This is a genomic window from Limnothrix sp. FACHB-881, assembly GCF_014698135.1.
Lineage (GTDB): Bacteria > Cyanobacteriota > Cyanobacteriia > CACIAM-69d > CACIAM-69d > CACIAM-69d.
Map to the genome: position 1 here is coordinate 1 of NZ_JACJSN010000024.1, position 57,671 is coordinate 57,671.

Here is a 57,671-nt window from a genome sequence, read left to right on the forward strand (position 1 = left end):
CACGCGGGTCATGCGCGGTTGGATAGGGGTTTGATCTTGGGGATGGATTTCACGAATCGCAATACGTTGTGGGCTTCGGTGTTGGCGGAAACGCTGGTACGGGTGGGGGTGACGGAGGTGGTGATTTGCCCAGGCTCCCGATCGACCCCGTTAACGATCGCCCTGGCCAGCCATCCGCGAATGACGGCGATTCCGATTTTGGATGAGCGATCGGGGGCATTTTGGGCCCTGGGGGCGGCCCGGCGATCGCACCGGCCGGTGGCGGTGGTTTGCACATCGGGCACGGCGGGAGCCAACTTCTTCCCAGCGGTGATTGAGGCTCGCGAAAGTGGTGTGCCCCTGTTGTTGCTCACGGCCGATCGCCCACCAGAGTTGCGCGACTGTGCGGCGGGCCAGGCGATCGATCAGCTCAAGCTCTTTGGGATTTATCCCGTTTGGCAAGCAGAATTGGCTCTGCCGGAACCTCGGCTAGACCTGTTGGCCTATTTGCGCCAAACCCTGGCCCAGGCGGCCCAACGGGCGATCGCCACCCCGGGCCCCGTGCATCTGAATGTTCCCTTGCGGGATCCGTTGCCCCCTGTGCCGGAACCGGCCGTGGCCGATGCCCTGGCCCAGCTACGGGCCAATTGGCATGATCAGGAATTCTTTGGGCATTTGCAGCCGGTGCGCCGACCGATTACCTTCTCCCGGTTGCCCTGGCAGGAGTTTTGGCAAGGGGCCCGCCAAACGGAACGGGGGCTGATTGTGGCGGGGCCGGCCCAACCGGCGGATCCGGCGGCCTATTGTGCAGCGGTGGGCCGCTTGGCGCGATCGCTCGGTTGGCCCGTGTTGGCGGAGGGCCTCTCGCCGTTGCGGAATTTTGGGGCCCTGAATCAGCACTTGGTGGCCCACTACGACTTGATGTTGCGTAATCCCCACCAGCGGGAACAACTGCGACCCACGATGGTGCTGCGGCTGGGGGGCTTACCAATCAGCAAAACCCTGCGCCTGTGGTTAATGGAAACCGACGCGCCCCAATGGGTTCTAGATCCGGGCGATCGCAACTTGGATCCCCTCCATGGCCGCACACGATCGATCCAGGGGGCGATCGAACTCTGGGAAACCCCGGAACCGGACTTGCCCCCCTCCGATTATTTGCAAACTTGGCTAGCGGGCGATCGAGCCATGGAAATCACCGTGAAACAGGCCCTGGCGGAACAGCCCCAACGTCTGGAAAGCAAAATCGCCTGGTTGTTGCCGCAAACACTGCCCGATCGCACGCCCATCTTCATTTGCAACAGTATGCCCGTGCGGGATGTGGAATATTTTTGGGGCATTAACAACCGGGAAATTCAGCCCTTTTTTAATCGGGGAGCCAACGGCATCGATGGCAGCCTTTCCACCGCGATCGGCCTTGCCCAACACCATCAACCGGCCGTGATGCTCACCGGAGATTTGGCCCTGTTGCACGACACCAACGGCTTCTTAGCCCGTCGCCACTTCCAAGGCAGCCTCACCATTTTGCTGATTAACAACAACGGCGGCGGCATCTTTGAAATGCTGCCCGTTTCGCAGTTTGAACCCCCTTTTGAGGAGTTTTTTGCCACACCGCAATCGGTCAACTTTGCCAGCCTCTGCGAGAGCTATGGCATTGAGTACCGGCAAATTACCCAATGGCAGCAGTTTTGCGACTCCCTGAGCCAACTGCCTGCCCGAGGCATTCGCGTGCTGGAATTTTTGTGCGATCGCAAGCGGGATGTCCAGTGGCGGCAATCTTTTTTCCGGCAGTTGGCTGTTTAGGGCCGTGGGGGCGGGGTCTTCCCCATGTGCTTCAACTGAACGGTTAGCTTGTTCAAAATTATCCCAACCAACGTTGATCGAAACCCGTCAACCCTGTAGGGGTGTACGGCCGTACGCCCCTACCCGGATTTTCTCGGTCTGAGGTTGAAGCCCATGGGTCTCCCTGCCCAGTTCCCCTAGGGCGAAACCTGCGGCAAGCCCATGCTGTAATTCACCGCGCGGGTTTCCAAGTTGTAGGCGATCGTGCCATTTTGCAACAGCGATCGCACAAAATGCTCCAAATCTGACCCAATCCGCCGCAGGGTATATTCCGTCAAATCTTGACCCGCCGACTGGGCCACCAACTCTTCAAACTTGCGGTAGACCTGCTGGAGCGCCTCCGGACTCCACAAAAACTCATTATCAGGATCAATATCAATCGTGAGCTTCGTTTCGCTGGGCACAATGTCATCATTGACCAACTCGGCAGCGAAGATGCGGATATGGCGGGTGGTGGACTTTAGTAGCATCGGCTCTGGTTTTGAACGCGGCGGTTGAGAAGGGATCTGGGCATGGACAGCCAAGGCCCGATCGCCAGACTCCCCAATTCCAAACTCCCCAATTATTGTAGGAGCTTGCCCAATGCGTTCTACCCCTTCCTAAGGGCCACGAATTCTAATTGATGCTGAAACTCTTTTTTATCCGTCATACGGAGTCGATCGGGAATGCAGCGGGGCGGATGATGGGGCGAGCCGACGACCCCTTGACCGATCGGGGCCAAACCCAAGCGCGATCGCTCGGCCGGGCCCTGGCCCAACAGGGGGCCCATCCCCAAACCATTTACAGCAGCCCCCAACAACGGGCCCAAGAAACCGCCCAACTGGCGCGATCGGCCGCCATGGCCCACCCGGCCACGGGAGATCGGCCCCGGCCGCCGATCATCACCGACACCCACCTCTGCGAATTTGACAACGGTATTTTTCAGGGGCTGACCTGGAGCGAAGCCAGGCAACAATATCCCGAACTTTGCCAAAAACTGGAAAATTCCTGGGAATGGATCCCAATTCCGCAATCAGAAACCCTAGAAGCCGGGCGATCTCGCGCGCAGATCTTTTTACAAGGTCTAATTAGCCAATTTATTGACACAAACCCCACCGAAACAGAGCCACAAAATCCCGATCCCTGCCTTTGGATCATCACCCATCACTGGATCTTGCAACACCTAATCTCAGAGATCCTCGGCTCCCCAAGAACATGGCAAATTTCCATCCCCCACGGAGCAGTTTTTGAGCTGTGGCTCGATCAAACCCGCTGGCGAACTACCCAGGAACTCGCCATGGGTTTAGACGATCAACAGCGGTTGAACCATGTTTTTTGGCAAATTCACCGCTTCAATCAACTATTGGAGAACAGAGACTGATCAACTTACTGGGAAATTTTGTGAAAATAGACTGAATGTTCATTTTTCGAGCTAAATTTTCCATGTGTGTTAGTCAGTCCGCGCAAATCTGCCCCGCCTGATCGATGTTGTGATACATCATGACGATCTATCCTGGTTCATTCGTGCTAGATCGTCCTGATGCACACTGAATTTCCCCTTGGGATATCGATTCCCGATCGATCCCCTACCCTGATTAACTGGGGCTAATCCTCCTAATAGGAGATTTAGACCCATTCATTCTGGGTTGGTTCATTGAGATAACACTCAGTAGGTATAACCGCTCATTCGGTTGCTACCTGAGATGGCCCTGCTGTGCTCAACAACGGCGATCAACCAGGTCATAACCTGCCTAATTGGGCTGGGATCGATTCTGTCCCGGAGTGACTAATCATTATCTACCAACCACTCAATCAACCTTCACGGGTTTTCTCTTTGAGGAATTTGTCGATGGACATTCAACTAATTAATGTTGGTTTCGGTAATATTGTGGCGGCCAACCGAATCATTGCCATTGTCAGCCCTGACTCGGCTCCGATTCGTCGCCTAGTTACTGATGCAAAAGATCGTGGCCAACTCATTGATGCCACCTATGGTCGCCGTACGAGAGCTGTGATTATTTCGGATTCGGGCCATGTGGTGTTGTCTGCGATTCAACCCGAAACCGTTGCCAATCGCTTGGTGGTTGGCAAGGAACCCAAAGGGGACTAATCTTTCCGATCGCCGCCAGCATCCACCCGATCGCATGGATCATTCGATGGGAATTGGTTAACGGCTCTAGGAATCCGTCAAGTCTTTGGGAAATTCTGAGTCGCTTTCGCTCTCAGCTTTTTGGGTTCATTTCATGGTGTGTTTGCTCAAGAAATCTTATCTAGGGAGTTTTAGGGCAAACAGGCATCACAATTCGTTCATGACTTGTTCATAAGGAGTTGTCGATCGATTAGGGGGGGACGTTCTAGCTCGCGATCGCTAGATCAATTGGGTAATTGAGGAAGCTGTTGAGTTTCCGGGTTGGCATGGGTCAACCGTTGCCGGTCACGAGCTAGAACGCCATTAAATCGTTCACCAATCACGTCTAGCCGTTTATGCCTCGGGGTTGCTGAGAAGAATTGGTACGCCAATCACAGATGCCATGAAGCAATTAGTGCCATGAAGCAATTATTAGGTGGGCAGTGCCCACCCTAATCCCGAATTCACGTTAAGCGAGGTAAGGACTGTAATTCATAACCAGTAACTAGGGCGATCGAGCCAGTTCGCGCAAAATTCCCAGCAGCGCCGCTTGGTTAAATGCATCCTTGGTTAGGTAGGCATTGGCTCCGGCTTCTGCGCCCCGTCGTTTGTCTGCGTCGGAATTCAGGGAGGATACGAGCACGATCGGGAGGTCGTCGTATTCGGGCATTTGACGAATTCGCGCCGTTAGCCCCAACCCATCCAAACGAGGCATTTGAATATCGGAGACGATCGCGTCAAAGGTGCGCGATCGCAGCTTGTGCAGTGCATCCATCCCATCGGTGGCGGTCACCACATCGTAGCCAGCGGTTTCCAAAATTCGCTTTTCTTGGGTACGGGTGGCGATCGAGTCTTCCACCAACAAAATCGCTGGCGGCCGGGCCATGCTCAGGGAATCGGCCGTGCTCAGGCTGCTGTTGCGGCTGGTGCGGCCGCCCAAGGTGGCAAACAAGTCCGGCGGGTGCAACACGGGGCACACGTCTCCATTGCCCAAAATCGTTACCCCAGACACATTCCGCACGCGCACCAGTAGTTTGCTCTGGGGCTTGAGCATAATTTCTTGCACATCAATCAGCCGATCGACAAACACGGCCAGGCGATCGCGCCCCATCACCAACACCACACAGGCATGGGGAATGACATCGACCCGATCGGGCGCGGGCCCCGGCGGCAATCCCGGCAACTCCAGCAAATCCCCCAAGTCGGTGGCGGAAACCGGTTCCCCTTCCAGCAAAATGACGGGGCGACCTTCCAAGGCAGTGATTTGACTGACCGGCACAAGGCGCGTTTCGTGAACATATTCCAAAGGAATGGCCAAGGTGCGATCGCGCGTCATCACCAACAGGGCTTGGGTGGCCGCCAGGGTTGTCCCCACCGTGAGGGTGATGGTGCAACCCTGACCCGGCTTGGACTGCACCATCACCCGACCCTTCAGCCGTTCTGCACAAACCCGCACCGCATCAAGGCCCACGCCTCGTCCCGATAGCTCGGTGGCTTCCAGTCGGGTGGAAAATCCTGGCAACAAAATCAGCTCAAAAATCTGTTCATCCTGCCAGTGGGCGAGTTCTTCGGCACTGTAAAGCTGCTGACGAACGGCGGTGGCGATAATTGCCTGACGATCCAAGCCGCGGCCGTCATCGCTGAGGGAAATCAAGACCCGATCGCCCTGTTGAGCACCCCGCAACTGCAAGGTGGCACAGGCGGGTTTGCCGGCTGTTTGACGTTCAGCCGCCGACTCAATGCCGTGGTCGATCGCATTGCGCACCAGGTGCAATAGGGGATCTCGCAGTGCCTCAATCACCTGTTTGTCGGCGGTGGTTTCGCCCCCTTCCACCACCAGGGTGATGGCTTTGCCCTGCTGCTGGGCCAAGTCACGCACCATGCGCGGAAAATGTTGAAACACCGTGGCCAAGGGCAACAACCGCAGGGAACGGGTACGATCTTTCAGGTCATCGGTGATCGCCTCCAGGCGGTGGTTGGCGTTTTGGACTCGTTCCCGCAAGCCATAGAGGGCCTGTTGAAATTCTTCGTGCAGTTGATGTCGTTGCTGATCGCTACGACGACGATCGGTGGCTAGGGTGTGATCACTAATCCGCTGCTGCCCCCGATCGAGCAAGCGCAATTCTTCCCACAGCCGCACCAACCCATCGAGCAAGGCCGACTGGTGGGATAGTCGTCGCTCAATGGCCGCCAACTCACCCACCCGATCGACCAGGCCATCTAAATGGCGGGTGGCAACGCGGATCGTGTCGATGTGGTATGGCTCGGCGCTGGTGGGCGTGATGGGATTAACTGAATGGATTGAATTAACTGGACTGGTTGGGCGATCGAGCGATCGAGCCGGTGGGGGCGATGTGGTGGCTGGGGAAGTGGGGACTGAAGAAGTGGGGACTGAAGAAGTGGGGACTGAAGAAGTGGGGACTGAAGAAGTGGGGCGATCGGCTCCAAGCGCTGGAACCGGATTAGAAACTGCTGGCGGTGTTGTCGAGGGGGTTACTTCCGGTTCGCTGGGCTGTTCTGGAATTAAGTCTGAAATTAATTGGGGGTCTGGAATTGACTCTGGAATTGGCTCTGGAATTAGCTCTGAGTTTCCTTCAAGACTCGCTGGGGCCGTTTGGGCGATCGGGAGCGGACTGGGTTCCAGCGGCATCAACTCCGACTCAGCCACCCCACTGCTGGCCTGCATGAGCCGAGCCAACACCCGCACCGGATCGATCGCAGAAGGCAGCTCACTCGGCAGCTCCTCCGTCGCCTCCTGTACCAACTGCTTGACCGCATCCAGAGTGTTATAGAGCGTTTCCGCCAGCAGCGGCGTGAGGCTGATTTCCTGACTCTGCAACTGTTTCAGCACATGCTCCACCTGATGAACCAGTTTTTCCACATGGTTCACCCCCAACATTCGCGAGTCTCCCTTCAGGGTGTGGGCCGCCCGCAACAGTTCCGCAAAGTCATCGCGATCGCTGGGATTTTGTTCAAACCGCAGCAGTCCCGTTTCCAGGGTTTGCAGATGCTCGCCACTGGACAAGCGATAGAGTTCCCGCAGATCCCGATCGTCAATGATTGCCATCAGCCGTTCCCCATCCGGAATCTAAACCATCTCTTGCAGGTCGCGGGCCGCCTCTTCCAAGCGTCGAGTGCCGATGCGGGTTTGGGCAATGCCTTCGGCGGTTTGCTTGGCCCCTTGGTTCAAGGCATTCATGGCCTGCACCACTTGATCAACGGCGATCGCCTGCTGGCGAATATTCAGCGAAATTTGTTGGTTACTCACCACCACCATATCGATCGCCCGGGCCACCTCGTCAAAGGCTCCCGCCGTTTGCTGGCTGGCCGTTAAGCCCGTTTCCACGCGCTTGCTGCCCTCTTCCGTGGCCATGACTGTGGTGTCGATCGCCCCTTGAATTTCCGTCACCAACCCATCAATCTTTTGGGCCGATTCCTTGCTGCGATCAGCCAGCTTGCGAATTTCCGCCGCCACCACCGAAAAACCCTTGCCATGTTCCCCGGCCCGCACGGCCTCCACCGCCGCATTCAGGGCCAACATATTGGTTTGATTGGCCACATCCGTCACCAACTGCGTAATGCTGCCAATTTGGGCCGCCTGGCTGCTCAGTTGGGAAATTTGTTGGGCGATCGCATTCATTTGCATTCGCATTTCCGTCATGCTCTCCAGGGTTTGGCCCACCGTGCGGTTGCCATCCTCCACCAAATGCAAAACCCGCTGGGAAGCCGCCGCCGCCGACTCCGCCTGTTCCGCCGACTGCCGAGATGAAGCACTCAGCTCATCCATCGTGGCCGTGGTTTCATTCACCGAAGCGGCTTGGGCGCTGGAAGTGCGTTCCTGTTGCTCCACCGTGGCCGCAATTTCACTGGATGAAGCTGCCAGGCTGCTGCTGACTTCAAACATTTGCCGACTCACCGCCACCACGATCCAAATCCCCAACACCGTGGATCCCAAAACCGCCAGCCCCGTGGTCAACAGGGAAATATTCGACAGGGCCGTCAGGGCATCGTTTTGATCCTTCAGGGTTTTGTCCACCAATTCCGATTGCCGACTGCGCAGAATTTCCACCAACCGTTCAACACTTTGAATGGCTTGGCGACCCCCATCCCGCTTCCATTCCGCGATCGCCCCGGCCGGATTTTGGCGAGCAATGGTCAATAGTTTTTCGTTGATGGAAATTAATTGCGCCAAATCTTGTTTCAGTTCGCCCAGGGTTTCCCGCTGCCGAGCATCCACAACGATCGCTTCCAAATCGGTCATGGCTTTGTCAGCGTTCCGACGCGCCTGCTCAAAGGCAGTAATGGAAACGGGATTTTGATCGAGCAAGTATCCTCGGGTAGACCGGGAAACCGTTTGGGCATTGAACCCTAACAGACCGATTTTTTCTTCCACTTGCGTGACTCGGTTAAAAGTTGCCTGTTGCTCTCGCACGGATTGAACATTATTCAAAACCACGGTGGTGGCAATGATCGACAGGGCGATCGGCATGGCATATCCCAAGGAGATTTGATACCGCAGCCGCCAGTGACTATCGTTTTTGAGGGGGGAATTCATGGTTTTGTCCTGCAAAGTTGGGGGAAATAAACTTGGGGGAAATAGGGAAATAAACTTGGGGAAATTCGGAAGCTTGGGGGCCGATCGCCCCGTGGGCCTCAAGACTTGCCTAGAGACTTTCGTTAACCACCAAGCTCGGATCGCGCAACAGGGTAGCCACATCCAGCCAACTGGTGGCTTGGCCCCCATCCACATGGATGCCCCGAATGTAGGCGCTTTCTCGGTTGACGATTGCTGAATCTAGGGAGCCGTTGACGGGAGCCAGTTGCTCAGCGGTGCTGGCGTTAAAGGGGACGGGGGCTAAACGCTGGGTGCTGACCCATTGGGTTTCGATCGCCCGATCGATCACCAAGCCCACCGTTAAGTCCTCCACCTGCACAATCGCCACCAGCGATCGGGTGACGGCGGGCCGGCGCTCTTGGCCTAACCAGGGGCTGATATCAATGGCCGTCACAATCTCGCCCCGCAGATTCGCATTCCCCAGCACGTGGCTGGGACAGCAAGGCAGGGGCACAATCACCGGCAACTCCGCCAACTCCCGCACGGCCGCCGCATCAATGCCAAAGCGTTCGCCACCAATTTCCACCACGATCCAGGGTTGCCCCCCTTGGTCACTGTCGGCGCGATCGGCCTCCGCCAGTTCCACTGCCCGCGCCCGCAACAGGGCCTGATCCATCGCGGAAAGGGTTTGCCAGCGATCAGTGGCAGAATCCAGGGGCGATTGGTGCCATTCGGGCCGTTGCAACACCGTGAACAGATTTTCGCTGTTGATCAGGGCGATGGGCTGACCGGCCAAAAGCACCACATCCCGCACAATCTCGCGGGCCTGGGCTGACAGTTCCGCCACCAACAGACTGGGGTCTGGATCCAGCATCACCCCTTGCAGATCCACCGCCTCATTCACAATCAGCCCCAAGCTCACCCCCTGGGGCGATCGCAACACCACAATTGCATCGGAGAGGCCATAGGGCGATCGAGCCAGGCCCAAGCAATCTGCCAAATCCACCACCGGCAATAGTTTTCCCCGCCGGTCGATCGCTCCCAAATAGCCAGCTCCCAACCCCGCGATCGGCTTCAGCTCCACCAGGGGCAAAGTTTCCTCCACCCACTGGGCCTCCAAACCGCACAGGGTTCGCATCACATCCACAATCAAATAGCTTTGTTCAGTCGCCACCAACCCTTCACCGCCCCCTTCACCGCCCATTTTGCTGAACCAGCTAGCCCCGCTCGATCGCCCCGAGCATCACGCTAGCGATCGCCCCCAAGAGATCGCACCAGAAACCAACCTCAGACTCGCCACAATACTAGGGTGAGTTTGAAGTCTCGAAAGCTCAAAGTTACCGGGCAAAATATGCGGCTTTTTGCCATATTTTTCTTTTCGAGGATGTTTGAAAAGTATTTTTTGGCCCGGGCCGAGCACCAACAATCGTGGGGAGCAAGGGGCTTAAGCCCCTTGTCTGCGTCGATTACTGAAGCGTACAGAGTAGCAACTTTAGCTTTTCAAACAACCGCTTAGAAATCTGTTGCAATCCCTGGTTTGTGGGGATCACACAAATTTGACAAAAACCTTTTGCGCTTTTACCTTTCGCTTTTTACCTTGGATTCCTGAGTCACGGGGACTCTGCCATGGCTTTTTGTTCGATCGTTGCCCTGACGAACTAACTTGAGTTTACTTTCGATTTTTCCGATCTTTGGGATTTTTGGCGTTTTCTTTATGTTTTTGTGTGAAATCTATATTTTTTGCACAATCAATAGCCAATGGCTAACAGATTGCCAGTTCATTGACCACTAATTGATCGCCAATGGATCACTAATTAACCACTGATCGACAACCAATTGACAACCAACGGGTCGCCCGTAAATGAAAAATCAATCAAAACCCAGAACATCCCACGGGCAACACTAATGAGTTCAGTTAGCACCGATCGCGGCCAGATGTTCCTTAAGGCGATCGCTCAACTCCCCCGCCGTTAAATGGTGATGGTCAAACACCGGCCAATGGGGGGCAAAATCCTGCAATAGTTCCAACGCCGAAGCATAAAGACGACGCGCCGCCGTGGCATCCCCAATTCGTTCATATAAGCTGGCTAATTCCAGTCGGGGAGGCAGGGCATGGCGATCCAAATATACCGCCCGCCGCAAAAATTGCTTGGCTTGATCGAGCTGGTTTTGCTCCTCCCAAATACGCGCCAACAGACAGCAAATTTCTGTGGACTCCGGCTCAATTTCCAAGGCTTGCTGACAATATTGGTTGGCTTCTTGGCTGGCTCCCCAATTGGCGTGCAGGCAAGCGAGTGCATAGAGTGTGGCGCTGCTGTTGGGATAGTGCTTTAGCAGTTGTAACAATTTTTGCTTGATTCGATTATGTAACTGTTCTGTTTGATTTTTGGGGACAGCATAGGGTGTGGAAAGGGGCTTAACCACCGGCACTTTGGGGGACGACGGCTGAAGGGAATGGGGGGATGAGTCGGTGGGCCGGGGATTGCTCGATCGGGAATTATTTAAATGGTTGGAATTAGTTAAGTCATTTAAATGATCCGATCGCGAATAATTGGGCCGTTCCTGATGATTAGCAATCGCCGTTTCAATCGCGATCGCTTGGGCATCAGCATTGATCAGCGGAGCCGGATGAAGCGTTTCCATCCCATTTTTCAGCCCCGCCGTGTTTTCTAAGGGATTCCCCAAGGGATTTTCTAAATTGCTGGCAGCGGCATAAGGTTGGGTTAAGCCATTGATTGGAGGCAAAGGGGTTGCGGTTGCTTGTCCCGATCGCCGGCGATAGATCACCGATTCTGGATAAATTTGAGTTGCAAAGGATTGCAGTGGTTGATGGCACAATTCCGCATGGCCCGTGAGCAGATATCCTCCAGGAGCAAGGGCCTTGGCAAACAGATCAACGGTTCGCGTAATCGACTCCGTGGCAAAGTAGATAAAAACATTTCGACAAAGAATTAAATCAAACTTGCCAACATCAGTTAAAGGTAACTCATCATTCACCAAATTGAAGTTTTGAAAGGTCACCAATCGCTGAATCGCCGGGTCAATTTGCCAGCCATCCGCCAGGGGTCGAAAATAGGTTTGCCAAGTGGTGGAATCAATGGCTCGGAATGACCACGATCGAAAACGACCCGATCGGGCCCGATCGAGTGCTTCTTCATTAATATCCGTGGCAAAAATGCGAATTTGCCAATTTTCATGGGCCGGCAACATGCCCTGCAAAGCAATCGCCAAGGAATAGGGTTCTTCGCCCCCAGCGCAAGCCGCACTCCACAAACAAAGCCGCCGACTTCCTTGCCGACTCAGAATTAGCTCTGGCAAAATCTGCCGTTGCAAGAGCGAAAACTGTCCCCGATCGCGGAAAAAATAGCTTTCCGTATTGGTGATGACATTAATTAAGGGTTGCCAAGCCTGTTGGCCATAGGGACTTCGATCCAACAGTAGTTGACGATAGGTAGCCCAGGTTTGGGGGCTGCCCGCTCGCCAACGATTATGCAAAAACTGGGTCAAATCTTCGAGATCGCTAGCCCGCAGCCGAAGGCCATAGCGATCGTAGATGATGGGAACCAGTTCATGGAGCAGCGCAATAACCTCTGGGGGCATAACCTTGACAGAAAGAGACAGGGAATAGCCCTTGTCCTCACGAGTAACTCATGCAACGAGCTGTCTTGAGTTTAGTGGTTACGATCGGTCACTGCTAGGGGGAGCCACAGTCGGAAGGTTGTGCCCTTGTGGGGTTGGGATTCACAGGCAATTTTGCCCCCATGCCGATCGACCACAATTTGGTAACTGATAGATAGGCCCAACCCAGTGCCTTTGCCCACAGGTTTTGTGGTGAAAAATGGGTCAAAAATTCGAGAAGTGACCTCTGAGGGAATTCCGCTGCCGTTGTCTTGAATCGTGATTTCAACGCCCGGTTTTGAAGGCTGAGCAGACCCATCTACTGCCGGATTTGCTGCCATTAACTGGGTGCGAATGACAATGCGCGGATCGGTTTCTCGGTCTTCGAGCGCATCGATCGCGTTGCTTAATAGATTCATAAACACTTGATTGAGCTGACCGCTGTGGCATTCCACCAAGGGCAACTCACCATAATCGCGCACCACTTCAATCCGATTTTGCCGACCTTTACGCTCCAGGCGACTATGCAAAATGAGCAAGGTACTGTCGATGCCTTCATGCAAATCCACGGAGGAAACTTCCGCGCGATCGAGCCGCGAGAAATTACGCATGGAAGCCACAATGCCTTGAATCCGTTCTGTGCCTTGGCGCATGGAATGCAAGACCTTTGGCAAATCTTCTAGCACGAATTCCAAGTCCATCTGCTCGGCCTGGGCCATGATTTCGGGATCATGGTCATAGGTGTGGCGTTGGTACAGGCGCACCAGTTCGATCAATTCCGTGAGGGCATCGCTGGCCCAATCCAGGTTGCCGCTGATGAAGTTGACGGGGTTGTTAATTTCGTGGGCAATGCCGGCCGCCAACTGGCCAAGGCTAGACATTTTTTCGGAGTGAACCAGTTGGGCTTGGGCTTTTTTCAAATCCTCAAGGGTACGTTCTAGCTCGTGAAATTGGGTTTCGGTGGCGCGTACAGCGGCCTGGGAGCGATCGTACAGTTCCGCTTGGCTGATGGCGACGGCCAGGCGATCGGCCGCCCAACGCAGGGCCTCGCAGTCGTCGCTAGACCATTGACGACGCTGGCTAGTGGTGGTGCAGGCGATCGCCCCGGAATGGCCAGAAGCCGTCTGCACAGGCACAATCAACAGGGCATTGATCCCGGCGGACTCGGCCCAGTGGGCCACTTGGGGATCGGGGTGGTGCAGCAGGTGGGTGAGTTGTGTCCAGGGCAGGGTGGAAGTGGTGCTCAGATCAGCCCGATCGAGCGCCGCTGGCATCAATAGGGAGGGCAGGCCTTGGGCGATCGCCCGGGTGAAGGCCCCATCCAAGGCCGGTTGGCGGCTGTCCTGGTGGCTAACGGTGAGCTGCATGGCTCCGTTGGGGCCCCGCAAAGCCCACAAATACGCACAGCGATCGACCCGCAACACCAAACGCAACTCCCGCACCGCCGCCGCCAAAATCGCATCCAAATCGAGGGATGAGCGGATTTTTTCGAGCCAAGGTCGCAGCCGCACCTCTGGTTTTTGCCGATCGCCCTGTTTAGCCAAGTCATGGCCCAGCGCCAGCGCCACCAACCGCGCCACCTGTTCCACCGCCTCTTGCATGGCCAACGACCAGGGGCGATCGCGCCACAGCAACAACATCCCCAGGGGATGCCGCTCCATGCGCAGGGGATAAGCCCCCCAATAAAAAGCCTGGGCAGAGGATGCCGCCTCCTCAGAGCCGGTCTCCAACCCCTGGGGTGAAAGCTGCGACAGTTCCAGCTTGCCCATGGAGCGACTGCCCCGCCGCCCTAACTTGCGCACCTCCGCTTCCGACACGGAGCGATCGAAATGCACTGCCAAATTTCGCCCCTGTCCCCGCACAAACAGGGCCGCCAACTTGAACCGATGTTGCACCCGATCGTAAGACCACAGTTCCGCTTCCTTTAGATCCAGGTAACGGGCTAAGTAACGTAATGTTCGTTGCAGTCGCCGTTCCAGGGGCCCCGTGCCGGTCAAAATGGCCCCCACCCCATTCAGCATCGTCAGCAGCGATCGACAGTCCGCCTCGGAACTGCTATCTAGCCAATGAGCCGTTGAATCTGGATCCGCGCTGAAGGCCAACTCTTGATTCAGGGAAGCCGAATTGGCCACTGGTTGATTCGCTGAATGATTCGTTGACTCGATCGCACCGTCAGACCAAGAGGAGCTATTTCTGAGACGTGCCGCTGAGGTTCCGAGGGAATGAACTAACAACGGCCCAGCTTGGGATCGATGAGGCGATCGCCGCATGGCGTAGGACGGTAGTTGAGTAACCATTACAATTTCCAAAATTGGCTGCTGGAGGATAGTTGCGGCATCTCTCCTCAAAACTGTTAAAAAAATCTGTATTTGCTATCAATTTTAGCCCAGGATCTTTCACTAGATCTGTGAATGTGGCGTTTTATTGATAAATCCACGAAAGATTGGACGCAAACCCTTGATCATAAATTTATGTAAATACTCTCCAACCCTTAAATAAACACGCTTCCCCTTGATTCTCGTTAGATAATTTGCTGATTTTGACACTAAGTCTTGATTTCATGGGCGATCGCCCATTAGATCTTTCAGAAATTGAATCTATTCTCATTAATGGTCTCAATTACTCCTTTGGCCGATCAGGTTAAGTTTTTGATCTTCATAATTGTTCAAAAACCTGATTCCACGGCAATTGTTTCCCGATCGCAATTGACCACTCCAATTGCTTTTGCATCCCCTCAGAGAATCCTGAGAGGATGCAAATTGGCCTTTGGAATCATCAGTGCTCGCAAAATCCCAACGTTAGCCTTGATGACTTTCAATCTTGATAGGGCCTTGCTGATGCCCCATAAGATGCCCCATAAACTGATGATGCCCCATGAACGATCGAGGCCCTACTCCATCACCAATGGCTCATCAACAACGCCCCGATCGCCCATTCATCGCTACTGGATTAATAACGAATAATTGACGGATAGTTGACAAATCGTTCATGAGTCATCAATCAGCAGTCGAGCAATGGTTCATGAACACCAGAGGAGCACTCAATAAACGCTGGATAGATGCTGGACAAATATCAGATAAATCTTGAATGAATTTTGAATGAATTTTGGATAAATTACAGTTATTAATAGAGACAATATTCAAATTCTCTTCATGTTTTTTTGATCTTTTCTTCAAAAAATCCCTGAGCTACCCATTCCGCCCCAACCAGCCCAAAACCACGCCATTGCCGCTGCCCTCTCCGCCAACAAGCGTAAGAGACCCAGACTCCTTATTTTCAAATTGCGCTACTGTTGCCGTGGGTCGAGGTTTGAGAGACGCAGCGGGCAAGATCAGCACCGATCGCGCCTGGGTCGCAATCCGCGCGCCAATCATCAACTTTGACAAATCATCAAAAATTGATGCCTATGAACAGAATTTTGACCAGGGCGCAACGGAAAATGCCAAAATTTAATTAGTTCCCTGCTTTAGTCTCAGTCCCTCGATCGCCTTGAAATTGTCTTGAAAGTCCTTGTCTTTCTCCTTGGGAGATTAGCCACATGGGTGAAAGAAATCAGGAATCTAGGAATAATCATCTAATAAGGCAGCTAAGGTAGCAATTGATGGATTAATCAAACGAGAGTGCTATTTCTTGCAGGATTGGGCAGGCTGATTCAACCAGCGACCTGAAACCAACCTGCGAGGGGTGAGGCACAAGGCGTTTGGGAATTTGCCCCATCAATTGCCGCATCGATCATCTCAATCCTGGGGTCAGTCATGAACAGCTCCTCTGATGTCGTTTCTGTGGCTCGATCGAGCATGACGAAGCCCACGGTGCTGGCGGTGGACGACAGCTTGATTGTGCATACCTTGGTGCGCCGCACGTTAGAGGATTTGTACAACGTGGTGACAACGGCGGATCCGGTGGAGGCGCTGTCGATGATCTACCACCAGCGAATCGATCTGCTGCTGTTGGATGTGTCGATGCCGAATCTAAATGGGCTGGAGCTGTGCCGAATTTTGCGCAGCTTGCCCCAGTTTGCTGCGCTACCGGTGATTATGTTGACTTCCCACGATCGCCCGTTCGATCGCATTCAAGGGCAACTGGCAGGAGCCACGGAATACATCACCAAACCGTTCGATCAAGATGCTTTGCGCTCCTTGGTGGCTCACCACACGCTCGATCGCGCCTAGGTGAGCGATGCCTTGGGCGATCGCGACCCCTGCGCCCTAAGGTTCCGATTCCATCCCAATTTGTCCCCAGCGATCCTGCGGAATAAAGGTGCGATCGCTCGGCAACGGGGCCACGGCCTCCGACAGCAAAAACCGCCCCTGTTGAATTTCCAATTTCAGCGCCTCGGACACCTGGCGCGACAGGGCCAAGCTAGTGAGCGGTGCTGTGCGCACGAGTTTTCCATCAATTTCAATGCGACCGGACTTCAGTTGGGCATAGTTCACCAGGCCAAAGGTGGGCCGCACCCGTCGAGGAATCGAAAAATCCACAATCGGGGCCACAATTTCTTCATCTTTGACGGCGCAACGGGCCACCACCGCTTCGTCCACCACCGGCAACGGCACACCCACCCCCAACATCAGGGACGGCCCATAGCCTTTGAAATAGCAACCGCGCACCCATTGGGCCTGCATTTGTTTGGCATCTCCCACCAAAGCCAGGGTGGCCGCCGGGCCGATCGGGGTTTGGTTGGGGAGGCGCTTTTGCAGCGGAAAATGCTGAGTTCCTTCCCAGGCAATGTAGCCCTGGCTGCCGGCCAACCAAATGCGGCTGCCAATGCCCAACAGTCGCAGTTCCGGATCGTTCAGCAGGGGAGACAAGGCCCCACCGCTGACATAGACTGCATTGCCCAGGTTGGGTTGCAAGGGGCCCAGGTAGGTATTCAGCAGCCGATCGCCCCCATTCACGCCCACGATGAAGTTTTGGTAGAGGTTGCGGGGGTTGTAGAGATAAAACTGGTTGATCGTGTCGCGGGAAATCGAGGTTTCAAAGGAGCCTCGGGGATAGCAGTCGGTCACATGCCCGATCGCCCGTAGTTGCACCGAATGCCCCGCGATCAAACTTTCAATGACATGGCCACCGCCCCGATCGCGGCCTTCATCGGGCGCTTCTCCGTCGGCAAATTCCACCGGGTGGCTGGCTCCCAAATACAAATCCACCGCCCCAAAGCCCGCATAGGCCGGCACGCCATCGAGCCAGCAGCGGCGAATTTTGATTGGTGGATCCGTCTGCCCCAGGTTCAGAAAGGCTCCAGAAGCCTCCATGGGTTCAAAGGTTCCGGTCACCACCACGTCTACCCGCGCGGCCGCCGCCTGGATGCCGATTGTGGCCACTTGGGCTTTCAGTTCTTCGGCCGTCCAAACGGTGACTTGGCCACTCCGGATTTTGTCGTTGATCTCGGCAATCGATCGCATGGGCTTCGGAACTCGGTAACGTAATCTGAATCTACCGTTGAATCTACGGTTTTTCGATCGAGTTTTAGTTGTATTTCGGTAAACAGTTTTGCTAGGATGCAAACCAGCACAATGCTGGCACAATCTTGCTCGCTGCTGACCCCTTCGCTTCGGGTTCGATCGAATGCTTAATCCTCCGTAACCCAACGGCCCCCAGCGGTGACAATCGGATCAACGTTTCCCCATCCACCTCCGTCTGCCGATGAACCCCTCTCGCCCCGCCCCGATCGCCGCACCCATCGCCCCCCAAGCCTCGCTGACCAACGGTTCTTCCGCTGAACCCACGTTTCTGTACTTTGCCTATGGCTCCTGCATGTGCCCGGTGGATTTGCAGCGCACCCTCGGAGAGCCGGCTTATCCTTACCTGGTGGGCACGGCCATGCTTGAGGGTTATCGGTTGGGGTTTAACTGGCGATCGCCCCGGCGAGAATGCGGCGTGTTGGATGTGGTTCCTGATGCCCGATCGCGCGTTTTTGGGGTTCTTTATGCCCTGCCCTGGCGCTTAAGCGACCAACTGGACGATCGCGAAGATGTGCCCCGAGGCGGCTACCGTCGCGAAACCATCACCGTCACCAGCCAGGGCCAAACCTACCGCGATGTGCGCACCTACGTGGTTGTGGACAAATTGACCCGCGAACTGGCCCCCAATGATTGGTATTTCACCGTCGTGATGCGCGGAGCCACCACCTGCGGCCTGCCAGAAGAATATTGCTGGAAACTCTTCCATCACATGGCCCAACTTCAGCGCCAACATCACCATCAATACCCCCATCCTCATCCCTATCACCCCCAAGCCAGCTAGGCCTTGAAGCATGGATTCAACGGGACTAAATGCGGTTAAGGTCGATCAAACCCGATCAAATCCAATCAAACGGTTGATGTTTGGGGGCTAATCAACGGCTAGCGATTTCAGAACAGACATCTCAGCCTGTTCTCCACGGTGGTGCAACAAAAGCACCGGGGCCCCAAGGAAAGGGGCGATCGACTCGGCAAATTGCAGATCAATTCCCATTACGCGATCGCTAATTTGCCGATAGGCTATATCGATAATTTCGTAATTCCGTCGATATCCCGATCGATCCTCCCCCGCTTGCCCCCATGAAAATTGCCCTCGCTCAACTGAACCTCGTGGTCGGAGATTTGGCGGGAAACACCCGTGCCATCCTCAACGCTGCCCAGCAGGCCAGTCGCCAAGGTGCGCGGCTGTTGGTGGTTCCGGAATTAGCCCTTTGTGGATATCCACCGCGCGATTTGTTGGCTTGGCCCAGCTTTTTGGAAGCCACCAAACAACAGTTGACCAAGCTGGCCCGTGAGCTGCCGCCTAATCTGGCCGTGCTGACGGGGACAATCATTGGCAATTTGTTGGCGACCGAAGGTGGAAAAAGTCTCTTTAATAGCGCAGTGCTGATTGATAGTTGTGCCCTGCGGCATGTGTTTAGTAAACGACTGCTGCCCACCTATGATGTTTTTGATGAGGGGCGCTATTTTGAGCCGGGTAAAAAAGCGGAATGGTTCACGCTCGATGGCATCAAAATCGGCGTAACAATCTGTGAGGATATTTGGAACAACAATCAGTTTTGGGGCCGCAAATTCTATGATGTGGATCCCCTGGCGGAGTTGGCGGATTGTGATGTGGATTGGGTGGTGAATCTGTCCGCATCGCCCTACACGATCGGGAAGCCTCGGTTGCGCGAAGAAATGCTGCAACATTCGGTTTTGAATTATGGTTTCCCGATCGCCTATGTCAATCAGGTGGGCAGCAATGATGATCTGATCTTTGATGGCACCAGCTTGGTCATCAGTCGCACAGGGGCGATCGCGGCCCGGGGAGCGAGCTTTGAAACCGGGTTAATCATCACGGAATTTGATCCGGAAACCCGCGATTTTGTGGTCACCGGCCAGGAAGGATCTTGGCCCCACAGCTTGCCCCTGTTGGCAGATGAGCAACCCCTGCCAGAACAAACTGGATTGCTGGCTCCCCTGGCTCCCAGCACCGATGCGGAACTGTGGTCAGCCCTCGTGTTGGGCATTCGGGACTATGCCCGCAAATGTGGCTTTCGCAAAATTGTGCTGGGCCTCAGTGGGGGGATTGATTCCACCTTGGTTGGAGCCTTGGCCGTGGCGGCATTGGGGGCCGAAAACGTTTTGGGCGTGTTGATGCCTTCCCCTTACAGTTCCGACCACTCGATCGCCGATGCCCTGGCCCTGGCGGAAAACTTGGGTTTCCCAACCCTGAAACTCCCGATCGGGGACTTGATGGCCACCTTTGAGCAAACCCTAGCGGAACCCTTTGCCCAAACCCAACCGGACGTGACCGAAGAGAATTTGCAATCGCGCATTCGCGGCAATTTGTTAATGGCCTTGGCCAACAAATTTGGCTATTTGCTCATTTCCACAGGCAACAAATCCGAAATGGCCGTGGGCTATTGCACCCTGTATGGCGACACCAACGGCGGCTTGGCCGCGATCGCCGATGTGCCCAAAACCCGCGTCTATTCCCTCTGCCATTGGCTCAATCAGGGGCAAGTGGGCGCGGCTGCCTTTGCGCGGTTGGTGTCCCAGGGGGCGGAAATCGTGCCCAGCAACGTACTGAACAAGCCCCCCAGCGCCGAGCTGCGCCCCGACCAACTGGATCAAGATTCCTTGCCCCCTTATGAAGTTTTGGATGACATTCTCGATCGCCTGGTGAATCGTCGGCAATCCCTCGCGGATTTGGTGGCCGCTGGTCACGAGTCGGCCACCGTGCGGCGGGTGATGCACCTTGTCGCTCGGGCTGAATTTAAACGGCGACAAACGCCCCCGGTGCTCAAGGTCAGCGATCAGGCCTTTGGGGTGGGTTGGCGAATGCCGATCGCCAGTTGCTGGCAGTTGAGCGATGCCTAGGGTCATCAAAACTGCCTAGGGGCATGGCTTAAGGGTTGATCAACCGCTTCAGCATTCTCGGTAAATTTTTCCTTTCCCCGATCGACCCTTGACAGTCGTGGGAAAAGTCATGCTAAAGTAGCAACATCTGAACAAACGTTCAGCTATTCATCTAAAGCTGACCTAAGATCAACTTAGGTTTCAACTTAGACCCCAACTCAGACCCCAATTTTGAGATCCCCACCTCAAACGCCAATCGCGATCAGGTCATGGCTTGGATTCATTTCTGGAACCCCATGCCGGGCCCAGAACTCGGGGAACTCCCCCTTGGGCAACAACCAACGACCCAGCGACGCACCATCCTCGATCGGGGATCTTAGGGATCTTCAACCCACTCGCCTCACTGCTCAGTGAGATTGCTAGGAGCAACCCATGACGACGACCACTCAAAAATGCGACTGCGGCCCTTGCCTCTGCACTGTGGACTTGGCAACCGCCATCCAAAAAGACGGAAAACACTATTGCAGCGAAGCCTGCGCCAATGGCCATGAAGGCGGCGCTTGCTGTGGCAATTCCGGCTGCAATTGCGGTCAAGCTTAGGCTAGGTTTTTGCCGTAGTTTCTGACAGTTCGGATCGGGGCGTGCGGCCGTGCGCCCCCTTTGCGGTTTGATATGACTGTTGATTTTTGATATAGCTGTTGATTTATGCTTTCAAACTCACATCTAAACTCATTTTTTATATCTTAAACTCACGCTTTTATAGGCAAAAATTGATAGAGACCAATATCGATAGAGATCAATAGATAATCAGTAAAAAATGATCAGTAGGTAATCGATAGATAATCGACAGATGATCAACAGATATTGATATACAGCAACAAATATTGATTGGCGGTGACGTGCGATCGCGCCTTCGTTGGGTCGATCGACACAATTTGATCATTTAAGGCCATTACAGTTTAAAAAAGACACAATTGAAGTAGAACCTAAGTTCAAGTGCAGCTTGCCAATTGCCAATTCCTGGTGTGAGGATCCCGGCTTGCTCAGACCTGTTTCTGGGCCATATCCCTGAGTAATGTCCTTGGGGAATACCTTTGGTGATCTTTCCGAGAAACATTTCTTGGCGGTATTTCTGGGAAATTTGCTCGCCAGTTCATTGACTCGCAAGCGTCTGAGGAAGGCCGGGAGTTTCGGCAAATAATTGGGAAGCCTCGAAGGATTCTTGGGCGGTAATGGTGCTTGCTTGCCATCACCCCAGACTCCTAGTGCAAATGCAGAATAGAAGGTTCCGCCTATTCCAAACTGAGGTGCGGTTCGTTTTTGCTATGGCACTGAGTGAGACCTTTCTCGATCGCCCGGACATGGGCCACAGCGTTGAGCGATCGCGCGAACAGCGGGCAACGGAAACGGGAAATCTGGCCCAGCGAGTGATGGAGCGGCTGGCCCGGGGCGATCGCTGGCCGCGCATTGCCCAAGCCGCCCTGCACGATTTGCGGCTGCAGTTGGGGGTGGATGCGGTGTTGATTGCCCAGCGGATCCATAACCAAGCATTACAGGTGGTTTATGAATCTAGCCGCCCCGACGAGGACAGCCGCTTGGGTGGGGAGTTGCCGTTGCAGTTTCCGCTGCTGCCGATCACGGTGGTGGAGCCGGTGATTGGGGTGGCAGGGCCGCTGCAGGGGCGATCGCCCCTGCTGTCGCAACATCTCAAGGCCTTGCAAATTCAATGCTTTGTGGCGATTCCCATTGCTCCCCAACAACACCATTGGGGTTGGCTCATGGCCGTGCAGTCGGCTCTAGTGCCGCCCCTGTCCATTCTTGCCCAGCGGGAATTGCAAGCGGTGGCCCTGTCGTTGGCGGTGGGCTTGCGGCTGGAAGGATTGGAACAGGCCGCCGAAACGCAGGCGGCGGCGGTTCCTGAGCCAGGGCTGTCGGAGTTGGCTGGATCCGACGGATCTGGGGGGGCGATCGAACCGAATCGCTTACAACTTGGATCGACCAAACCAGAATCTATCAAACCAGAATCCGGCAAACCGGAATCTAGCCAACCTGCCCTTGAGCGCCCCTGGAACCGATCGCACCTCCCAACCTTGGCCGCCACCGATCGCGCCTTGATTTATCGCAATCCCGATCGCGATCGGGTCAGTCAGTCCATTGCCCAAGCCTTGCGCCTGACTGAATCGCGCTGGATGGCGGTTTTTCGACTTAATCCTTCTCCTGGCCTAATTTTGGATGGAGGAGGTTTGATTTTGGAAGCCAATGAAGCCTTCACGCGCTTGGCCGGCTACTTGCCAGCGGAAGTGCAAGGCCTCAGCGTGCAGTCACTTCAGGGATTTTTGCGCGATCGGGACTATCAACAAATTCGCTCCACCATCCAAACCGGTCGCTATTACCAGTCGCCGGAACTGGCGATTCACGATCTCAACGGCCAGCGCAAATTGGTGCAACTGTCTGCCGCCCCGATCGAGCTGGACGGCCAAGCCTGTTTGTTTTTAGCCTTCCAAGACATCAGCGACCTCCAGCGCCGAGAAGCCATGTTGCGGGCCTTGGTCGAAGCCACCACCAGCACCGGCAAAGCCTTTTTTGAGAACTGTGTGCGGCTGTTGGCAGAATCCCTGGGCGTTCGCTATGCCTTCCTCACCAGTGTCATGGATCATCGATGCCACCAAGCGGAGGTGTTGGCCTGGTGGAATCAAACGGAATGGGGAACCAGTTTTGCCTATTACTGGACCCATCACCCCTGTGCGATCGTCTTTGGTGGCCAAACCTACACCTGTGGGCAAAGTTTGCAATCCCAATTTCCCCAAGGAACCAACCTGCGCAACCTGGGAGCCGAAAGCTATGCAGGCGTGCCCCTCCAAGACTCCCAAGGCACAACGATCGGGGCCTTGATTGTGATGGATACGCAGCCGTTGCCCGAGGATCCCAACCACATCACCATTTTGCGAATTTTTGCGGCCCGGGCTGCGGCCGAGCTGGAACGGCAGCGGGCAAACCGCGCGATCGATCGCCTCAACACGGAATTAGCGACCCGCGCCGCCGAACAGTCCACCGACCTGGCCCACAGTCAACACATGCTGCAAAAAATGGCCGACGCGAACCCCAACATGGTCTATCTTTACGACCTGACCCAGCACCGCACCCTCTACATCAACCATGCGGTGCAGGATATTTTGGGCTACACCCCTCGGGAAATCCAGGCCATGACCAGCGCCATGGTGGTGCGCCTGGTGCATCCCGACGATTTTGAGCGCTTGGCCCATCACTACGACACCGTTTTGAGCTGCACGGATGGGGAAATTTGCGAGCGGGAATATCGAATGCAGCGATCGGACGGGGAATGGCGCTGGCTCTTTGAACGGTTAACGATCTTCTCGCGCGATCGCCAAGGTCATCCCACCCAACTGCTGGGAAACATTGCAGACATCACCCCCCTCAAGGCCGTTGAAGGAGCCTTGCGCCAACTGAACGAACAGCTAGAACAGCGCGTTCAGGAACGCACGGCCCAACTGGCCGAAAGCCAGCGGTTTGTGCAGCAGTTGGCCGACTCCACCCCCAACTTGCTCTACCTCTACAACCTGTTGGATCAAGAGTTGGTCTATGTCAATCAAGCGGTGGAAACCCTGCTGGGCTACTCAGTGCCGGAAATTCAGCGGATGGCCCAAGGTTCCTTTGTGGATGTGCTCCACCCCGATGACTGGTTGGCGCTGCTGCAATATGGGCGCACCTGTGCGCGAACTGAGGTGGGTCAGGTTTTGGAGCGGGAATATCGAATGCGTCATGCCAATGGAGAATGGCGCACCCTCAGCAGTCGGGAAACGGTTTTTAGCTGGGATCAGCAGGGGCGGCCGCAACTGTTGTTGGGAACGGCCAACGACATCACGGATCTGAAACGGCTGTTGGAGGTTTTGCAACGGCGATCGCACCGCGATCGGGTCTTAGCCAGCCTATCCCAGCAGTTTTTGAACGAAGATATTGGCATTGCCCTGGCCACCACGCTCTCCACGGTGGTTTCCGCCCTGCATCTGAGCCATGCCTGGTTTTGTTCGCGGCCGGCCGCCGGTCAGCCCTGGAGCCTGGATGGCTATTGGTTGCGGCCCACGGATCAGGTGGCTTGTCCGCTCACGCCGGATCCCTCAACCCTGCTGTTGCCGTTGGATTGGTTGAGCGATCGCCTGGATCGCGCAGAACCAATTCTGTTGCCCGATTCTGCGGATCGCTCAAATTCCCTGAACGCTGCCATTGACCACTGGTTAGCCGAACAGGGCATGAGTTCGATCGGGGTGTTGCCCATTCACTACCGCAGTGAACTGGTGGCTTGCTTTGTCTTGGCCATGAACCAGCCCGCCGCTTGGGAACCCGGCAGCATCAAATGGGCCCAGCAAGTCGGCACATTGATGGCCATGGCCCAATCCCGCGCCACCGCCGAAGCCGCCCTGCGCCAAGCCAAAGAAGCCGCCGACTTGGCCAACCGCGCCAAGAGCGAATTTTTAGCGAACCTCAGCCACGAAATTCGCACCCCCATGAACTCCATTTTGGGGTTTTGTGAACTGCTGCAACGGGAAGCCCGAGACCCCAAAACCCGATCGTGGCTTCAGGTCATGACCCAAAGCGGGGAAACCCTGTTGGCTTTAATTAACGATTTGTTGGATCTCTCAAAAATTGAAGCGGGAAAACTGGTTTTGCACTGGGGCCCCATTCGGCCGCGCTTAGTGTTGCGTGAGGTGGCGGAAATGTTTACGGTGGCGGCCCAACAAAAAGGCATTCAGGTGCAGGTGGCCGTGGCCGATCGAATCCCTGAGTTGATCACCTTTGACTCCGTGCGCCTCCGCCAAATTTTGGTCAACTTGGTGGGCAATGCCGTGAAGTTCACCGAGCGTGGCCATGTCACAATTTCCCTACAAACCATCCCCAGCCATGCGGTTCCCCAGGCGGCCAACAACCCCGATCGCCCAGCGCCACCGCCACCGCCGCCCACTCATCCCGCGTTTGTTAATCCCAACTTTACGGGACAACCCAACCCCGAAGCCCTTCCGGAACCCACGCTCAATCTGCGGTTGACGGTCACAGATACGGGAATTGGCATTGCGCCCGACCAGCAGGCCCGAATTTTTGAGGCCTTTATTCAAAGCGAAGGGCAGTGCGAGCGAGAATATGGCGGCACAGGGTTGGGACTGGCGATCGTCAAGCGGCTCACGGCCATGCTGGGGGGCACAATCCAAGTACGCAGCACCTTGGGGCGAGGCAGCCAGTTTTGTTTGTACTTTCCGGCGGTTCCGGTGGTTCCAACACCGATCGCGGGGCGATCGAACCCGCATCCCATCGCCCCCGACCCACCCCACAACCCAGAAACCCTAGAGACTTGGAGAGGGTTAGAGAATTTTGAAGACTGGATTCCGCAAGCACCATGGAGATCAGAGCCGACATTTGCACCGGAGCCGGAACCCAACCTAACAACGGAGTCCACGGGAGATCCGGCACTAGCGTTCAAGGCGTTAAATTTTGAACTGACCCCAGCGCTAGCCCCAGAATTACCCGTAAAATTACCCACAAAATCGCCTACAGAATCGCCGCCCAACGGCCCCAACCCAGCCCAACCCCCAATCCCAGCCACCCCCCCGATAAACTCAGGGGCCGACCATCCCTCCAGCCTAGATGTGGCTCTGAAAGCTGCCTTGCAACAGGCCGCAGAGCAACCCCCGCCGCCTCTGGCCCCAACGGATTTAGCTGCACAGAGCCGGGCGATCGCCCCGATTCAGCTCACCGAAGCGGCCCCCAATCCCCTGGTGGTGCGATCGTGGCTCTTGGTTTATGAAGGATCCCTGCGCCAAACCATGACCCTGCGCCAGATGCGCGGTTTTGTGGAGCAGTTGGCCCAATGGTCAGCGGCCAGCGGCACAGAGCCTTGGGTTACCTGGGCCAGTCAGGGCCAAGAGGCACTTGATCGCCTGAACACCGCTCAAATTCTGAATATTTTGGACGGTTTACGCACCTTCGCAGATCAGCAAAATCCGCTAACCTCAAGCCCTGCGGACAATTGCCCCACCAGCGCGATCGGGAACCCCATTAGCAACACCTACCCAAAACCCAACTAACAGGATCACAATCTTGATTAGAGACCTGATTGAGAGCTGACTTGCAAAGAGAATCTATATAACAGCAATAACAGCAGCGATCGCGTTTTCGGCCAGCAAAGTGAGAGCAGATCAGAGATCCTAGGAGGCGATCGATGACCTTAGCAATTGACAAAACTACAGCTCCGCCACCAGTGCCTCACTGGAAACAGCACGACGCAATCTGGGAAAACCACGACGCAACTTGGGCAGATTACCTAGCGGTTCGTGACGTTCACTCAGGTTGGCAAAAAATTGCATTTCATCACGATTGGTTGTGGGTCAATATGGGATTTGAAGGGCCGAATCATGCGGCGTTTAGCGATTTAATGACGGCTGTTTTCTTTGTTTGGGCGTTTCTCCATCCAGAAACCACCCTGCAATCCTACGGTCGTTGCCTACTAGAATCGCCAGAAACCCACGCCTGTTCGCCCGATTTGGTACTCTATCGAGGGGATAATATTCCCCAGTGGCAACCGGGCCAGCCGCGTCGAATTAATCTGCAACGCGATCGCCGGCCCGACTTGGTGGGCGAAATTGCTGACACCACCCTCAGCCTAGATTTGGATGAACAAAAACAGCTCTATGCGAGTTTAGGAATTTCTGAATATTGGGTGGTTGATGTTAAGGGGTCGCGGATTTTTGCCTTTGGTTTGGATGAATCTGGTCACTATCGATTGTTGGAACAATCGCAGGTGCTAGCCGGTTTACCGATCGCCCTGCTAGAACAAACCCTGGAGCGACTGGCCACGGAAACCAACACGGCCGCTGCGGCTTGGTTCATGCAACAACTGCAAACGCCCCCTAGCAGTCCAGATACTACCCAAACAACAACCGAGAATACTGAACCGCCATCCTCTGTCGAAAATCCATCCGAGTAAAGCCCAATTTAACCGCCAACTGCTATTACATGGAATGTTGATCTTGCATGCTTGGCGTTGAAACTGCTTGATCGATTTGGAAAGCCCGTAAACCCTAAAAAATAACTTTTTAATCCGTTGGCGGTGATTGAAGCCAGGATTCAAAAAATCCACGAGGGCAAAATCGATCAGTTTCAGTGTGATCCAAAAACAGCTCGTCTGGCTTCAGTTCATACATCATCCTAGAGAGTCCAGATCATGAACCCCGAAAAGCCACCTGCCTTGATCAGAGCATCTGAAATTGATGCGATGGATGCAGTCAAATTCCAACACCCCCTGAATCCCAATTCAGAAATTGATATGCGGTTTTTGGGTCGGGTAGCTGGCCTCAAACAAATTGGCATCACGATCGCCCGAGTGCCGCCTGGTAAAGAGTCGTTTATTTACCATGCCCACCAAACCGAAGAAGAGTGGGTTTATATTTTGTCGGGTCGGGGCATTGCGGAAATTGGTGAGGCGGAATACGAAGTGGGGCCCGGAGACTTCATGGGGTTTGGTATTCCGCAACAGCCACACCACTTGCGTAACCCGTTTGATGAAGAGTTGGTTTATCTAATGGGTGGCGAAAATAAACCCTTAGATATGGCTATTTTTCCGAGGATGGGCAAGCGAGTGATTGGCGATCAAACCTCGGCTTATCTGCTAGATGAATCGGCTTTGGAATTATTCTGGGGTAGCGATCGCGCTAACGCAGAGTAGAAGAACTGTTGATCGTCTATAGAAAGTGCCCATAAGAAAGCGGAGACCTTGAGAAGTTACAGAGGCGCTCGCCTAGGCAACTGCTCAAGATCTCCTCAATTCACGTTCGGTTATTCGTTACCCGTTCTAGCTGGGTTCGGCGTAGGCCTCCATGGGCAAACAGGCGCAAACCAGGTTGCGATCGCCCCAGGCGTTGTCGATTCGAGAAACCGGCGGCCAGTATTTCACTTCGCGCGTCCAGGGGGCGGGGTAGGCTCCCTGCTCGCGGCTGTAGGGGCGATCCCAGTCAGCTTTCAGTAGCACATCGGCGGTGTGGGGTGCGTGCTTCAGGGCGTTGTTGTCGCGGGGCATGGTGCCCGATTCGATCGCCCGAATTTCTTCCCGAATGGCGATCAGGGCATCACAGAAGCGATCGATCTCGGCTTTCGATTCGCTTTCGGTGGGTTCGACCATGATTGTGCCCAACACGGGCCAGGAAACGGTGGGCGCGTGGAAGCCGTAGTCCATCAGCCGCTTGGCGATGTCGTCCACTTCGATCGCCGCCGATTGTTTCACGCCGCGCAGATCGAGGATGCATTCGTGGGCCACGAAGCCGGCCTCACCGCGATAGAGCACGGGGAAGTGGCGATCGAGCCGATGGGCGATGTAGTTGGCGTTTAGGATCGCCAGTTCCGTGGCGCGTTTTAGGCCGTCCGCGCCCATCATCCGAATGTACATCCAGGAAATAGGCAGAATGCTGGCGCTGCCGAAGGGGGCAGCGGAGACCAAGCCGATCGAGCCGTCGCCCGTGGGGGCCTGGGCGATCGCCTGCCAATCGGTGGGGGGCAAAAAGGGAGCCAGGTGCTCCGCCACGCCGATCGGCCCCATGCCGGGGCCGCCGCCGCCGTGGGGAATGCAGAAGGTTTTGTGCAAATTCAGGTGGCACACATCGGCCCCGAAATCGCCGGGACGACAGAGGCCCACCTGGGCGTTCAGGTTCGCGCCGTCCATGTAGACCTGGCCGCCCCGATCGTGGACGATCGCGCAGATTTCCCGAATCGCCGTCTCAAATACGCCGTGGGTGGAGGGATAGGTGATCATCAACGCACCCAGGCGATCGGCGTGTTGGTCGGCCTTGACCCGCAGGTCGTCGAGGTCAATGTTGCCGTTGGCATCGCAGGCCACCGGTACCACTTGCAGCCCCACCATCACGGCGCTGGCGGGGTTCGTGCCGTGGGCCGACTGGGGAATCAGGCAAACGGTGCGATCGCCCTGGCCCCGGGCCGCGTGGTAGTGGCGAATGGTCAGCAATCCGGCATATTCCCCTTGGGAACCGGCGTTCGGTTGCAGGGACACGGCCGCAAAGCCGGTGATTTCCGCCAAATCCCGCTCCAGCTCCTCAAACAGAACTTGGTAGCCGGCCGCCTGCGATCGGGGCGCGTGGGGGTGCAGGTTGCCAAACTCCGGCCAGGTAACGGGAATCATTTCCGCCGTGGCGTTCAGCTTCATGGTGCAAGACCCGAGCGGAATCATCGATTGATTCAGGGCTAGGTCTTTGGCTTCCAAGCGATGTAAATACCGCAGCAGCTCCGTTTCGCTGTGGTAGCGGTTAAAGACCGGATGGGTCAGGTAGTCGCTGGTGCGCGATCGGCTCAGGGCGGGCGGTTCCACAGGGGAGATCGCCTGGCCACCAAAGATCTTGATCAGTTGCTCCAAATCCTGCTCGGTGGTCGTTTCGTCCAGGCTGAGGACGATCGACCCGTCGGGCAGGTAGCGCAAATTCACCTGGCGCACTTCGGCGGCGATTTGCACCTCGGCGGCCGATCGATGGGGCGATCGCGCCGTGGGTTTCAGGGCGATCGTGTCGAACAGTTGGGAGTTTTCCGCCAGGTCATAACCCAGAGCTTGCAGCGACTGGGCCAGGCTGACGGTTTGGTGACGCACCCGCTGGGCGATCGCCTGCAAACCCGCCGGCCCGTGGTAGGTGGCATACATGGCCGCCATCACCGCCAATAGGACTTGGGCCGTGCAAATGTTGCTGGTAGCCTTGTCCCGGCGGATATGTTGCTCACGGGTTTGCAGCGACAGGCGCAGGGCCGGCTTGCCCTGGGCATCCTTGGACACGCCGACGATCCGGCCGGGCATTTGCCGCTTGAACCGATCGCGCGTCGCAAAAAAGGCCGCGTGGGGGCCACCATAGCCGAGGGGTACACCAAACCGCTGGGAACTGCCGATCGCAATGTCTGCACCCCAATCTCCCGGTGGTTCCAGCAGGGTCAAGGCCAACAGATCCGTGGCCACCGTCACCAGCGCATCGGCGGCGTGGGCTTGATCAACCAATTGGCGGTAGTCCTCGATCGCCCCCAAAGTGGTCGGGTATTGGACGATCGCCCCGAAAATACCCTGGGCCGTCCAGTCCGCCGCCGTCAGCGATCGCCAGTCCGTGACGATCACCTCAATCCCCAGCGGTTGGGCCCGGGTTTGCAACAGGGCGATCGTTTGGGGATGGCAACCGCGATCGGCCACAAAGGCCCGCGCCGTTTTCGATTTGGTCGCGCCGTAGCTGAGGGCCATGGCTTCCGCCGCCGCCGTCGCCTCATCCAGCAAGGACGCATTGGCAATTTCCAACCCGGTCAAATCACAAACCAGGGTTTGGAAATTCAGCAGCGCCTCCAGCCGACCTTGGGCAATTTCCGCCTGGTAGGGCGTGTAGGCCGTGTACCAGCCGGGATTTTCCAACACATTCCGCTGAATCACGCCGGGCACAATACAGCCGTAGTAGCCCGTGCCAATAAACGATCGCCAAGTTTGGTTTTGGCTGGCAATTTCCCGCAGTCGGGCCAGGGCCGCCGTTTCCGTCATGGCCGGGGGCAACTGGAGCGATCGATTCAGTCGAATATCTGCCGGGATTGTTTTATTGATTAATTGGTCGATCGACTCCAGCCCCATGGCCTCCAGCATGGCCGCCGTTTTGATCGCGTCTGGCCCAATATGCCGCGCTGCAAACTGATGGGGATCCGCGATCGGGGATGTTGCCCCTGGGGCGATCGATTGCGAAACAAATCCGCTAGCCACGTTTTTAACCTCCTACTGCAAGAGCCAGGCACAAACCCAACCACCCAACATGCCAAACCATCCATCAAACACCGAATGGCCACCAGCAGCAATATTCGCCGGCCGTTTCTATTTTGATGCCTTTTGCCCAAAGCTCCAGGGCCGCCGGATTCCATCCTGAAGGGGCGATTGAGTCTGCGGGCTTGGCTGGCAAAAAGCCGAGTCTAAGCAAGCAACAGCGCTTGGGAATTTAAAAACCCCTTAAATCTAAACAAAATGAGTCAATTTCAGCAAATTTAAACTTCAAAACTTCCAAAGAACTTTCAAATTAGCCTAAATTTCTTGGGTCACAATCGAAGTCAGATGGTATCCTGGCATACCAATTGTTGTGTGAAGCGTCGTTTGCTGAGCATCTGTCTGGGATGTTCTGCCGTGGACTCGCAGCGCGATCGCGCCTTCCCTAGTTTTTTCCAACTGACGGTCTACAACTATTCATTTAGGAAAGTGGATGGCGGCTATGACGATGGTTCAACATCAACAGCGATCGAGTGGTGCGGCCAAAGGGGCAGGAATCCGCAAAGGTGCTTGGATTCGCCTCAAGTTTTTGTTAATTATTCCGTTTTGCCTGGAAGTGGGCTTGGCTGTTGGTCTGAGTGCCTATTGGTCGATCCAAAATAGCCGCCAGGCCGTTGGTCGAATGGTGGATCATCTGGAAAACCACACGGTTGAAACGGTTGAATCTAAGTTGTTACAGGAGTTGCGACAGCCTCAGCAAATTAATGCCATCAACGCCCAGCTTCTGGCTCGGGATGTGATCTCCTCCGAAGACTTGGGAGCCATCCAACAGCAACTCTGGCAGAGTATGCGAATTTATCCCGGCATGACCTACATTAACTTTGCCAATCCTCGAGGGTTGTTTGTTGGGATTGAACGGCTGAGTAATGGCGATTTGGTATCAGAGGTAATTGATCCCCAACAGCATTCGGGCAAGGTTACACGATCGCTGTTGGACAGCAATGGACAGGTTAAAAAGCAACTGGATTTGTATGATTATGAGCCGCGAACGGACGACTGGTATTTAGCAGGTGTTCGGGCCAAAAGTCCCACCTGGAGTTCCATTTATACCTGGGAGACCGGTGAACCCACCAAGCGGCTGGCGGTGTCTGCCAGCTACCCCGTTTATAGCGAAAAGAATCGATCGCTCAAGGGCGTGATTGGCATCGATTTTCTGTTTGATGCCTTGCAACAACAACTCCAAGCCCTCCACATTACCCCTAACGCCAGGGTCTATTTGTTGGAGCGAGACGGTAAGGTAATTGCCGCTTCTACGGGTAATAGCTTCTCGCAAGAAAGCGGTTCCATTCAGCGCCTGTCGATGGATAACACCAACGATCAGGTCTTGAAATCTTTGGGGGGTCTGGTGCGGGCCAAAGATGGGCAGCTTTTGCAAAATGTGGAGCTGGAAACCCCCTTGCAAGATCAGCCTTATTTTGTGCGATCGGCCAGTTGGAATGGTTTAGAGGGCTTAGATTGGCAAATCCTGTTGGCCATCCCCCGATCAGACTTGACCCGGGAAGTGGATCGCAGCACTGAACAAACCATCTGGATTTGTGCCTTGGCCGTGGCGGGATCGGTGGTGTTGGGAGTGGTCACCACCCGGACGATTAGCCGGCCCGTACAGCAGTTGGCCGAAGCGGCGGAACGGTTTGCGATCGATCAAAAACAAACCCTACCGCCCCGATCGCCGATTGTGGAACTCAGTGCGCTCTCCCATTCCTTTGATTCCATGGGTCGGCAATTAAAAGCCTCCTTTGAAAAATTGGAACAGGCGAACGAGCACCTGGAACAAGCCAATTTGGCCTTGGAGCAGCGCGTGGAAGAGCGCACCCGTGAATTGTCGGCCGCCCTCACGGATTTGAAGGACACGGAAGCCCAACTCATTCAGACTGAAAAGATGTCCAGCTTGGGCCAAATGTTGGCCGGAATTGCCCACGAGATTAATAATCCCACCTCGTTTGTCTATGGCAATTTGGACTATGTTCAGGAATATATGAACGGGTTGCTAACGCTGCTGGAAATGTATCAAGCAACCTATCCCCATCCCCCTGAAGAAATTAGGGATTACCAGGATGATTTAAACCTCGATTTCCTGGTGGATGATTTGCCAAAGGTGGTGCGATCGATGCGCGAAGGCACAGAGCGAATTCGCAATATTGTGCATGATTTGCGGAATTTTTCGCGCATGGATGGCCAGGAAATGCGCCGGGTGGATTTGCACGAAGCCCTCACCAGCACCCTGATGATTTTGGGGCATCGATTAAAGGGCAATGGCTCGTCGCCCACCATTCATGTGGTGACGCAATACGACGAGGCTTGGCCCGTGGACTGTTACCCCGGTTTGATGAGCCAGGTGTTTGTGAACTTGCTGGTGAATGCGGTGGATGCGCTGGAAGAGGCGGCGTTGCGGGGCCAATGTCCACACCCAGAAATTGTGATTTCCACGGAGGCGCGAGTGAGCGATGGTTTGTTTGTGGTGCGGATCCGGGACAATGGCCCCGGGATTCCGGAATCGGTGCAGCAACGGATGTTCGATCCCTTCTTTACCACCAAGCCGGTGGGCCGCGGCACGGGGCTGGGCCTGGCGATCGGGTATCAAATCGTGGTGGAAAAACACGGCGGTCAACTGATTTGCGCCACGGATCCCGCCTGGGGCACGGAGTTCACGGTGGCGATTCCCGGTCAACGCGCTGCCCCCGGTTCGATCGCCCCAGCCACCCAATCGCTGGTCACCGTCGCCGCCTAAAATTAGGGCCTGTCATCGGATTTTGAACCCAAGGGATCGCGCCTACTCCGCCCCGGAGATGATCGCCAGTTGCCCCGAATCGAAATTCAGCCCCAGGATGACAGCCCCTAAGGAACCCGCGCCACAATCGCTTGCACCACTTGCTCGATCGTCATGCCATCGGTGACCAACTCCCAAGCGTCAATTGCCTTAACCATGGGGGCCACCGCACGGTTGCTGTCTTGGTGATCGCGCTCGGTGATGGCGGCTTCCAGGCTGTCTAGATCGGGCAGGTCGGTTTGGCCCCGATCGCGCCAATCCTGTAGTCGTCGCTTGGCCCGCTCTCGGGGGGTGGCGGTCAAAAAGATTTTCACCTCCGCCTCGGGAAAAACATGGGTGCCAATGTCGCGCCCTTCGGCCACCAGGCCACCACAGCGCCCGATCGCCCGTTGTTGGGCCACCAAGGCCCGCCGCACCTCCGCATGGGCCGCCACAACGGACACTTGGGCCGTAACGGTCGGAGTCCGAATCAAACTGGTCACCTCTTGGCCATTGATCCAAACGCGCTGTTCGCCACCGGGGGTCACCGGTTCGCCAAAGCGGATGGTGCAATCGGCGGATAGCTCGGCCATGGCCAGGCGATCGGCGGGATCCAAACCCCGATCGAGGGCCAACCAAGCCACCGATCGATACATGGCTCCCGTATCCAAATAAAGCAACCCCAATTGTTGGGCCACCCGTCGGGTTACGGTGGACTTGCCCGCGCCCGCTGGCCCATCGATCGCCACAATCGGCCGGCGCGTTTGCAGAATCACATTGTCAATCAGGCGTGCCGATCCCGCCTGGGCCGCCACCGCCAACAGGCCCGCCTGCTCCAGGGTTTGGAGAGGCGTGAGGGAGTCGGGATCCACCAGCTCGGCATAGTCCAGGCTCAGGCCCGGCGCTTGGCTCAGGGTCGATCGCACCGGTTCCAGCAGGGCCGCCGCCGATCGCTCGCCGGCCTGGAACTGGGCGATCGCCCCTTGCAGACTTTGGAAAATGGCCAAGGCCTGCTGTCGTTCCGGAGCGCTCAGGTATTGGTTACGGGAGCTGAGGGCCAAACCGTCGCTCTCCCGGACGATCGGGCAGGTAATCAGCTCCACCGGCAGGTTCAAATCCGCCACCAACCGCCGCAAAATCGCCACCTGCTGGGCATCCTTTTGGCCAAAAAAGGCCAAATCAGGCTGCACCACATTCAACAGCTTGGTCACGATCGTGGTTACCCCTTGGAAATGCCCCGGCCGCGATCGCCCACAGAGCACGTTGGCCAAGCCGTCCGGCGGCACCACTTGGGTCAGTTCCGCGCGATCGGCTGCCACGCCCAATGCCGCAGGCGTGGGGACAAAGACCAAATCCACGCCCGCCGCTTCGCAAAGGGCCAAATCCGCCGCCAAATTTCGAGGATAGCGCTCCAGATCTTCTTGGGGGCCAAATTGCAGTGGATTGACAAAGATGCTGACCACCACCCGGCCACATTGTGATCGGGCCCGGGTCATCAGGCTGCGATGGCCCTCATGCAAGGCCCCCATGGTGGGAACCAAGCCGATCGCGATGCCAGCAGCGCTCGATCGAAACAATTCCATTGCGCAGCGCAAGGCCGCCACCGTTTTCACCACTTGCATAACATCACCTGCCGCTTAACCGTTGCTCAGCGCTTTGCCCAACGACAGTTTAGTTAAGCATGTTCGTTAAGCGTGAGTTAAGAAATTTCGGTTGCGATCGGCTGGTCTGTGCTGGCTGGGTTTGGACTGAGCGAAATCCAAGCTGCTGAGCAACATCAAAGTTTGGGCTTACCCGCCTTGAGCCGCAACTGCTCCGTTTCCTGCAAAATTTGCAACGAATCCGCCCGATCGCGCGATCGTTTGATGTAGCTCAACTTCAGCTCTTCTAACAAATCAAAAATCAGCTCTTGCAACTCCTGCTGAGTTTTGGGTTCTGCCAATCCCTTGCGGAATGCAAGCGAAGCATCCTCGACTAACTTTTCAAGCAACTTTTCCGCCTCAGGATCAGCAACTGCAAAGGTTTTGTAGGCCTTTTGGGGCACATTAGTGGCAATGGCAGATAGATTGGCCGCAATTTGCCCCGCCAACTGATTTGAAAAATTGCTGAACCCCGGAAAAGCTCGCAGGGCTTGATAGGTTGGCGTGCGAGCCAAAACCGACTCCATTTGATAGGCCAAAAGTTTGGCTAAATCCTCTTGAATTTCCGGCAGCACGCGATAGAGACTCAGTTGTAAAACCCGATCAAAAATCGCCTGAATCTCGTTTACGTCATTCACTTCCACATAGGGATTATTCGCCACATCCAAAATTTGCTGGGACAGGCTGCCGGATTTCACCGAACTCTGGAGACCATAGATAAATTCCAGCACCACCACTTCCGTTAACTCTGAAGCAATGCCCGCCAAAATTCCTCGGCTGATCAGGGCCCGAATGGGTTCCAGGTTGGGGAATTGCGCCTTGTTACTACGAATCACCACGGGAATAATTCGCAACCAGCGGAAGAAGGGACTAATGAACAACAGATCCCACCAATGGCTGAAGGCGGCGGCTTGCCAACTGAGGGCAGAATAGCGGCGACGAATCCACAAAGTCCGCACCACAAATTCCGCCGCAAACAAAATGACAAAGGGCGTATCTAAAATTCCAAAATAGTCGGCGGGTCGCCCGTCTTCTCCAATGCTGCGGAAATAGTTACTTTGCAGTTGAAACCGAATTTCCCGATCAAAAAATCGGAGTTCCCTGGTCCAGGTGCGCGAACGAAGATAGTCAACGCTCCAAAAGGTGTCAAAGGCACGTTTGGAGGACTCCACGCCCAGTCGATCGCGCATTCGGTTTTTAATAATTTCCAAGCTACCGGTGCGATCGGATAGGGTGAAAGGATTTTGGTTAATCATTTCCTGGCTGCGATCGCGCAGATCCGCTAGCAGGGGCGACACCTGAGGCGAGTCCACTCCCCCGCGCTCCAGCACCGTCACCAATTGATCAACCACTTTCAGATAGGCCTGGGTTTGGCGTTCCGGCTCGATCCCAACGATTGGGTCATAAAATAGCCGCACTTCTCCCGGTGGCCCCACCACTTGGCCCAGCAAGGGAACTTCCGTGCCCCAATCTCGCACCAGCAGAGCCGCGCGCAAATACCACGATCGCAGCGGCACATAGGTAATGTGGAACGCCACCAGCATCAAATTCAGCCAAGCCACAAGGATCAGCAGCCGCTCAGTCCACAACACCAAATGCCAGCGCCTCACAAACTTGACAGCTTGGGCGCGACGGTTCGATCGGGAGGTGGAAGATGGATTGGCGGTCATGCGATCAGCGGCCAGCTTAGAACTGTGCCTCGTAATTTGCGCGTAATCAGCACGCCAGCGGGTACGGCACTGACACAGCACCTGTCCGTTGATTGACGTTGCGGTTGATTAACTCTGGACGACCCCGATCGCGGGATGGACTGGGGCTAATTCCCAAATGCTGGAACAGCCGATCACAAGGGGGCCGAGTTCCTCATTTCATCGGGCCCGTCTATATTGCCATTGGGCCAGGCTTGGCGGTCAACTTGACTTGAATTTTGCAAGGTTTTGCAACGCGATCGGCCCGGCCGCCGCGTGAATTAGGCGCAACGGGCCCTCGTTGCGCGGCTAATCAAAGGTTAAACGTCAAAGATTCAGCATCAAAGATTTAGCGCCAAAGGTTAAACATCAAAAATTTTCTGCCCCACTCAAGCCATCTGACTCAGCCAGTTGACGATCGCCGAGTTGACAACTTCGGGACGCTCATCATGGGGACAATGACCCGTCTTGGGAATTGACACAAACGTCACCCGATCGCCCGCCGTTTTCGCCAAATCCTGATAGATTTTGGCCCCCTGAATCGGTGTCCAAGGATCCGTTTCTCCCCACAACACCAACAGGGGCCCGGCAATTTGCGGCAGCAGCGTTTCGGGTTTGGGGCCCGGCGGTGCAGCCAAAATCGAGGCAAAGGTTTCGTATGCGCCCTCATCCCCGGAAGGTTCATGCAGCAAATCCACCAGTTCCGGCGTAACGGCCTCTGGGTTGCCATAAACCTGCTTGAGCGTGCCGCGAATCCGGTGTTTTTGGCGAATTTGATTGAACATAAACCGCCCAATGCCTGGAGTATTCACCACTTGGGCAAACGTACCCATCACCAACCGCAACACCGGATTTAACTCCTCGGGGCGGTGATTTAGCCCCCCGGCACAGTTCAGCAACACCGTTCCTCGGGTACGTTCCGGAGCCGCCGCCGACAACATCAGGGCCAACAGTGCCCCGATCGAGTTACCCACCCACAGGGCTGGCTCTTGGATGAATTCAGCCCAAAAATCCAAAACCAAATCTTGCCAAAGCTCCATGCTGTAATTGATCGGGGGCTTTTGGGAACCGCCGAACCCCAACAGATCGATCGCATAGACCCGGTAGCCAGCCGCGGCCAGCACGGGGATATTTTTGCGCCAATGGCCGATCGAAGCCCCAAACCCATGCAACAGCACGATCGGCTGGCCGCTGCCCTGGGCTAACCATTGCACTCGGTAGCCACGCCACAGCCAGGTTTGAAAGGCCTCCTGGGCCAGGGAGTCAGTCGGGGAAACCAGCGCAGTCATAGGGCTTCGGGTTTTCTAAAGTGCTTTACAAATGGGTGAAAAGGCCGGGCAACCGCGACCCAAACCGGCATCGCTCAGACAGGTTTCAGGTCAGCTTTCGATGCCCCGGCTATGGATTCAGCGGGCGATCGGCTCGGCCATCTTGCCCCGTTATCACGGCCTGGGGTTGCGGTCTGATTGGCTTCGTTAAATTCGATTGTAAAGAACTGTAACCGATTGTGCTGGATTTATAACGCAAAAATCCAGAAAAAATCCTGAAATTCGCTCATCAATCCTCAAAAAACTAGGCCGGCTTGAGACCGATCAATAGCGCCATTTCCAACCACTTCCAATAGCAATCGACCTGCTGAAAACCAATATCTCGAAACCATTGAAGCTGCGTTTCAACATCTAGCAATTGGTTTGACGGATCATCTTCTTCCGGTCGATAGCCAATGGCTTTCAAAAACTGCTCATGAAGCTGGGGCGTTGGCGAAGCCACATGTTCCAAGTTGGCGAAAATGCCCCCCGGCTCCAATCGTTGAAATACCTCTTGATAGAGCGATCGCTTGCGATCGTGGCTGAGGTGATGAATCGCAAAACTCGACACGATCGCATCAAATCGCCCCAACTCTGGCAAGGCTGTATCGAGATTGTGGGCCACCACCGTCACCTTGTCATCGGCCCCAAAGCGATCGCGCACCGCCGCCAACATCGTTTCCGAAAAATCCAGCGCCACGCCTGCCGCCGCCGGGCGATCGACCTTGAGCAATGCTAGTAATCGCCCATTGCCCGTACCCAAATCCAAAATTCTACGCACGGTTCGCGGCACTTGTTCCAGCAGAGCCGCTTCCCCTTCAGTGCGACGCGGAATTCGATCGGCCCGGGCCAAATAACTCAGGGCGTGGTCTGTGGATTGCCAACGATTTACAGAAATTTCAGTCATCGAATTGATGTAACTTGATGCGCTCAACTCATGCACCAAGTGTATACACCAAACCCATACACCAGATTCATGCACCAGATTCATGCGCTGGATTACTATGCCAAAGCCTTTTCCAGAAATGGTTTCACAGTGTCCTCGGCTTCTAACTTTTGTCGAATCGGCAACTCAATTTGAATGGTAGTCCCTTGACCCGGCGCTGAAATCACTTGAATTTGTCCTTCATGTTGCTGCACCACCTGATAGGCGATCGCCAAGCCCAAGCCCGTTCCCTGCCCGATCGGCTTAGTGGTGAAAAACGGGTCGAACAACTTACTTTGAATCGCTTCTTCGATTCCTGGGCCATTATCGGCAATGCTCAGTTGCACCCATTGAGAATCAATCACTCGAGTGCTGAGCGTAATTTCAGGATGGAGGATTGATTCATCACTCAAAACATCGATCGCATTGTCTAACACATTCATGAAAACCTGATTGAGCTGTGCTGGATAGCATTCAACTTCCGGCAGGTCGCCATAGTGCTTGGTGATTTGAATATCATCTTCCAAGCGACAATGCTGTAGGCGATAGTTCAACATCAAAAGAGTATTTTCTAGCCCCTCATGCAAATCAACGGTTTTGAGATCTGCTTCATCCAACCGTGAAAAATTGCGCAACGACACCACGAGTTCTCGAATTCGTTCTGCACCTGATTTCATGGAAATGAGTAGTTTAGGCAGATCTTCGATCACGAATTCCAGTTCTTCAATTTTTTCTTCCATATCAACATCAGTTTCATCTTGGGGGTATTTTTCCTGATAATATTTCACCAAATAAATCAGATCCGAAACATACTGATCGACATAGCCCAAATTGCCGTAGATAAAGCTAATGGGATTGTTGATTTCATGGGCCAAACCGCCCACCAACTCTCCTAGGCTAGACATCTTTTCCGTTTGCACCAATTGCAGTTGGGCCGCTTGCAAGTCTCGCGTGTAGTTTTCCACCCATTCAATCAATTGATTCACAGATTGGGCCAAGGTTCCCACTTCGTCAACGGTCGTGACATCGGCCCGCAATCGGGTGTTGGCATCGTGGGTCACCTGCTGGGCAAGGCTGGCCAGATCCTCGATCGGTTGGGCGATCGTGCGGCTGGTGTAATTACCGAGCAACACCGACACCAACAACGCCAGGAAAATACTCCCGATCGCCATCATCAGCCGAAAGTTTTCGGCCTCGCGCCGTTCCTGAACCGCAGTCAATAGTTCTTGATTGGCATCAATGTTTAAGGACTCCAAAACATTGGTGAAAGCAATGAAGTTATTAAATTCTTGGCTGCGGAGCAGTTTGCCAATTTCCGCATCAACCTTGTACTGATTTTTGACGCTGCCGGTCAGCGGTTGAATAACTTCAATAGATCGCTGAACAAATCTTGAAAACTCTGCCACCACCGTTGCATATTGCTTAAAGGCAGTTCTATTTTGGGTGAATAGGGGCCGATCATCGATGGCCATTCCCTCTGTTAATTCGCTGACAGTTTCAATTCGTTTGATCAAAGCTTGACCGGCTTTGCGAAAGGTGACCGGATCATGGGTAAAGGGACTCAGGGACTTTGCGGGCAAGTTGGACAAAATATTAATTTGTAAATCCAACAATCGCTTTTGATCTTCGCGATATTCCGCTAATTTTTGGTCGGCGGCCGCTTGGTAATGATTACCAATCAGAATTCCAATTGAGGCCCCAATGATTGGAATACCCAACGCAACCAGATAACCACTGGCAATTTTGGAGCGAATAGCGGTTGGTTTGAAGTTAATCACGGCTGTTTTCCACTGCTGAAGCTGAAATTGAAGCTGCTTGGCCACAGAAAGGAAAGATAAGCTAGAAGAGGCCATGGGGTTTTAGTAGAAATTTGCGTACTGATGAAAGCTGAATTGCGCCCTGGTGTCCCTAATAAACTGTGGATCTTTCAGAATAAAGGAAAGTGACAGATTAAAGATCTGATTAAACATCGGCTGAAGTGGCTGATTTTGCCCAGTCCTGAGTACAAATACATATTTGTTTTTGTTATTAATTTTTTCTTAATTATCTGATGCCCCTGATCATACCTCAGTTATTAGGCCCCTGTAACGGGCTATGGATCAAGTTGGGTTGCAGACACGATTTCATCGCCATCAGTGGTGGCAATGAAAATCAGGGGAACTTCATGAAAACTATGCGAAATACAGCGATCGCGCTGTTTTTGGGCGGTGGCACAAGGGGGAGTTTTAGCGATCGATCCGTCGAAATTGCTTGTCGTGATGTTGATTCAGAATTCGATCGCTCGCCAAACGCCATAACCGATCGAGGTAACAGGCGGGAATGGATAGATACAGAACATCGTGGGCCCCCAAAACGGTTCGCAGCAGTTCCCAGCCGTGGATGGTGGCGTGGTCGGGGCGCTCCAGATATAGCGGCACAAAGTCGAGGTGAATGGCCGCAGTTTCCACATCCAGACCGCAAAGGGGATGGAGCGGAGTAATCAGGGTTCCGAGGGCCACCCACAGCCGATCGCCCGTGACCCCGCTGCCCAAGATCCGCCCTCCCAAGGCGGCCGCCGCAAAGGCCGGCGCAGCAAGCTCCACGGGACTGAGCACCGTTTCAAATTCAAAAACCTGCTGCATCATCATGGCCGATTGGGGATCCTGATTGCGCAACACAATTGCCAGCCGTGGGGCGATGGTGCGGGCATTTAGCCCAATCTCCAGGTTAGCCAATTCATCTTGAGTTGTGGTTAGGAGCGCCTCAGCACGCTCAACCCCAACGGCAACTAAGGTTTCTGGCAGGGTGGCATCCCCAATCACCACGGGGATTTGCAGCGATCGGGCGGTGGCCAAAAATCGATTATGGGGATCTTGTTCAATCACCACCACTTCGCAACCTTGGGCCCGCAGTTCCCGGGCGGTTTTGAGGCCCAAACCTCCTAACCCGGCCACAATGAAGTGGCCGCGTTTGGGCAGCCGCACCACCTCCAAAACCTGCTGAAACCGAGTTCCCAAGATGTAATCGTTCAGCAGGGCGTAGCAAATGCCGACAATGCCAGCGCCCACTAACATCAACAGAGCGGTGTAGATTTTGAGGGCATCGGGGGCCCGATCGAGCATATCTTCCTTGCCGCCGGCCCCGGTAATTGTGCCCACGGCAAAATAGAACGCTTCAATCAGCGATAGATGGGTGTTGGCAGCCACGTCATAGAGAATGGTGGACACCACAATCGCCAGCAATAACACCACAAAGGCGATCGCTGCCGGGCGGCCTTGGTGACCCAAGCGCCCCAAACCATCAAGAAAACTTTGTAGCCGTTGGCGACGTTTCAGTTGGGACGGTCGGCGCGTGGGGCGCGTGGCCACAATCAACCGATCACCCACTTGCAGTTCCCGGGCCAGGCTGAGGGCGGCCACCAAGTTGGGGCGATCGGCAAAGCGCACATCGCCTCGTGGCTCATCGGGATAACCCTGAAGATCCCGGGGAAAATCGCGTGCGGCCTCGCGATGGCCCTCTCGGTGTGGGTCTTCTGCTTCGTAACGATGGCTCACTCGATCGACTGGCGTAACTGGCAAATAGTCGATCAGCATCCGATCCCGATCGTCCCACAGTTCCGAAAGCCGTCGCCCCAGCCAGGGATGGCCAAAATCGATCGCCTCTTCCCGCATCGGCCAAAGGCGATCAAACAGTCGCACTTGCCCGATCGCCCGACTGCCCAAGGCCGCAAACACAAACGCCGGAGCCGCCAAGGCCGACACGCTCAAACTATTGTGATCCGCCAAGGTGGAATCCAGGCGATCGCCCAACTGAGCGTTATAGAGGCGATGCACCACCCGCAAATTTGGGTTTAACAACCGCGCCTGCATCAAGATCGCTAAATTCTGCGAGTCCCGATCGCCCACCAAAACCAGAGTTTGGGCCGTGGCAACCCCCGCTGACAGCAACACCGCCGCCGAAGTGGGATCCCCCACCACCACCTGCGCATTGTTCACTCCCGGCAAAGGGCGATCGCTAATGCCCGTGACCGCCGCCCCCTGCTGGTGCAACAAATTAAAAACCTTGTAACCCGTGCGCCCCAAGCCACAAATGATAATTCGCGGTTTCATGGCCCCCGGACAGACAGCGGCGATCGCTTCACACGCTGGGTTTCCAACCATCGAGTATGGTGCAGCCGTTGCCGCCGTTGCTGTGTGCCAGACTACCTGTTGCGGCCTACGGAACTGATTGAAAGCGATTGAGTCATCGTTTCTGTACAAAATCGATCCAAAAAGACCGACACCAGCGGGGCTACACCAAAGTCAACCCTGTAGGGGCGTACGGCCGTACGCCCCTGCCCGGATTTTCTCGGTCTTAAGTTGAAGCCAATGATCAACGCCCACACCGTCGGATCTCAACAGGACAACCACGCAAGTTTTGGAACAAACACCATCAGCCAAAGTCATTTCACAAAGTCATTTCAGCCAAGGTTTTGGGTCTCCTCGATCGCAATCGCTTCAGACCAGCCATAAAAAGCCAGGGCACAGTTGCCATAGGTCTTGACCCGATCGCACCGGAGCTGGCCCACCTGAAGCGGCGGCTGCCACTGTCGAGGATTAAACTCAACGGCACATTCACCCGCCTCCGCCAACAATTGCGCCTCAGCCACAACCTGCAAAACCGATTCATACAGATCACCGGCATAGGGCGGATCGAAATAGATGCGATCGAACCGTTGGCCCCGCAACCGAGCCAAGACCCGTGGCGCATCTCCCCGCACAATTTCAAACCGTTGGGGCGATCGGGCAATGCGTTGCCAATTGTCTCGAATCACTCCGCAGGCTTGGGGCAACTGTTCCACCCCCACCACCAAAGCCGCCCCCCGCGCCAGGGCCTCCGCGCCCATGGATCCGGATCCGGCGCAAATGTCCAGCCAACGACAACCCCCGATCGTTCCTTGCCAAATTTGAAACAACGCCTCCCGCACCCGCGAAACAGTCGGCCGAGTTGTTTGGCCAGGTAGCGTTTTCAGCGATCGGTTACCGTAAATCCGAATGGCCATAGAACAGGTTAACGACAGCGAATTCTGAAGGAACATCTGAGCAGTTACTGAGGGGACTTGCAAAGCTGGCAAATTGCCAAGAATTGTTTGAAATTCTCAATTTCCAGGAAGTTCCTGCGCAAAATTAGCACACAAAACATTGAGAAATTCATCGAAATTCATCGATTTATCACGGAGCGATCCCAGCTCTCAGGAAACTTCCCTATGCTGAAGGTAAGCCATTTCATTCCCTCTTAATTGATGGAGCCGGAGGTTAGGTTATGCAATTCTGGACTTCGCTCTCATCCTCAATGCAATACGTCTTGGAAGGCTTTGGTGAAATTTTCGCGCCCGACCACGACGACTATCCCGCAGTTGGCGTGCAGCCTTTTGAAGATGAACCCTATCTCGGCTCCAATTGGACTGAATAGCCCAAAGAGCTGATCCCCAAGGGTTAAGTTAAGTGTTTGATCACCTGCCTAGCGCTCGTTGGTTTTTCTCCTCGTCGTGACTGAATATTTAGGGGTATTGGGACTCCTCTAGGAATGAGGTTCTTAATGGGTTCAGTGGCAATTCTCCGCCATTAATTGGCTAATTCATGTGGCTGATTCATGGGCGATCGACTGCTGAACCCGGTTGATGAATATCAAACTAAGCGATCGAGGAGCGTCCAGTTCCTCGATTTCTTTTTTGTCGCTTTTTATCTTTTTGTGCTTATTTGTGTTTATTTGCACCTATTTACGGCTATTTATGCTTGTTTTTAGCTGATTTTTGCCCATGCCCTTAGGTCTCTTGGCGGGCCCCCAGTCAACCATCGCCCTAACCCCCTGCCCGTTGCCCCATGCCCGAAGCTTGATGGCCCGAAAACTCAGCCTGTGGATCTCAAGGTTGGTGAACGGGGGGTATCAGATCGTTAAACTCTGTTGCATTCTCGTTATAGAAGCTTGGGGCACGCCCAGCCACAGGAAACCCCCGTGATAGGATGACATCCAATCTTTGGGCGGCCAGAGCGGTTTTTGCGGTTTATTGCCCCCTTTCGCCTCTGCCTATCTGTGGGCAGCGCGGTGAATGATCCAGTTAATAATCAGCGGGTAATCCAACGGTTATTGAACAGAGACAGGTATCCGTTCAGTGGACGGGAAAAACCCAACGGCGGCAGTAATCCACGTTAATCGCGTGGCTTTGGAGTCCAGAACAAAATCGCAAGCCTTCTCAAAGCTCCTCGCCTTGATTGAATTTTGAGTTCTAAATTAGACCCCTCTGTGAGCCATTGGGCAGTGCGGTTGGATCTAAGGCGCGATCGAAATTTCATCAGGACGAGGGTGATGTCGAAGCCTCAGCCACACGCGTAATTAGGAGAAGCTGTTCGTGTTACGGGTTGCTGTTGTTGGCGGCGGGCCGGCCGGTTCCTCAGCCGCAGAAACGCTCGCTAAAGCTGGAATTGAGACCTATCTGTTCGAGCGCAAGCTGGACAACGCCAAGCCCTGCGGCGGCGCAATTCCCCTATGCATGGTTGGTGAGTTTGAACTTCCGCCGGAGATCATCGATCGCCGCGTGCGGAAGATGAAGATGATCTCACCGTCCAATATTGAGGTGAACATCGGTTCAACCCTCAAGCCTGATGAATATATCGGTATGTGCCGCCGGGAAGTCCTGGACGGGTTCATGCGCGATCGGGCGGTGAAGCTGGGGGCGAACCTGATTAACGGCACGGTACACAAGCTGGAAATTCCCAGCAGTGACAAGGCTCCCTACACCCTGCACTATGCTGACCACTCCGATGGTTCGGTGGCGGGCGTGGCCAAAACCCTGCAAGTGGATTTGGTGATTGGGGCTGATGGGGCTAACTCCCGGATTGCCAAGGCGATCGACGCGGGGGACTACAACTACGCGATCGCCTTCCAAGAGCGAATCCGTCTGCCCGAAGACAAGATGGATTACTACCAGGACTTGGCGGAAATGTACGTCGGTGACGATGTTTCCCCCGACTTTTACGCCTGGGTGTTCCCCAAATATGACCACGTGGCAGTGGGCACGGGCACAATGCGCGTGAACCAAGCCCGGATCAAGGAACTGCAAGCGGGCATTCGGGCCCGAGCAGCCAAGCGCCTCGAAGGTGGGCAAATCATCAAGGTTGAAGCACACCCGATTCCGGAACATCCCCGCCCTCGTCGGGTGGTGGGTCGTGTGGCCCTGGTGGGTGATGCGGCCGGTACGGTCACCAAGTCTTCTGGCGAAGGGATTTACTTCGCGGCCAAGTCGGCTCGGATGTGTGCAGAAACCATTGTGGAATTTTCCAACAAGGGCCAGCGCGTTCCCAATGAAGCAGACCTGAAGCAGTATCTGAAGCGTTGGGATAGGCAGTATGGTGCAACCTATTTGGTGCTGGATCTGCTGCAACGGGTGTTTTACCGTTCCGATGCGACGCGCGAAGCCTTTGTGGAAATGTGCGAAGACATCGATGTGCAAAAGCTGACCTTTGACAGCTATTTGTACAAGACGGTTGTGCCTGCCAATCCGCTGACTCAACTGAAGATTACGGCGAAGACGATCGGGAGTTTGCTGCGGGGTAGTGCCCTGGCTCCCTAGTCCAGCTTCCTGAGACGAAGCCGGATTGAACTGAAGATTCATCAGCGCTCGGCCTTGGGGCTGGGCGCTTTTTAATGAGCAAATATTTTTAATGAGCAAATGAATGGACAAATAATTGTGATCATGAGGAAGTAGTCATAATCAAAGGCCGTAGGGTGGGCAATGCCCACCTCATCATTGCTCCATGGTATCTACGACATGTCGTACCAAGTGTTTTGGGTAAGGGCTGTAATTCATGATCAAAAAAGTGTGGAGACCTGCTTAAAACAGGCCTCCACTGCATTGCTGCTGTGAATACAGCGATTGAATTAAGTTTGGAATTGCGATCGCAAGGATGCGCGAATGCCAAACACAGGTTCAAATTGAATGGGACGATCGAGCGGGTCGATCGGGGCCAAATCAACCTACAGATCGAACTGATTGCCGCGACGATATTGCTGATAGGCTGCGAAAAACAGGCCACTCAGCGTCACCAAAATCAGACCCAAGACAATACCGAGCAAGCGAGGTTCGATCACGGCGGATTCTCCTTCCCTAAATCGTCTAAAACATTAAGTCATTTTTAAAGCACTTAGTCAGATTCCAGCAGTGAAGACTGCGGATCTGGTGCGGTGGCTGTTCCCGATCGGGCAACGCGCCCTCCGATTTTACCGGCTTCTCAGCCCGAAAACTGATTCTGTCCTGAGTGGGCGAGTAGGGGGGGAACTTCGGCGGCCCGGGGGCAACCTTTGAGCTATGTTATTAAATGAAAACTTTCATGTCGGTTCCTCAGCAACGCGATCGCCTTGGAAACGCCAGTTAATCAGTCCCCAGTCCAACCTTGGGCGCGTCGTACCCTTGCGATCGCGATACTCCTTGTCCTGTCCGTTTTGCTGATGGTCTGGCCCCTGGGCCAGTGGTTTCAGCCCATGGATCCCTACGCGGAAAGTGTCTTAGCCTTGCAGGGCGATCGCGACCGGGGAGAAGCGATTTTTTCCATGAACTGCGCCGTTTGTCATGGGGCTGATGGTGCGGGTCATGTAGGCCCCAGCTTGCTTGATGTGGCCAGCCGAAAATCAGAAGTCGCCCTGATTGAACAGGTGATTAGCGGCAAAACGCCCCCCATGCCGCAATTTCAGCCCGCTCCCCAGGACATGGCCGACCTACTGCGCTACCTAGAAACCCTCTAGCGGTCATTGTTTGGCGTTTGGCTTAGTTGGTGGCTTAGCTGGTGGTTTAGCTGGTGGCTTAACTTTCGGTTTAACTTTTGGGCGAACGATGGCCGCTTTCATGAACTAACGTACCAAAACAAGGGAAATCGATTGTTTGGTGGTTCATCCGGCTTAAGATCAGTCTAGGGCTTGGAGGAGGTTTAACCGTGGAAGTACTGCATATTTCACAACCGGCCGTTGCCCAAATGACTGAGCAAGATGTGGCCGAGTTGGCGCTCCGGCTGGAGCGGGATGATTATGCCACGCCCTTTGAGGGGTTGCGAGACTGGCACTTGCTGCGGGCGATCGCCTTTCAGCGGCCAGAGCTAGTTGAGCCTTACATCTACTTACTGGATTTGGAGGCCTACGACGAGTCTTGAGCTTTGCCGAGTCCCGTGGGCGGCTCGCAGTGGCAAGGGTCAAGCAAATCGCCAGCCAATCACTACCGCCAGCCAATCACTACCAGCCAATCACTAAAGGAGTTGGGGGCGGGTTTTTGGGCCCGCTGAATGCTCAGGTGCTCAGGTGGAAGCGCGGCGGCGGCGAGGACGGCGCTTGCCCGTCACATAGAGAACGATGAGTGTGCCGATCGGGGTGGCCGCGAAAGCGCCCGCCATGCCCAGGGTCAACAAAGAGACCGGGAAGGTCACCGACAAGGAAGCCAGGGCCCCCAAGGCTCCACCCACCAAAGCGCTGCCATAGGCCGCAACGAGGCTTTTGCGCAGGCAACGCCGACCCAAGAGCCTTGCTATGGCACCAATGAATAGCCCGATCGCCCCCACGCCAATGGTTAGCGTCGCGACAACCAGAAGGGTAAACAATACGGGGCGATCGAGCAGCATGGGCGAAGGGGCTTGGGCAAGAAATACGGGGCAAGAAATGCGGGGCTAATGGGGGTTGGCGCTAATTGGAGTTGCATGAACGGGAATTAGCGCAACGGAGCTAGCGTTACTCTTCGGTTTGAATAGGCAAAGTTGCCAGGGCTTGCAGCCATTCCAGCGCCGATTCAAGAACTCCCCGATTAGCCGGGAACGTAATGCGCGATCGGGCTTCTTCTGCTGTCAACCAAGCACTGTCTTGGATTTCCTCCGGTTGCAGGTTGGTTTCCCGATCCAAAACCCAAGCAGGAAAATAAGTCACCGTTTTTTGCACCAGTTTATTCTGTCGGCAGTAGGTTTCAACAAACTGCACATCGGTGACGGGAGTGCAATGTTGAATGCCGGTTTCTTCGGTAAATTCCCGAAGCGCTGTTTCAAGGGCACTTTCGCCCGGCTCCGCATGGCCCTTGGGAAACGCCCAATGTCCTGCCCGGTGCTGCACGAGCAAAAACAAAGCCTCTGCTCGATCGCCCGACTGGGGCAAATAAATCGGCACAATTCCAAAGGCTTCTTCGGTCACAGGCTGGGCATCCGTCGGCACGGGAACATCTCCTTGGGCGAGTGCCAATCTAAAAAAATTATCCGGGTCTGAGTCGCGTGGGTCTGAATCGCTTGGGTTCCAATTGCCCCCAATCACGCGATCGAGATCCAAACCACCTGCCGTCTAAGCACGATCTCAACAACGCGATCTCAACAGCACGATCTCAACAAACAGCTTAACCAAAAACATGCTCTCAACAGCAGTTCCGTCCCTCAGCACCGCTGTTCGGTGAATCTCCGGTTGGTTGTTGAGCCTCGCTCAGGATAGTTGCACAGAGTAATCCAGCCCTCAGACCCAGCGTTCAGACCACATCAAATTGTGCCACTTGACCAAAATTATGGCGTTCTTGGGCGGGCGCAATGAGCCATCGATCAATCGTTTCTGCAAACCCGATCGGGTCATTCAGAAAGGGCCAGTGATTGCCGGGAACCGTCTGCACCGTCAGCCGCTCGCAGAACTGATGGAAATCGCGAGTTTGCCAAGCAAATTGATTCAAGCCCTGTTCCGGCAAAATCAACAACGTGGGCAAGGAAACTGACTTTTGGAAGCCCGCAATTCCAAGCACATCTTCAAACACGCGATCGCGCGCCAGCAAATCTAGTTTGCTACCCCAAGTACCATCATCTTTCTGTTCCAGATTTGCCGCAAAGGCCGCTGCTTGCCATGGATTCCACTCACGATATTGCTTGAGTTGCCGAGCACAGTCTTCCGCTGAAGTTTGATCCGGAAACGGGCCCGTTAGCTTCAAAAATGGCAGGGTTCGATACAAAATTGGGAAGCTTAAACGCAACCAATCAGGCATTTTGCCAATAAAAAATGGATCAACAATGACTGCCTGCTGAAATCGCTGGGGCAGATCCTGCATCCAACGGGTGGCAACCTTGCCCATCCAAGAGTGGCCCACCACCGTCACCCGAGACCAGCCCAGGTGATTACAAAGGGCTTCCAAGTCTTCGACGATTGCTTCGGTGGTGTAGGGGCGATCGCCCTTGCTGCTGTTCCCATGGCCGGGCAAATCCGGCGCAACCACGCCATAGCCTTTTTTGGCCAGCTCTTGGGCTGCTCCTTCCCAAACCGCCGCACAATCGCCCAGCCCGTGCAACAGCAGTAGCGGTCGATCGCTCAGATTTCCCCATTGCCAATAGGTCAGAAATTGATTCGATCGGCCAGGTAACCCCAACTGTTGTTGGTCATTCATAATCAGACCCGCTGTAATAGCTTGTAGTGCAACTTGACAAGGAACTCGATCACTTCAGCGTCACCTCAGCTCAGCATCACCTCAGTCCAATCATGGGTATTGGGTCTTAAGCATTTAGTCTTGAGCACTTAGTCTTGAGCGCCCAGCCTTAAGCACTTAATTCTGTGCCTAGTCTTGAGCAATTCCCCCAAGACTCTTTCCCAGACAATACCCAAGGGCTAACCCACCATTCCTGATTGTTCTAAAATCCACCCTGGGTTCATTCTATCTAAAGACCTTCTATCTCAGAAATTTCCCTTGAGATCGATTAATCTCCAAGGCATTTGTGTTTTTTTGCTGGATTCTTAAAAGGTTAATGGCTCAGCCTCTTTCGCAGAACCATGGCCCCATGATTGCAGAAAAGATGTAGAGGTTGCCCCAGTGTTTTCCATGGAGCTACAACGAAGCTTGAACGAAGCTTGAACGAAGCTTTGTGGATAAAAAAGCACATTTTCTTCTCTAGCCTGCACCTAGGCTAACCTTTTAGAACAAAATTCTTGCGTTTCTTGGGGGGCTGAACGATCGGCAACTTCCTAGGATTCAGCATCCGTCGTTTTGGGACTAGCTTGCTGGTCAGGAGTGGACGGAGCGAATTTTTTTTTGTAGAGTCGGTGACGTTATGTCACGTTGACGGGCGCTAACGCTCCACCGCCCATGCCGCCACGCACCTTGCACCGTCCTGCTTTGCCCCCAGCTCGATCGAACCACGGCTTCTCACTTTCCAAGCCTCCCTCCCCGCCCCTGACTGGCGAGGCTTTGGTGCGCAAAGCCCGATCACCCCGGGCCCTCGCTCGCGCCCACTGGCAATTGGCGGCGATCGCGGGGTTATTTGGGGTGGGGCTGTTGTCAGCAGAGGCGATCGCCCCTTGGTGGCAGCGCCCCCAGCACAGCGCCACCACCAGCCTTGACGCGCCTCCCAGCTCGCCCCCTGCCGAAATCATCGAGGACTCTCGGCGACAGATTGCCGAGTCGGCAGCGATCGTTCGTGGCCAAGCCGACCCAAACTGGCAGCCGCAGATGCGCCCTGTTCAGCCCTTGAACGTGACGAACTATACTGCCCAAGCTCAACGCCAAAGCGCCAACGCGACTAGCTATTACAGCAGCTATCAGAACAGTAATAGCTACACCAATTACCAAAATTCTTCAGACAATCGATTCAATTCTGCACAGCCAGCGGCCAACCGTCCTGCTAATCGAAACTCCCCAACCAATAGCCCAACTAATTCCAGCAATTTCAACAGCTATAGCAACTACAACAACAGCTACAGCAACGGTTACAACAACGGTAATCCTGTTCGTAATAATGGTAATAATTCCGGCAGCAATTACAACAGGAATATTAACCAGGTCAACTCCGTTGGGAACTATGCCGGGGGCTACAATCCCAACTATGTCAATCCCTATGGCAACTCGGGACAAGGCAATCAATGGGATCGATCGGGCCGTCGCACCTCATGGCAACAGGGTTCATTTCCCGTCGAGAACTTCCAGACCTATACCTCGCCCTTTGGCTACCGTCGTCGGGGGGGCAGCGTGGAGTTTCACAAGGGCCTAGATCTGGCCGCCCCCAAGGGTAGCTATATTCGCAGTTGGTGGGCCGGCCGGGTTATCCGAGTGTCTGACGGTGGGCTATGTGGCACGGCAATCACGATCCAGTCCGGCGCTTGGGAACACACCTACTGTCACATGATGGGACGGGTGGCCACCTGGCAAGGTCGCCGCTATTTGAGCGATCTCGATGGGGGATTACGTATTTTCCAGGGGCAAACGGTAACCACGGGGATGCGGGTTGGGCGCGTGGGCATGACGGGCCGCACCACGGGGCCGCACCTGCATTGGGGTATTAAATACGGGAAAGATTGGATTGATCCGGCCTTGGTGTTGCGAGCGATGTATCAGCAACAGGCCAGGAACTAGCCGAAAATTTTGCAGTCTAGTCCAGAGTTCATCTAGCCCCCAAAGAGTCTACCTAGCCAAGAATGTGCAAACTCAAAAATGTGCTTCTAGGCTTCTATTTACCTGAATTTGCCTTCCTGGATTTGTTTACCTGAATTTGGTGGGCACTGCCCACCCTACTAGCGTAGCTGCCTCAATTCGCTGGGTTAAATTATATGGCTGTTACCGCCACCCAATCGTTAGGCAGCAAGATGCTCAAGCCCCTTGTCCCCCACGATCTGCCAACGGTGGAGTCAGGGTTTCAGGCGATTTGACGGCAGTCCCTAGCGCTTTTGAGGAGTTTTTTGGCGGCGGCGATCGCGCCACTCAGCGGCCGTTAGGTACACAATGCCGCCCGTAACCACCACCATCAAGCCCATGGCCACGATCGATAAAACGGTTAAGGCCGAAGTTTCCACGGGAATCCTCACCAAAAATCAAAAATCAAGGGTCTAAAAACAAGATAAAGCCACTTAAACAAAACTGTCGATCGAGGGTGTATGAATCAACCCGATCGACAATCTTTATTGATCCCTGAAATGCATTCTTAAACATCGAGCTTCGGCAACAGACTTGGCCACAGCCCCGGGAACTTAGAAGCCGTTGCGGCCCCAAATCACCATCGAAATCGAGAAGGTGAAAACCGTCAGCAAGCCAACCCAACCGAGGGTGATGATATCCATGATGTCCGTCCCCTATGCGTTTGCGTCAAAATTTTCCGCCTTTGATGGTATCACCCGCAGGCGATCGGGGACAGCCTTGGCGCGACACTTTGCCATCGGCCAGACGAGTGCCGCAAAGGATCGCCTTTTCCAGATTCGTATCCGTCAGGTCTGCGCCGGTTAAGTCCGCGCCGCTGAAGTCCGTTTGGCGCAGGTCGGCTCCTCGCAAAATGCTGCCCCGCAGGTCGGCCTGGTTCAAGCGGGCATAGGTCAAAGAAGCACGGGTTAAGTCGGCTTGGGAGAGGTTGGCGCGGGTGAGGTTGCTGTCTCGCAAGTCCGCTTCGGTGAGTTCGGCCTGGTGCAGGATGCTGCCTTCGAGCGATGCGCTAACGATCGTGGCGCGGTTGAGGCGGGCTGCCTTCAGGTGGGCTTGGGCGAGGTTGGCTCCGCTGAGGTCGGCGTTGCTGAAGTTGGCATGGTCAGCACGCACCTGGGCAAAGCTGGCCCCAATTGCCCGGGCCCGGGTCAAGTTGGCCCGATCGAGCAAAGCCCCTTGTAAATCAGTCCCCACCAAATCCGTGTCGCCCAAGTAGGCATCGCTGAGGTTTACCCCCGCCAAGTTGGCATAGCTCAGATCGCAGTGGCGGCAAACGGTGTTCCGAAACAACCGCTGCAAATCCGTCAGGCTCTCGGCCCGTACCGGCAACGCCATTAACCCCCAACCCCACAACAACACCCCCACCATCAGCAACCCTCGCAGCACTTGGGCGGGGCGAACCCGCAACCACCCGGCCCGATCAATCCCGATCGCCCAGCAAGACAACGGGCGGCGATGATTGACCACGGGCCCCGAATCCGGGTCAGCGTTGGTCATTGGGGCTGAAATTAGCGGCATTCGTTCCTTGAACCTCGGTCTAAGACTGGTGGCTGCCCGCTAACGGGGTAGGCCGCGATAGCGTTGGTTGCGGTTGTGGTTGCGGCTATATTCCCGACCAAACACGAAGGTGGGCATATCGTCGCTGTGACCCATCACGATCAGCGTATCGCCCGGATAAAGTTGCGTCGATTGGGGTGGGTGAATGATGGTGTTGCCGTCCTTTTGCAGCAGGGCCACAACGATGAACGTGCCATGGCCACGCACTTCCACGTCCCCGATCGTCCGGCCATCCAAGGGGGATTGGGGACGCACGGGCACTTCGTCCAGCTTCACATCCAACCGCGACAGCATTTCGCTGAGGGTGGCTCGGCCCTTGTCTTCTTCCAAAAAATAGAGGGCAGAGGGGTGATTCAAAATTTGAGCAATCCGCTCCGCCCCAATATTAGCTGGCAAAACCACTCGATCGGCCCCGGCCAGCTTCAGCTTGTTTTCGGTGCTGGCCGCTTCGCCCCGAGCCACGATTGTCATGTGGGGATTCATGCCCCGGGCGGTCAGGGTAATGAACACATTTTCCGCATCATCGGGCAACACCGTGGCCAGGGCCTTGGCCCGCTCAATGCCCGCCGCTCGCAAAACCGATTCATCGGTGGCGTTGCCTTCATAAACCAAATAGCCCAGATTGACACCCCGCTCCACCCGATCAGGATTGGAGTCAATCACCACGAAGGGTTGGCCCGTTTCCACCAGCTTGCGGGCCAATAGCCGACCAATGCGGCCCAACCCGCAAATGATCACATGATCTTTGAGGCGATCGATATCTCGACTCATGCGCCTGGCCCCCAGTAGCCGATTCATTTCGCCCTCGGCCAGGGCTTGGAAGACCCCCCCTACAGTGTAGACCGCCGAAGAAGTGCCCGCGATGATCACAAAAATCGTGAAGGCCCGCAAATGGGGGGTCATGGGGCCAATTTCCCCATAACCCACGCCAAAGACGGTGATGATGGTCATGTAGAAGGCATCAAGGAACCCCCAACCGGCGATCATGTAGCCCGTGACGGAGATGATGAGGGTGACTGCAAAGAACGCAGCCCCAATCCAAATTTTTTGGAACGGTCGTTGGTCGATCGGACGAAAACGGCGACGTTCAGACACCTGGAAGGAGGGGGGAGAAAGGGGAGGAGGCTGAGCGATCGACCCGATCGCGATCGAGAATCAGCATCCGTGCATCGTAACGGCTAACAATCGCAGGGAAAAGAGTCTCAAATTCAGGAAATTTTCAGACTACTTCCAGACTAATTTCAGACCATTCTGTGGCGGTTGCTCAGCTCATCGTAGGGCGAATTCCGCTTGTAATCAGCCATCCTGGACACAACGACAGGCCGATGAGGCTTCGCAAAACTGACAGGCTTTATATTCCCGATCGGGATCCACGGGATATTCCCCTGCGGCCAGGTGGTGGCGCAACCGTTGCACCAAAGCTCCCACCTCTGGGTTGTCACTGGTGAGCGATTGAGGCGAGACGAGTTTCGCTTCCCGCAGGCTGTAGTAATAGGCCTTGGCGACGGGGGTTTCGGGAGCCAGTTGGGCGGCGGCGCTGGCATAAACCAACAGTTGCACATCCAGGTTTGCTTGGCCGGTTTGGTCTTTGACTTTGGCTCCTTCAGCTTTGCCGGTTTTGTAATCAATTAGAACCAAGCCATCGGGGGACTGATCCACCCGATCGATCATGCCCTTCACCTTCAGGCCCAGCCACTCCCCTTCAAAGGGCACTTCGCAATGGAGGATTGTGGACCCGGCGGGTAAAAAGGTGTCTTGCAAAATTAACCACTGCAATTGGGCCAGGAGTTCTTGGCGCTGGGCTGTCCAAGTGAGGTGGCGCGGCAGTTGCAGTTCGGTGGCCGCTTCGGTCAGCCAGGTTTCGAGGGCCGCCAACCGTTGCTCAGGGTCATTGAAAACGGGTGCCTGCCGATCGCGCTGTTGTTCCCCCAGCTTTTGCAAAACGCGGTGGTAAAGGTTGCCTTTGCTGTTGCGGGGCAAGTCGGCTTCGGTTTCTTGGGGTTCTTGGAGCCGCAGAACGCGCCGCGCGAAGTATTTGAACGGACATTGCCCCAGATCGGTGATTTGGGAAGCGCTGAAGGTATGTCGATCGGGATCCATGGCAGCGAGGGAACCAAGGAAACCGTGAAACGCCAAATCTTCCGGGCGATCGGGCTGGCCGCCGCGCAATCGTTGGCATTCCATCCGCCAAGCTCGCTCTAGCACTGGGCCGAAGGGATCCTGGGCCAGGTCTGTGGGGCGATCGGGGCGGGTTAAAAACCGCTGCCAACTGGCCAAAGGGCTGACATCGGGAACCGGCTCCGGCTCGGTGGGTTTGATTTGGGGATCGCGGAGCAGGGCGCTGGGGGATTGGGGTTGCTGGCCGTGCCACTGGGGATAGCTGAACACCAATTGCTCTTGGATGGTGGCAAAGGCGGCGCTGTTCTGGAGGCGTTCTTGATCCGCCAGTTCGGCAGTGCCAGCTATCGGAAACCCGGCTTGGGTGAGGGCGCGTCGATCGAACCAGTCGAGGGCTAGATCTGGGGCGATCGGGGCGGGCCACCAGCCTTCCACCATTCCCAGGGCAAATCCGTAGCGATATTGGGCCCCAATCAGGCTGGCGGGGTTGTGCAATTCCACGCCCCCTCGGCCGGGGTGACGGGGCACGGAAATGAGGCTCAACAGTTCCCGCAATTCCTGGGCAAAGCTGGCCAGGGTTAAGGTTTCGTGGCTGGGACGGGCTAGCTCAATCAGGTGGTGATTTAGGCTGCTGAGGGCGTTGGCTTCACTGGGCCAATGCTGTGCGCCCGATCGAATCTCCAGCGATCGGGCACAGTCCTGCACCCAACTCACCCACTGCTCACGGGTGGCACTGTGGCGGGCCGATTGGGCCGGTGGGGCCAAATCGGCAAGATCAAGGCCTGCATGAACCCAGGCCTTGGGGCGATCGGGGCGTAGGCGGCGGGCCGTTTCCCATTGACCTTCTAGGCGATCGCGCCCGATCGGGTGGCGCAATAATTGCACCGCTGGCTCATAGGCCCATTGTTGTTGGGCCGCTTCCAGCAGGCATTGCACCCAATGGCCCACCCGCGTTTGCGTGAGGGGCACGCCATACAGCAACCGCACCGGAACTTCAAATTCCTGCGCCACCTCCAACAACTTGGGCCCGTAGCGTTG

At 55.1% G+C, this 57,671-nt stretch carries 42 protein-coding genes (1 of these 42 running past the window's edge); 18 read left to right on the forward strand and 24 right to left on the reverse strand.

Annotation, left to right across the window (positions count from 1 at the left end; all coding sequences use genetic code 11):
- Positions 1 to 1,779, forward strand: a 1,779-nt coding sequence (menD, locus tag H6G52_RS16870; RefSeq protein ID WP_370567732.1) for a 2-succinyl-5-enolpyruvyl-6-hydroxy-3-cyclohexene-1-carboxylic-acid synthase, incomplete at its 5' end; no start/stop codon positions are given.
- Between the two features lie 176 nt (positions 1,780 to 1,955).
- Here the strand turns inward: menD and H6G52_RS16875 are convergent.
- Positions 1,956 to 2,288, reverse strand: coding sequence for an NAD(P)H-quinone oxidoreductase subunit M (locus H6G52_RS16875; protein WP_190356055.1), 333 nt, complete (start codon positions 2,286 to 2,288; stop codon positions 1,956 to 1,958).
- Positions 2,289 to 2,440: 152 nt separating this feature from the next.
- On the opposite strand from H6G52_RS16875, the gene H6G52_RS16880 reads away from it, so the two are divergent.
- Together H6G52_RS16880 and remA are read left to right on the forward strand one after the other, a co-directional pair.
- The gene (locus tag H6G52_RS16880; RefSeq protein ID WP_190356054.1) at positions 2,441 to 3,178 is read left to right on the forward strand and encodes a histidine phosphatase family protein; all 738 of its coding nucleotides are present in this window, start codon (positions 2,441 to 2,443) and stop codon (positions 3,176 to 3,178) included.
- Between the two features lie 468 nt (positions 3,179 to 3,646).
- Positions 3,647 to 3,907 (forward strand): extracellular matrix/biofilm regulator RemA, encoded by a 261-nt coding sequence (gene remA, locus H6G52_RS16885; protein WP_099532739.1) that lies wholly within the window; start codon positions 3,647 to 3,649, stop codon positions 3,905 to 3,907.
- Between the two features lie 523 nt (positions 3,908 to 4,430).
- Here the strand turns inward: remA and H6G52_RS16890 are convergent.
- The 5 genes from H6G52_RS16890 to H6G52_RS16910 all read right to left on the reverse strand — a co-directional run bounded on the left by H6G52_RS16890 (position 4,431) and on the right by H6G52_RS16910 (position 14,395).
- Entirely contained in the window at positions 4,431 to 6,992 is a 2,562-nt protein-coding gene (locus H6G52_RS16890; protein WP_190529856.1) for a hybrid sensor histidine kinase/response regulator, read from the reverse strand.
- Positions 6,993 to 7,013: 21 nt separating this feature from the next.
- Entirely contained in the window at positions 7,014 to 8,480 is a 1,467-nt protein-coding gene (locus tag H6G52_RS16895; protein ID WP_190356052.1) for a methyl-accepting chemotaxis protein, read from the reverse strand.
- Positions 8,481 to 8,589: 109 nt separating this feature from the next.
- The gene (locus H6G52_RS16900; RefSeq protein WP_190529858.1) at positions 8,590 to 9,684 is read right to left on the reverse strand and encodes a chemotaxis protein CheW; all 1,095 of its coding nucleotides are present in this window, start codon (positions 9,682 to 9,684) and stop codon (positions 8,590 to 8,592) included.
- Between the two features lie 707 nt (positions 9,685 to 10,391).
- Positions 10,392 to 12,080: a protein-glutamate O-methyltransferase CheR gene (locus tag H6G52_RS16905; RefSeq protein ID WP_099532695.1), complete on the reverse strand. Its 1,689-nt coding sequence runs from the start codon at positions 12,078 to 12,080 to the stop codon at positions 10,392 to 10,394.
- A gap of 71 nt (positions 12,081 to 12,151) precedes the next feature.
- Entirely contained in the window at positions 12,152 to 14,395 is a 2,244-nt protein-coding gene (locus H6G52_RS16910; RefSeq protein WP_190529860.1) for an ATP-binding protein, read from the reverse strand.
- A gap of 540 nt (positions 14,396 to 14,935) precedes the next feature.
- Between H6G52_RS16910 and H6G52_RS18850 the strand changes: the two genes are divergently transcribed.
- From H6G52_RS18850 to H6G52_RS16920, 3 genes are all read left to right on the forward strand, one after another.
- Complete coding sequence (locus H6G52_RS18850; RefSeq protein ID WP_255508553.1) at positions 14,936 to 15,061, forward strand: hypothetical protein; 126 nt, start codon at positions 14,936 to 14,938, stop codon at positions 15,059 to 15,061.
- Positions 15,062 to 15,203: 142 nt separating this feature from the next.
- A complete protein-coding gene (locus tag H6G52_RS16915; protein WP_190529862.1) occupies positions 15,204 to 15,551 on the forward strand; it encodes a hypothetical protein in 348 nt (115 codons plus the stop codon).
- A 302-nt stretch (positions 15,552 to 15,853) separates the two neighbouring features.
- Complete coding sequence (locus H6G52_RS16920) at positions 15,854 to 16,270, forward strand: response regulator (RefSeq protein WP_242026467.1); 417 nt, start codon at positions 15,854 to 15,856, stop codon at positions 16,268 to 16,270.
- A gap of 36 nt (positions 16,271 to 16,306) precedes the next feature.
- On the opposite strand, the gene H6G52_RS16925 is transcribed toward H6G52_RS16920, so the two are convergent.
- On the reverse strand, positions 16,307 to 17,503 hold the full coding sequence (locus tag H6G52_RS16925) for a homocysteine biosynthesis protein (protein ID WP_099532690.1): 1,197 nt from the start codon (positions 17,501 to 17,503) through the stop codon (positions 16,307 to 16,309).
- 241 nt (positions 17,504 to 17,744) lie between these two features.
- Here H6G52_RS16925 and H6G52_RS16930 point away from each other — a divergent pair, with 241 nt between their 5' ends.
- The 6 genes from H6G52_RS16930 (at position 17,745) to H6G52_RS16955 (ending at position 28,136) form a co-directional block, all read left to right on the forward strand.
- Positions 17,745 to 18,344 (forward strand): gamma-glutamylcyclotransferase, encoded by a 600-nt coding sequence (locus H6G52_RS16930; RefSeq protein WP_190529864.1) that lies wholly within the window; start codon positions 17,745 to 17,747, stop codon positions 18,342 to 18,344.
- A 296-nt stretch (positions 18,345 to 18,640) separates the two neighbouring features.
- The gene (locus H6G52_RS16935; RefSeq protein ID WP_190529866.1) at positions 18,641 to 20,425 is read left to right on the forward strand and encodes an NAD+ synthase; all 1,785 of its coding nucleotides are present in this window, start codon (positions 18,641 to 18,643) and stop codon (positions 20,423 to 20,425) included.
- Positions 20,426 to 20,836: 411 nt separating this feature from the next.
- Complete coding sequence (locus H6G52_RS16940) at positions 20,837 to 21,004, forward strand: metallothionein (protein WP_099532687.1); 168 nt, start codon at positions 20,837 to 20,839, stop codon at positions 21,002 to 21,004.
- A gap of 725 nt (positions 21,005 to 21,729) precedes the next feature.
- Entirely contained in the window at positions 21,730 to 26,499 is a 4,770-nt protein-coding gene (locus H6G52_RS16945) for a PAS domain-containing protein (RefSeq protein WP_190529868.1), read from the forward strand.
- 134 nt (positions 26,500 to 26,633) lie between these two features.
- Positions 26,634 to 27,398: a Uma2 family endonuclease gene (locus H6G52_RS16950; protein ID WP_190529871.1), complete on the forward strand. Its 765-nt coding sequence runs from the start codon at positions 26,634 to 26,636 to the stop codon at positions 27,396 to 27,398.
- A gap of 288 nt (positions 27,399 to 27,686) precedes the next feature.
- Positions 27,687 to 28,136 carry a cupin domain-containing protein gene (locus H6G52_RS16955; RefSeq protein WP_242026468.1) on the forward strand — a complete coding sequence of 150 codons (450 nt, stop codon included), beginning with the start codon at positions 27,687 to 27,689 and terminating at the stop codon, positions 28,134 to 28,136.
- A 126-nt stretch (positions 28,137 to 28,262) separates the two neighbouring features.
- On the opposite strand, the gene gcvP is transcribed toward H6G52_RS16955, so the two are convergent.
- On the reverse strand, positions 28,263 to 31,163 hold the full coding sequence (gcvP, locus tag H6G52_RS16960) for an aminomethyl-transferring glycine dehydrogenase (RefSeq protein WP_370567735.1): 2,901 nt from the start codon (positions 31,161 to 31,163) through the stop codon (positions 28,263 to 28,265).
- Between the two features lie 523 nt (positions 31,164 to 31,686).
- Here gcvP and H6G52_RS16965 point away from each other — a divergent pair.
- A complete protein-coding gene (locus H6G52_RS16965; RefSeq protein ID WP_190529876.1) occupies positions 31,687 to 33,972 on the forward strand; it encodes an ATP-binding protein in 2,286 nt (761 codons plus the stop codon).
- A 107-nt stretch (positions 33,973 to 34,079) separates the two neighbouring features.
- On the opposite strand, the gene H6G52_RS16970 is transcribed toward H6G52_RS16965, so the two are convergent.
- The 7 genes from H6G52_RS16970 to rsmD all read right to left on the reverse strand — a co-directional run bounded on the left by H6G52_RS16970 (position 34,080) and on the right by rsmD (position 44,570).
- On the reverse strand, positions 34,080 to 35,612 hold the full coding sequence (locus tag H6G52_RS16970; RefSeq protein WP_190529878.1) for a bifunctional pantoate--beta-alanine ligase/(d)CMP kinase: 1,533 nt from the start codon (positions 35,610 to 35,612) through the stop codon (positions 34,080 to 34,082).
- A 155-nt stretch (positions 35,613 to 35,767) separates the two neighbouring features.
- Positions 35,768 to 37,300: a hypothetical protein gene (locus H6G52_RS16975; protein ID WP_190529880.1), complete on the reverse strand. Its 1,533-nt coding sequence runs from the start codon at positions 37,298 to 37,300 to the stop codon at positions 35,768 to 35,770.
- 407 nt (positions 37,301 to 37,707) lie between these two features.
- Complete coding sequence (locus tag H6G52_RS16980; RefSeq protein WP_190529882.1) at positions 37,708 to 38,607, reverse strand: alpha/beta fold hydrolase; 900 nt, start codon at positions 38,605 to 38,607, stop codon at positions 37,708 to 37,710.
- Positions 38,608 to 38,890: 283 nt separating this feature from the next.
- A complete protein-coding gene (locus tag H6G52_RS16985) occupies positions 38,891 to 39,532 on the reverse strand; it encodes a class I SAM-dependent methyltransferase (RefSeq protein WP_099531557.1) in 642 nt (213 codons plus the stop codon).
- A gap of 95 nt (positions 39,533 to 39,627) precedes the next feature.
- The gene (locus H6G52_RS16990) at positions 39,628 to 41,403 is read right to left on the reverse strand and encodes an ATP-binding protein (protein WP_190529884.1); all 1,776 of its coding nucleotides are present in this window, start codon (positions 41,401 to 41,403) and stop codon (positions 39,628 to 39,630) included.
- Between the two features lie 372 nt (positions 41,404 to 41,775).
- Positions 41,776 to 43,638 carry a TrkA family potassium uptake protein gene (locus H6G52_RS16995; RefSeq protein WP_190529888.1) on the reverse strand — a complete coding sequence of 621 codons (1,863 nt, stop codon included), beginning with the start codon at positions 43,636 to 43,638 and terminating at the stop codon, positions 41,776 to 41,778.
- A 350-nt stretch (positions 43,639 to 43,988) separates the two neighbouring features.
- Positions 43,989 to 44,570: a 16S rRNA (guanine(966)-N(2))-methyltransferase RsmD gene (rsmD, locus tag H6G52_RS17000; protein ID WP_190529890.1), complete on the reverse strand. Its 582-nt coding sequence runs from the start codon at positions 44,568 to 44,570 to the stop codon at positions 43,989 to 43,991.
- 260 nt (positions 44,571 to 44,830) lie between these two features.
- Between rsmD and H6G52_RS17005 the strand changes: the two genes are divergently transcribed.
- Both H6G52_RS17005 and chlP read left to right on the forward strand, forming a co-directional pair.
- On the forward strand, positions 44,831 to 44,980 hold the full coding sequence (locus H6G52_RS17005) for an isochorismate synthase (RefSeq protein WP_099531561.1): 150 nt from the start codon (positions 44,831 to 44,833) through the stop codon (positions 44,978 to 44,980).
- 937 nt (positions 44,981 to 45,917) lie between these two features.
- Complete coding sequence (gene chlP, locus H6G52_RS17010; protein ID WP_099531562.1) at positions 45,918 to 47,138, forward strand: geranylgeranyl reductase; 1,221 nt, start codon at positions 45,918 to 45,920, stop codon at positions 47,136 to 47,138.
- 404 nt (positions 47,139 to 47,542) lie between these two features.
- Here chlP and petG read toward each other — a convergent pair whose 3' ends face one another.
- Entirely contained in the window at positions 47,543 to 47,656 is a 114-nt protein-coding gene (gene petG, locus H6G52_RS17015; RefSeq protein ID WP_099531563.1) for a cytochrome b6-f complex subunit V, read from the reverse strand.
- A gap of 357 nt (positions 47,657 to 48,013) precedes the next feature.
- Here petG and H6G52_RS17020 point away from each other — a divergent pair, with 357 nt between their 5' ends.
- Together H6G52_RS17020 and H6G52_RS17025 are read left to right on the forward strand one after the other, a co-directional pair.
- Complete coding sequence (locus H6G52_RS17020) at positions 48,014 to 48,307, forward strand: cytochrome c (protein WP_190356059.1); 294 nt, start codon at positions 48,014 to 48,016, stop codon at positions 48,305 to 48,307.
- Between the two features lie 188 nt (positions 48,308 to 48,495).
- Entirely contained in the window at positions 48,496 to 48,708 is a 213-nt protein-coding gene (locus H6G52_RS17025) for a DUF2555 domain-containing protein (protein WP_304441447.1), read from the forward strand.
- Between the two features lie 141 nt (positions 48,709 to 48,849).
- Here the strand turns inward: H6G52_RS17025 and H6G52_RS17030 are convergent, their stop codons facing one another.
- The 3 genes from H6G52_RS17030 to H6G52_RS17040 form a co-directional block, all read right to left on the reverse strand.
- Entirely contained in the window at positions 48,850 to 49,170 is a 321-nt protein-coding gene (locus tag H6G52_RS17030) for a hypothetical protein (RefSeq protein WP_143472881.1), read from the reverse strand.
- Positions 49,171 to 49,276: 106 nt separating this feature from the next.
- Positions 49,277 to 49,747, reverse strand: coding sequence for a bis(5'-nucleosyl)-tetraphosphatase (locus H6G52_RS17035; protein WP_199291319.1), 471 nt, complete (start codon positions 49,745 to 49,747; stop codon positions 49,277 to 49,279).
- Between the two features lie 301 nt (positions 49,748 to 50,048).
- Positions 50,049 to 50,945 (reverse strand): alpha/beta fold hydrolase, encoded by an 897-nt coding sequence (locus tag H6G52_RS17040; RefSeq protein ID WP_190529893.1) that lies wholly within the window; start codon positions 50,943 to 50,945, stop codon positions 50,049 to 50,051.
- 1,377 nt (positions 50,946 to 52,322) lie between these two features.
- Here H6G52_RS17040 and H6G52_RS19200 point away from each other — a divergent pair.
- Positions 52,323 to 52,901: a M23 family metallopeptidase gene (locus H6G52_RS19200; protein ID WP_370567736.1), complete on the forward strand. Its 579-nt coding sequence runs from the start codon at positions 52,323 to 52,325 to the stop codon at positions 52,899 to 52,901.
- A 302-nt stretch (positions 52,902 to 53,203) separates the two neighbouring features.
- On the opposite strand, the gene H6G52_RS18855 is transcribed toward H6G52_RS19200, so the two are convergent.
- The 5 genes from H6G52_RS18855 to H6G52_RS17065 all read right to left on the reverse strand — a co-directional run.
- Entirely contained in the window at positions 53,204 to 53,338 is a 135-nt protein-coding gene (locus H6G52_RS18855) for a hypothetical protein (protein ID WP_255407478.1), read from the reverse strand.
- Positions 53,339 to 53,512: 174 nt separating this feature from the next.
- Positions 53,513 to 53,602 (reverse strand): cytochrome b6-f complex subunit PetN, encoded by a 90-nt coding sequence (petN, locus tag H6G52_RS17050; RefSeq protein ID WP_099531567.1) that lies wholly within the window; start codon positions 53,600 to 53,602, stop codon positions 53,513 to 53,515.
- Positions 53,603 to 53,627: 25 nt separating this feature from the next.
- Positions 53,628 to 54,476: a pentapeptide repeat-containing protein gene (locus H6G52_RS17055; RefSeq protein ID WP_190529895.1), complete on the reverse strand. Its 849-nt coding sequence runs from the start codon at positions 54,474 to 54,476 to the stop codon at positions 53,628 to 53,630.
- A 39-nt stretch (positions 54,477 to 54,515) separates the two neighbouring features.
- Positions 54,516 to 55,610: a TrkA family potassium uptake protein gene (locus H6G52_RS17060; protein ID WP_370567733.1), complete on the reverse strand. Its 1,095-nt coding sequence runs from the start codon at positions 55,608 to 55,610 to the stop codon at positions 54,516 to 54,518.
- Positions 55,611 to 55,811: 201 nt separating this feature from the next.
- Positions 55,812 to 57,671: the 3' portion of a PD-(D/E)XK nuclease family protein gene (locus tag H6G52_RS17065; protein ID WP_190529897.1), read on the reverse strand. 981 nt of this gene lie beyond the right edge of the window; only the last 1,860 of its 2,841 coding nucleotides appear in the window; its start codon lies beyond the right edge, outside the window; its stop codon occupies positions 55,812 to 55,814.

Coding starts and splice junctions, on each gene's coding strand:
- H6G52_RS16875 (WP_190356055.1), bottom strand. CDS start 2,288: ATGCTACTAAAGTCCACCACCCGCCATATCCGCATCTTCGCTGCCGAG.
- H6G52_RS16880 (WP_190356054.1), top strand. CDS start 2,441: ATGCTGAAACTCTTTTTTATCCGTCATACGGAGTCGATCGGGAATGCA.
- remA (WP_099532739.1), top strand. CDS start 3,647: ATGGACATTCAACTAATTAATGTTGGTTTCGGTAATATTGTGGCGGCC.
- H6G52_RS16890 (WP_190529856.1), bottom strand. CDS start 6,992: ATGGCAATCATTGACGATCGGGATCTGCGGGAACTCTATCGCTTGTCC.
- H6G52_RS16895 (WP_190356052.1), bottom strand. CDS start 8,480: ATGAATTCCCCCCTCAAAAACGATAGTCACTGGCGGCTGCGGTATCAA.
- H6G52_RS16900 (WP_190529858.1), bottom strand. CDS start 9,684: ATGGGCGGTGAAGGGGGCGGTGAAGGGTTGGTGGCGACTGAACAAAGC.
- H6G52_RS16905 (WP_099532695.1), bottom strand. CDS start 12,080: ATGCCCCCAGAGGTTATTGCGCTGCTCCATGAACTGGTTCCCATCATC.
- H6G52_RS16910 (WP_190529860.1), bottom strand. CDS start 14,395: ATGGTTACTCAACTACCGTCCTACGCCATGCGGCGATCGCCTCATCGA.
- H6G52_RS18850 (WP_255508553.1), top strand. CDS start 14,936: ATGCCCCATAAGATGCCCCATAAACTGATGATGCCCCATGAACGATCG.
- H6G52_RS16920 (WP_242026467.1), top strand. CDS start 15,854: ATGAACAGCTCCTCTGATGTCGTTTCTGTGGCTCGATCGAGCATGACG.
- H6G52_RS16925 (WP_099532690.1), bottom strand. CDS start 17,503: ATGCGATCGATTGCCGAGATCAACGACAAAATCCGGAGTGGCCAAGTC.
- H6G52_RS16930 (WP_190529864.1), top strand. CDS start 17,745: ATGAACCCCTCTCGCCCCGCCCCGATCGCCGCACCCATCGCCCCCCAA.
- H6G52_RS16935 (WP_190529866.1), top strand. CDS start 18,641: ATGAAAATTGCCCTCGCTCAACTGAACCTCGTGGTCGGAGATTTGGCG.
- H6G52_RS16940 (WP_099532687.1), top strand. CDS start 20,837: ATGACGACGACCACTCAAAAATGCGACTGCGGCCCTTGCCTCTGCACT.
- H6G52_RS16945 (WP_190529868.1), top strand. CDS start 21,730: ATGGCACTGAGTGAGACCTTTCTCGATCGCCCGGACATGGGCCACAGC.
- H6G52_RS16950 (WP_190529871.1), top strand. CDS start 26,634: ATGACCTTAGCAATTGACAAAACTACAGCTCCGCCACCAGTGCCTCAC.
- H6G52_RS16955 (WP_242026468.1), top strand. CDS start 27,687: ATGGATGCAGTCAAATTCCAACACCCCCTGAATCCCAATTCAGAAATT.
- H6G52_RS16965 (WP_190529876.1), top strand. CDS start 31,687: ATGACGATGGTTCAACATCAACAGCGATCGAGTGGTGCGGCCAAAGGG.
- H6G52_RS16970 (WP_190529878.1), bottom strand. CDS start 35,612: ATGCAAGTGGTGAAAACGGTGGCGGCCTTGCGCTGCGCAATGGAATTG.
- H6G52_RS16975 (WP_190529880.1), bottom strand. CDS start 37,300: ATGACCGCCAATCCATCTTCCACCTCCCGATCGAACCGTCGCGCCCAA.
- H6G52_RS16980 (WP_190529882.1), bottom strand. CDS start 38,607: ATGACTGCGCTGGTTTCCCCGACTGACTCCCTGGCCCAGGAGGCCTTT.
- H6G52_RS16985 (WP_099531557.1), bottom strand. CDS start 39,532: ATGACTGAAATTTCTGTAAATCGTTGGCAATCCACAGACCACGCCCTG.
- H6G52_RS16990 (WP_190529884.1), bottom strand. CDS start 41,403: ATGGCCTCTTCTAGCTTATCTTTCCTTTCTGTGGCCAAGCAGCTTCAA.
- H6G52_RS16995 (WP_190529888.1), bottom strand. CDS start 43,638: ATGAAACCGCGAATTATCATTTGTGGCTTGGGGCGCACGGGTTACAAG.
- rsmD (WP_190529890.1), bottom strand. CDS start 44,570: ATGGCCATTCGGATTTACGGTAACCGATCGCTGAAAACGCTACCTGGC.
- H6G52_RS17005 (WP_099531561.1), top strand. CDS start 44,831: ATGCAATTCTGGACTTCGCTCTCATCCTCAATGCAATACGTCTTGGAA.
- H6G52_RS17020 (WP_190356059.1), top strand. CDS start 48,014: ATGGTCTGGCCCCTGGGCCAGTGGTTTCAGCCCATGGATCCCTACGCG.
- H6G52_RS17030 (WP_143472881.1), bottom strand. CDS start 49,170: ATGCTGCTCGATCGCCCCGTATTGTTTACCCTTCTGGTTGTCGCGACG.
- H6G52_RS17040 (WP_190529893.1), bottom strand. CDS start 50,945: ATGAATGACCAACAACAGTTGGGGTTACCTGGCCGATCGAATCAATTT.
- petN (WP_099531567.1), bottom strand. CDS start 53,602: ATGGATATCATCACCCTCGGTTGGGTTGGCTTGCTGACGGTTTTCACC.
- H6G52_RS17055 (WP_190529895.1), bottom strand. CDS start 54,476: ATGCCGCTAATTTCAGCCCCAATGACCAACGCTGACCCGGATTCGGGG.